Source organism: Photorhabdus africana (genome assembly GCF_035181445.1).
Classification (GTDB): Bacteria; Pseudomonadota; Gammaproteobacteria; order Enterobacterales; family Enterobacteriaceae; genus Photorhabdus; species Photorhabdus laumondii.
In genome coordinates this window covers 1-43,155 of record NZ_JAXBVE010000037.1, presented here as the reverse complement: position 1 = coordinate 43,155, position 43,155 = coordinate 1, and the positions used below count along the sequence as shown (strand labels likewise).

The following is a 43,155-nucleotide window of genomic DNA, read 5'->3' as shown; positions in this document are numbered from 1 at the left end:
AGCCAAGGAGTTTAAGCTAGGCGAAGCAACCATCTACCGTGTTTTGAACACATTTAAGCACGTTGATAACTCGTAGCTCTCACAAAGTTTACAGATCTGGGGGTTCTTCCAGTGCGCTGGGCAAAGCTGCACTGATCTTGTGGGTGAAAGTCCCATCGTAGAAGGGTAGCCAGCTCACTACGTAGCGAGTCTTGCGTGTCCGGCGGTAACAAAGGAGACGAAGCGTAGACAGCGAAACATTCGAGCCGAAACCAAAAGGTGAACGTGATAGCTCCGAAATCCCCTGGTTGTGTGTGCCGATGGTATTGGAAGCCCCGCAGGCAACAGCGGCTAAATGGTCATACTGGCAAATATCCATTTAGCAGCACACACCGGAGCCGCAGGCGTCGGCGAGTTTATAGAGAACAGTGTGGAACCCAGGAGATCCTGATATTTCTCAATGGAATGAGTATTTCGGGCACAAGTGCCAAAACACAAGGCCGGAGAAAAAAGTATCAGGAAGTCGGAGTCAGTCATAGTAGCGTTGAAGCGAGTAATGTCCGTGGAGCGAAGGGCTGGCAGACAGATTGAACGTAAGAGGGCAACAATGACCGTACACAGCCACGACGGGCCATCATGGTTAACAAAACTTGAGCGTATAGGCGAGAAATCAGCAGTTAACAAGCAACAGGTATTCAATAATTTAGGGCACTTGTTGAACAGTGACATGCTGAAAGGGCAATTCCTGCGGCTGGACGGGAGTAAAGCTGTGGGTACTGATCGCATGACAAAAGATGCTTACGGTGAGCACCTTGAGGAGAATATCCAAAACCTCATTCTGCGGATACGCAGAGGAACGTATCACCCGAAAGCTGCCCGGATCACCGAAATTCCAAAAGAGGACGGCAGTAAACGGCCTTTAGTAATTTCGTGCATAGAGGACAAACTTGTCCAACTTGCGGTCAGTGATATCCTCAGCCGGATTTATGAACCGCTGTTTATGCCCTGCTCCTACGGTTTCCGACCGGGGCTAAATTGTCATGCGGCATTAAAGGCGCTACAGCAACAAACCTACCGTAACTGGAATGGTGCCGTAGTGGAAATTGACATCCGAAAGTATTTCAACATGATACCTCATGATGAGTTAATGAATATACTTCGGAAGAAAATATCAGATCGCCGCTTTCTCAGACTGATTGAGGTACTTATAACGGCACCCGTTATGATGGATAAAGCGGTCTCCAACAATGATCGGGGATGCCCGCAAGGTTCAATCCTGTCACCAGTGCTCGCCAATATCTACCTGCATCATGTGATAGATGAATGGTTTGATGAAATCAGCCGTTCACATATTCACGGTCGGGCAGAGATGGTGAGGTATGCTGATGACATGGTGTTTACCTTTCAGTATCCCAGAGAGGCAAAACGTTTCTATAAGGTGTTACCTAAGAGACTGAATAAGTATGGCTTGGCGTTGCACGAGGACAAATCGCAATTAATCCCTGCGGGTCACATCGCGGCAATGCGAGCCTACCAGTCAGGAAAACACTTGCCCACGTTCAATTTTCTGGGGTTTACCTGTTATTGGGGAAAAGCGCGAAAGGGTTTCTGGCGGCTGAAATTTACCAGCCGAAAAGACCGTTTTGCAGCCAAATTGAAGGGACTCAGGGACTTCCTTTGGAAGAATCTGAATACGACCGACAAAAGGCTCATCCTAAATATCGTCATCAGGGTAGGCAAAGGCTGGATAAATTATCACGGTATCTCAGATAACCGGAGACGAGTTAAGCAGTTTATCCATCAAAGCCGGCGAATAATTTTCAGATGGTTTAACCGGAAAGGTGGGCGTCGCCGTCTGACGTGGAAACAATTGGATCTGATCCTGAAGATGCTGGGCTATCCATCGCGATGGAAAACCCATTCAATGTTCAATTCTTGCTGAATATGTGTGGGGACACGGATCTGTCGGGAGCCGGATGCGGTAATTCTGCAAGTCCGGTTCTGCGGAGGGGCCTATCTGGGTGACCGGATAGGTCTACTCACCCAAAAACCCGTTGTTGGCTGCACTCGCTCACCCCGGTCACATAGTTTGCTATGCTCCCGGGGATTCACTCCTTTGCCGTCGCGATGCATCTTGAAATCCATAGGGTATATACCCGTTATCTTTCAAGTTGCCTCTTTGTTGGCTGCACTCGCTCACCCCGGTCACATAGTTTGCTATGCTCCCGGGGATTCGCTCCTTTGCCGTCGCGATCTATCTTGAAATCTATTGGGTATAAATGGGGTTCTGTATTTTTAGTCAAGAGATGATTGAGAAACTTTCAGTGATTTTCTTGTTATTCTTCCAGTGTGATTTCAGGCAGAGGAAGTTGATCATTAATAATTGCATCCGCAATGCGGATTATATCTTCATCCAACGCACGATCAGTGATCAAAGGAGAACTGATTTCGCGTATTGCATGGTAAAATTTAGCGGTTTCAGGCGCAATTTCGCTAATATTGCCGCGAAGATGAATGGCCTGACAAACGACCAAAATTGTCATTGAAACAATATTGCGTAATTTCTGCTCCATCTCTAAAACATCTTGAGCGGCATGCAGACCTAAACTGACAATATCTTGATTGTATTGTTCTGTGGCGAGGGTATGAATACCTGATGCAGCACAATCATGGCGAATTGCAGCAACTAAAGCGGTTTGAGAAAGTTGGACGCCTTTAAAACCTTGATACATGCCGGGTGTCGGACTCAGTGAATTAGGTAATCCACGAGAGAAACGGTTATCCATCATCAGGGCAACAATGGCGTGAAGATGATTGGCAATTAAAGCAATATCCAGTTTTAATGCATCCATTGTTCGGGCGACATATTGCCCCATAAAATTCCCGCCGTGTAGAACATCGCCATTTTCTGGATCTATCAATGGGTTATCATTAGCTGAGATAACTTCCCGTTCCAATATTTTCCGAGCGGTAGCTAAAGATTCTGGCACTATACCTAATATTTGTGGTGCACAACGAATTGAGTAAACTTCCTGTAAGGTATCATTTAGTTGGGTAATTTCTTGATGACGACACGCTTTATTGGCTTGTTCTTTAATCCCAGATAATAAATTAACCTGAGTTGAACCTGCCAATAAATTACGCAATGCACTTGCCACCGCGTTTTGACCAGGATGATTTTTGACTTGTTGAATTCGGGCATCATAATGTTCATGAGATGCAAGTAATGCTTCAACAGCAAGGGCAATCGCAGAAATTGAGGCTTTAAATAGTTTTTCCAGTTTAATGACGGTAATTGCACTGATACCTGACATTACCCGCGTGCCGTTAATCAGAGCAAGACCTTCTTTGGCTTTTAACGATAATGGTGTCAACCCTGCACGTTTAATTGCGTCAGCAGCGTCAATTTCCGCGCCCATATAATAAACTTTGCCGATACCACATAATGCTCGTGCAATATAAGATAAAGGAATTAAATCACCGCTTGCACCCACTGAGCCATAGCGAGGAACCAGAGGAACAATGTCATGATTAATATGATCAACAATTGTTTGAGCAACAATGGGTCTGGTTGCGGACCAACCTTTGCAAACAGAAAGTAACATAGTAAATTGTGACGCTTTAATACAAGGTTTGGACATATAGTCCCCAGTACCAGCAGAAAGAAAAGTTAACAGATTTTGCTGATGCTCTGCGATTTTCTCAAATGGCACAACGAGATTGGCATTCCCGCCAAATCCTGTATTGATTCCATATATAACCTCTCCTGAATTTAATTTTTCCTCTAATTTTTCACGACCATGCGTCAAAAGTTCAGTGATCTCCGTTGATATTTCTACTTTTTTTTGTTTTATCGCAATGTCATAGATATCTTCCAAAGAGATAAGGCCATTTTTATTAATAATAATGGTTGGCTGAACATCTTTAGCTTTCATTTTAATCTCCATATATAAGAATGGTAATAATATTTTGAAGAAACGAACTTCCCTAAGGATACAAATTAGTATAGATATAAAATATAAAAAATAGTCAACTTTAAATGAAATTAAAATAAATGGTTCGTAAAAATTAATTTACAAATTTAATTGAGGCGATAATTGTAACAATGACAATTAATATATTTACAATTTGCAATTATTTTCTTTTGCTATCTGATAATAAATGGTCGGTAATATAAATCTCGTTGACATAAATTTTAGTTTACCATTAACAATCAAACAAATAACAATTATTTGTTTTCCTAAGAATACAAACTAGAATGTAATTATGTTACCACGTAAGTAAAGCAATTGGAGTGTTCATCGAAAAATAAACTGATATCTAGTCGAGGTGATTTATGTCAAAAATAATCCAGACAGATTCTTTTAGTGAACAATCTTATCAGATAGACAATTTCAATCCATCAACTGAAACAATAAATTTTAGTTACACATCGGGAAGAACCGCATTACCAGTCTATAATAAATATGATACACGAAATAAACCTAAAGTTTTTGGTTATTATACAGATTGGTCGCAATATGACGGTCGATTACAAGGAAATCAAGATCCCATTCGTCGAGGTAGAGGAATAGATTTACAGCACCTTTTAGATAATCCTTTTGCTTATGATAAATTAGTTATTGGTTTCTGTGGAATATTAGGTGATGAGGGCGAAAAAAAGCAGCAAATTAAAGAGCAAGCGCCATTATTTGCCCGCACCAATAATGGAGAAGTAACATTCACAGATGCTTGGGGAGATTGCCAATCTTATCAGAATTGTACTTATTCTGGTTGGCAAGATATCCAAATGCCAAGGGATTTTGATCAATCTAAAAGTATGGGCGTATTAGGTGGATTGGCTAAAGTTCAACAAGCTGCAAAAGCTCAAGGCCATGATCTTATTATGTCATTTAGTGTTGGTGGTTGGACCATGAGTAATGGCTTTTATAATATGGTCAGAGACGAAACACTAAAATCCTATTTCTGTTCGAGTCTAGTTGATATATTCCAACGTTTCCCTATGTTTACCGAAATTGATATTGATTGGGAGTATCCGGGCGTTGCTGGAAATGAGGGTAACATGTATGCGCCAGATGATGGCGATTATTATGTTAGTTTAATTAAAGATTTAATTGCTGCTTTTAAAGAAGCTGGGCGTTCAGATATAAAAATAAGTATCGCTTGTTCGGCGGTACCAGAGAAAATGGAAAAATCAAAAATACCTGAATTACTGCAAGTTGGACTATATGGTATTAACGTTATGACCTATGATTTCTTTGGTACGCCGTGGGCTGAAAGGTTGTTACATCACACCAATCTCCGCAATTATCCTAGTGGTGAGAATAGTGTAGAAAAGGCGGTTGAATATTTATTGAGTCTTGGTGTACCTGCATCTGCCATTAATATTGGTTACACCGGCTATTCACGCAATAGCAGAAATACGGTTATTGATAGTTATTCTCCATTATCCGGCAGTTATGATCCTGGTTATGTCCCGAAAAAAGAACCGAAGATTACCACAACCGGTTCGTTTGAATCAGGGACCACGGAATGGTACGACACGATATATAATTATCTGGATTTGGAAGAAAAGAGGGGAAGAAATAATTTTGATTTATATACCGATGAAATAGCAGATGCTGATTATCTCTATAATAAGGATAGTCAGTTGTTTATTTCTCTTGATACCCCTCGCTCCGTTAAATCTAAAGCACAATATGCACTAGAAAAGAATCTGGGAGGAATATTTACATGGACCGCAGATCAAGATCGTGGCTTATTGGTCAATGCGGCTAGGGAAGGGCTTGGTTGTGAGTTAATTACGGAAAAAATAGATATGACACCATTCTACTTCAAGGGTGTTAATGTTGAGCCGGTTGATCCCGTAAATCCAGAGACAGGGAGTGATTACCCTGTCTGGGATGCAAATAGGGCATATAAGGCCGGCGATAGAGTGAGTTGGAATAATCAAAATTGGGAAGCTAAATGGTGGAATAGAGGCACTGAGCCAGATGGTGCAGGAGCATCTGATGCTTATCCTTGGGTAAAAATTGCATAATTAATTAAACCAAGCCACCAGTATGATATATCTACTGGTGGCGTTTATAATATATCCGTTATCTTTCAAGTTGCCTCTTTGTTGGCTGCACTCGCTCACCCCGGTCACATAGTTTGCTATGCTCCCAAGGATTCACTCCCTTGCCGTCGCGATGCATCTTGAAATCCATAGGGTATATCTAGAGTAATGATATGGAATTCGTTCCGGTATGACGATTTACTCGGAATATTAACGTCGGTGTTGATAATGTCGAGATTTATTTCTTCTTATGCTCAAATGCCGTTGTTTCAATGGTGGTATTGAAAAATGTATTACAGCGTTCTGAGCGCTGCGCAGTGAAATTCCAACGATCTCATTAGCATATGCGCGCATTTGTTGCTCATAATCTGAAATTGCCGTGATTAACTCTTCGTGGCCGGATGCTACACTGGCAAGCTTCTGCGTGAGTAAAAGTGCGTCTCGCAGCGCTGTGTTCGCTCCTGATCCGGTCATTGGCGTCATGTTGTGAATAGCATCCCCAAGTAAGGTGACGGTGCTGGATTTCCAGGGTAGAAGATGGGGCATACTGCGTAAATGTAGCGGAGATATGTTTTCCATATCACTTTGTTGAATCAGAGTATGTAGGCTTGGGTCCCACGAAATCATACGCGATTGGACCAGATCGCAGAGGGCTTCAGCGGAAAAGTCGGTGATATTGCCAGGAAAACTATCTGTTGCTGCTACGTAAACCCATACGATAAAATTATCGATTTCTGCTAATGAGGCCTCTACATGGATATTAACTGGGGCCCGCCACATAGAGATGAACAACCAGTCGGGGCTTTTAGGTACGATACTATTGGGTGTACCATCCCGGAAATTTTGGGGTAGTAACGCTGTGAGAGCCGGGGTAAGACGCGCACGACCAATGATCATACTAACACCAACATCGAATCTTTCGATAAAAGGAAGGTACTGTTTACGCACTTTTGAATTGCTACCGTCTACACCGACAAGGACATCGACATTTTCGTGACTGCCATCGGCAAAGAAAATTTTAATACCACCATTTTCAATATGTTCATAACGGACGAATGTTTTGTTCCATTGAATTGTATTTGAAAGCCCTTTGTTGAGTATTTCTTTCAGTTCAGTTCTGCTAATTGACAAACGTTGTTCGGAAATAATTTTTCCTGCCATGGGAGAAATACCGCCATGAACGGCGAGAAGACGCATACGTTCATTATAAAACCGGGATTGTCCGCCAATATATCTTGATGCCTCCTCAAAGGCTAGCCAGTTTTCAGCCGGGATGCATTCTTGCAGTGCTTGCTTACCGAATGAATTGATATGAATTCCATAACCCGGAAGTATGGATGATGTAGCAGAGTTTCGTTCATATATCGTCACTTTGATTCCGTGTTTACGTAATCCATGTGCTAAACATGTACCACCAATCCCCGCCCCAATAATACCGACATGCATAATATTTCTCCTGTTGTAGATGTAGATACGAGCGATTCTGGCTAAATCGTGGTGATTATATCTATCTGATATTATTTAATCACAGCCATGACTTTTTTATAGTATTTAAAATAAAAATATACTGTACATAGAAATAGAGCAAGAAAGCTTGGGGGTTTTATCGCTAAAAATATTTGGTGAAAAAATCATGTCTCTGTTTATTAAACAATATTTAATTAAAAAATTGATCGCTTAAATTGTTAAAGTGAATTTTTAATGTTTAAGTTTTATAATTTTTCATAAAATTAACACTTTGTAGTGATATGAATATTAATCTAACTTCATGTCTGTTTTACGTATTCAAGACAACATGACAGTAAATGATGTTTGTGTGAATAAATTAATATTTATCTTGTTTCGACTTTCAACTATTTAAGATATTTATTAATATAATCAGTAATAACTTTACTGTTCTCTAGCAAGTTAAGGAAAAGTTTATTTGGGAATAACATATATTGAAAGAAAAAGAGAAAGTCGGTTAAGCTTTCGTAAAATGAGTGCCAAGCCAGAAACCTCCACTTTCTAGTTTCTGGCTATTTTGGATTGACGAATGAGAATTAATCGTAATATTCCGGTGCCTGACGGAATGTTGGCCAGGCATCTGGATCGTGCCCTGTGACCACGATTGCATTCGTACGTTTGGCTAGATGCCGTAATTTTTGCACCGAACGTACGGTTTCAATGGTAGAGGTGAGAAACCCCGGCAATGCCCGTTCTTCCCAGTGGTCGAGGGTATAAGCGGCATCAATCGTTAACAACAGGTTGCCGCTGTGCGGCAAGTTTACCAGTAGTGATTGATGTCCCGGCGAATGCCCCGGCGTAAATACCGTTTTTAACGTGCCATCGCCGTAAACATCAAACATGTCATGGCGTTCCCCATCAAGGAATTCCCATTTCAGACCAGGGCGATCAAAATCCTTGCGGATGTAGCCACCAGCAGCAAACCAGTCCGGTGTGTAGGCGTATTCATATTCACGTCGTTGTACGATATGTGTTGCGTTAGGGAAGCGCCCTATTGCACCGGTGTGATCGAGATGAAGATGGGATTGCACCACATAGCGGATATCTGCGGGATCGATACCCAACTTTTTCACTTGAGCGACACAACCTTCATCTTCACGCATCACCGGCCAGTAGGTTTTGGTGATAGTTCCCCAGTAACCTTTGGGGTCAGTTGCGGTTTCAACTGCATTGCCACCGTCAATTAGCGTGTGACCTTTAGGATGAGTGAGTAAAAAAAATGGAATCGGAATTTCATAATCGGCACCGTTGCCCTGATTCATCTTAATGTTGTGAACCTTACATTTGATGGTTCCGGTTTGCAGCATATACAGGCGAATGTCTGACATAATGTTAACCTTTTTATTGGATTATTCATGTAGGTAAGGCCGGATCGTGGATGCTAACAAGTGGATGTTAACATATGTCCCTAGTTGATTTTATCGACATCAAGTTCTATACGGGGGAGGTCCGTGGGGCTAATCTTTGGGGGGATTAGAAAAAATTACCTTATGTAGGTTAAGAGTGATCAGAAAAATCCATCAGAGATCGTAATCACCCTTTTGACTCATTCGTGAAAAGGGTGATAAAACGTTATATACCCGTCATCTTTCAAGTTGCCTCTTGAAATCCGTAGGGTGTAGATTATGAATTTCATCGTGCTTCAAGTGCTTCAATGTTATTTTCAAAATGCCCTCCATATCATAATTTATCGGAATTAATCAATTGGTTGGTGCGCATTTCGGGGGGATTATACCGCGTGTCTTAAGCGGGAATAATCGAACGTTCTAATTTCCTCGTTAAAACCGGTCACCTGTTCAGAAATGAGCTTTGTAATTGAAGAAGGCCCTTGTCCCATTGCATTTTTCATTAAGATCCTATAGGGGAGAAGACTGGCTCTGTCGGCAGAAGACGGATTTTTACATCTATAAATCACTTGTCCCCCACGTCTTTCACGTTCATATCCGAAATTGAGAAGACCTAATATCTCTCTCGCGGTAACGATATGGTAGCCCTGTTCATGATTCCATAAATTAGACGGGGCTTCGGCCGACATTAGATGAAAATCTGCATGTCTATGAATACCACCAAGTACCCAACAATCATTTATCACATCGGTCCATTTATCTATCATTAATATATTCCCCTGAGCGTTTGGGTTCCATGAATTCTCATTTTTTTCTCGGCCGAGTCCGAGTGGCTTAAGTAATTTGTCCTGCTGAACATCGCTAACTCGACCAATTAGCATCGGCCCACTTGCTGAAAGGGCTTTACGATAAACTAACCAGCAATACTCGGTTAGATCATTAAGATAATTTTTACGCCTTTGATTGCTAGGGAACTGATTGGAAAGATTTTCGTGAACAACATCCTCATCTTGTTCCCACAAGAATGGATTATCCTTTTTTTTGTAATTTAGCGACTCTAAATCTCGCCTTAATGTCAACATTTCATATTTCATATTTTATACCCCAACCATTTATAATAAAAAAAAGTTATATTAAACAGCACTAATTTTTATAGCAGTAGTTTATGAATTAGTCCAGTTTAGTGATAATAACTCTAGTTTACTGATTGAGGTATATACCCAATGGATTTCAAGATGGATCGCGGCGGCAAGGGAACGAATCCCCGGGAGCATAGGTAACTATGTGACCGGGGTGAGTGAGCGCAGCCAACAAAGAAGCAACTTGAAAGATGACGGGTATAGTTTGCCTCTATTGACGCCGGTGGTATTTGGAGTGTCACTGGCGCTGGGCTAATTTCCAATGTAACCATAACCCTGTGTTTTTTAATCCGCTAAATCGGCATAGCCTCTAACACCAAATTTTGATTTAGCTGATTTTACCGCATCTAAAACCGCAGCAGCCATGACCTCCGCCGCGAGAATACCAATAATATTCACCGATGAGTCCACACCACCTGTTGCTGCTGCAAAAATAGTATCCCCGTCACTCATGGTATGAACAGGGTATATTGTCCTCGCCAGACCATCATGAGCCATCTGGGCAACTTTTTTCATCTGGCTTTTATTCATATTTGCATTACAACAAATTATGCCAATAGTCGTATTTGTCCCCTGAGTGAAATTATTATCTTTATTATTTTTTATAATGTAGGGAATGAGATCGATAAGATGACCGTTTTCATCACATGCGCCCGCAATAGTTTTACCATTTTTAGGGTCTCTGATTTCACCAACAGCATTTACAACAACCATTGCGCCAATTGTCAGACCATCAGGTAATTTAACCGATGCGGTCCCAAGTCCACCTTTCATGGCTTTGTCAAAACCGGCCATCTTACCGATAGTGGCCCCGGTGCCTGCGCCAATATTTCCCGATGGAAAAGGGTTGATAGACGCGTTTTGTGCTGCAAGGTAGCCCATTTTAGCGTCAGGACGAACAGCAGGATCGCCAAAATTTAGATCAAAAATTATTGCGGCAGGAACGATGGGTACGACAGCGATGCCAGTATCAAAACCTTTTTTTCTTTCTTCAAGATAGCGCATTACGCCAGAGGCGGAATCTAATCCAAAAGCACTCCCTCCACTTAGCACCACTGCGTTGACTTTCTGAACAGTGTTAATGGGATCTAAAAGCTCGGTTTCCCTTGTCCCCGGTGCCGAGCCTCTGACATCAACGCCACAAACAGCGCCGTCGTCAAAAATAATGATGCTACAACCAGTTTGCTCCAATTCATCCTCAGCATGCCCAACCTTAACACCCGGTACATCCAAAATGGTTCCATTTGTCTTATACATAAATGTTTACACCTTAATCTCTAAAATAACTCATTACAGTTTTTAATGTTTTTCGAGGTGAATCATAGCAAAGGTAACTAAACAAACCGTGATGTTTAGTGGGAATTCTGTTTGATAAACGACGGGGGACATTTATCCATCAGTCAGAAAGGTTAATTTTTTCCGTGTCTCCTGCGGCCAGCGTTTCGAGACTAACAGGGGATAGTGGAATGCGAGGGGAGGGTATTGCCCAATGTTTGATATCGTGGAGAATGGCAGAACAGATTTTTCCCTGACAAGCCCCCATACCGCACCGTGTCGCCATTTTTGCACTATTCCAATCCTGAAAGGGTTCAAGCTCGTTTAAACGTACGTCTTCACAACGGCAGATCAACGTATCGGGTGGAAGCGCCCGTGCGATCTTTTCATTCAACTTAAACGTTTGTGCCACCGCGGTTGCAAAATGTTGCCATTTTACTCGTTTTTGCCGCCATTCTTCCGCCAGTGCGTATTTACCACTCGCTGCAAACCCGGCAATAAACCCTTCACAAAGTGCAAGCTCACTGCCACCAATTCCTGTACATTCTCCCGCTGCGTATACACCAGGTATGGTTGTCTGTTGCCACGCATCCACCTGAATATTTCCTTGTTCATCCAGCAAGCAACCAAGCAATTGTGCCAATTCCGTATTGGGTCTTAAACCAAAACCGCACGCTAAACGCGTACAGGATAATTTCCGTTTCTGCCCTTTATTGCTGATATACACGCCGGTCAATCTGCCTTCTACCGAGGTTTCCACGCCCAACACCATACTGTTTTTGTAATAATTTTTAAGCGGTATGAGCGTGATGGCTTGATACAACTTGTCTGGCCAGCGCAGCAGTCGCAAGCCAAACGACAATAAGCGGTGTAAAGGCGCTTGTTCGATGATACCAACCACGTTTCCTCCCGCTTTTTTTACCGTCTTCGCAACCGCGAGCAGAAGGGGACCGCTACCGGCAATAACAACACGCTCACCTGTCATGGAGAGACCACTTTTTATCAGCGCCTGTAATCCGCCTGCACCTGTGACACCTGGTAATGTCCATCCAGTAAAGGGAAGTAATTTTTCTTTGGCTCCAGTACAAAGAATGATGCGTTGGTAGTGAACCATTCGGTGCCCACCTACCATTTCAACAATCACACATTGGCTGTCTACTGCAATCACTTTACAACCCGGTAAATAGATCAAGGCATTTTCTGATAGTACCGACAAATAACGTTTCGCCATCGGTGGCAATGTATGAAATGGTCCTTGGCGCCAAATTTGTCCGCCTGCTCTGGGATTGTCATCAATCAGGATAACGGATTGTTGTCCTTGTATCGCAGCCTGTGCAGTCGCCAATCCCGCGGGTCCTGCACCAATAATCAGCACATCACAGCGCAATACCGCAGAAGAAGATGATGTTGCCATGTTCAGATCCTCTCGACTTTCATACCCATTTCACAAACTGTATGGCACGCGACACGGCGGCGACCATTGATCATCAAACGGCACTCCTGACAGATCCCCATACCACAAAAAGGTACTCTCAATTGATGTGATACAGATATACGGCAATGCTCATCACCGGTATAAGCTAGCGCCGCCGCAACAGTAATCCCCGTAGGCACGGTGATCAATTCGCCATCGATAAATAGAGCAATAAATGGGGGTTTGTTGAGTGTCATGGCAACCTCTGACAGGCCATAGCCGTAAAACGTGCAGGTTGGTAAGGCAATGGATCAATCGCTGTTTTTCTGTTCAGCATCAATGCGGAGATAATTTTGGCGCTGCCCGGTGCGGTCGTCACACCTAATCCTTCATGGCCTACGGCCAGCCATAGCCATTCATAAGCAGGATGTTGTCCCAATAGTGGCAAGCCATCAGGCGTTGCAGCACGAAAGCCAGACCAGCAACGTAAAATATTCATCTGACCAAGCTGAGGTAAAAAATGAAGTGCGCGCTGGAGCATAGAACGGAGTAGGTCGAGATCAATAGTGTGTTTTTCGTTATGGAACTGGCGTGAAGATCCAATTAAAAGCTGACCAGTAGGGCGAGCCTGAACGTTGAAAGCGATTGATGTACCATTCGATGCCTGTGTGCTAGCGCTATACCCTAATTCCACCAGTTGATGTGTGATGCTGCAGGTAGGGTAACGATCGGTAATCGCCAATTGCCCTTTTTTAGGAACAATCGGTAATTCAGGTAACAGATGTGTGCTCCACAGCCCATTTGCTAACAATATTCTCGGCGCGCAATATTTCTTTCCATCACGTAGCACAACGGTCTGAGGCTTTAAGGCATGCACTTGGCCTTTAAGAAACTGAATTTTTTCATTACCGCTAGCAAGAAACCAGTGTACGACATTTGGTGCATAGACAATCCCATCCCCAGGAACAGACAAACCACCCGCAATCCCATGCCTCACCATAGGTTCCATCTGGTGAATCTGTGTTGCTGTCATTGGCGTATTCTCAATTCCATAGGCGACAAGACGTGCGCTCTTTTCCTCGGCAAGTTCCATTTCATCCTCAGCATCCGCCAGCCAAAGTGTGCCACATCCACGCCATGCACAATTTTCTGGCATATGTGGGGTGAATGTTCGCCATATATCTAATGAGTAACTACTCAGTGCCAATTCAGCCGGATTATCGTCCATACACACGAGATGCCCCATTCCTGCCTGTGTCGCCCCTTTACCGCCATCATCAATCACAGCAACTCTCAAACCATCCTGTACCAACTGATAAGCACATGCGGCTCCAACGATGCCAGCACCAACGATAATGACATCCGATATTTGGCAGGGCGTCATACATTGATTCCCCAGACAAAAGGATCGTTCTTGGCAATGATTAATTTGTTATCACTGTAAACATGCGCTGTTCCCCGGATCACGGGGGCAATTTTCTGGTCAACCCACTGATATTGGGCTTCAAAAACACTACCAATAATGCTGGATTGGCGCCAAATCTCACCCGGCTGCCATTTTCCATCCGCCGCCAAACAGGCTAACTTAGCACTTGTTCCAGTGCCACACGGTGAACGGTCATAGGCTTTTCCCGGACATAACACAAAATTGCGACTATCAGCATTGCTATCAGGAGCGAACAATTCAATATGGTCGATACACTCACCATTTTCACCAGTGATCCCCGCTTGTGCCAGTGCTTGCCTAACGGCCCAACTGTATTGCGTAAGTTCATCGATATGGTTGGGGGTCAGCAACAGGTTATGTTGACCGATCAGAAAAAACCAATTTCCTCCCCAGGCAATATCTCCATTAACATCACCCACACCAGGCACGTTCACAGTGACATTTTGCTGGTAACGATAAGCGGGGACATTATAAACAGACACAGCTCCATCCTTATGGAGTACCGCCTCTACAATCCCAACCGGCGTCTCAATTTTATATTTGCTTGGGGTCAACCAGCCCAGATGATAGAGCGAAGCAATAAGGCCCATAGTGCCGTGGCCGCACATGCCTAAATACCCCGCGTTATTAAAGAAAATAACTCCCATATCGGCGTCAGGTACAGCAGGCGGACATAAAAGTGCACCTACCAACATATCATTCCCTTTTGGTTCAAGAATGAGAGCCTTGCGCCAGTGATCAAATTCGGCTTCAAAGCGTTGACGCTGTTTGGCAACGGCTCCTTTGCCAAGAGAGGGAAATCCTTCGATTACTGTACGGGTGGGTTCTCCACCTGTGTGTGAATCAATGACGCGAACGATCTGATAACCATGTTTATCTGTCATAAAGCCACCCAATTAACGTATTTTTAATCAATGGTGGCGTAGTATTTCATTTGCCGCTTGATGAATTTCATACTGCAATATGCTGAAATCAGCACAATGAAAAAATCACTGAATTATCATAGAGGCACTCCAATAAAATAAAGATAATAAAGAGCAAAGTGATAAATAAAACTGATGATGATTATTTCTGTTTTTACCAGAAGAATGGTCGGAATAACTTTCTGTGATAATTATCACATGAACACAAAATAGCTCTTTTGAATATTGCTAATGCGTCGAATCTGATATTTATCTTTTTAGTCAAGGTAAATAACCAAACACGAGTCAAAAATCCTATTTTAATGATAATAGACTGGAGATATCGATGATGAATATATACCAGAACAATGAAAAAAACGACGTTGGCACAAATGGTCATGATGCTTGTAATGTTGAGTTTTTATCGGCGCTTTGTAGTGGATTAGTTAATCACAAACCCAGTAACCTGCAAGATATTCTCAATGCGGTTGCCTTAATTACACCATTGCTAAATGCGATTCCCAGCGTGGTTTTTTTTATCAAAGATATCAAAGCACGTTATCTAATTGCGAACCTTACGCTAGCCACACGCTGCGGATTTAAGTCGATCTCTTCGCTACTCGGTAAAACCTCTTCCGAAATCTTTCCTGCTCAGATGGGCAGTTGTTACACGGAACAGGATTTACGTGTGTTACATCAAGGGATAATTATCCAAAACCAACTGGAACTCCATTTTTATCATGGACGCAAAGCAGGTTGGTGCATGACATATAAATTGCCATTGTATAATCAACATAATCACATTATTGGTATGGCAGGAATTTCTCATGATTTGATGGAAGTTAAGGAAAATCACCCTGTGTACCAAAAGTTGGCTATCGTTGATGATTATATTCGTGAACATTTTGATCGAACAATTCGTCTCGAAGAGTTAACTCATTTAACACGTCTCTCGGTTGCTCAATTGGAACGTTACTGTAAACGTATCTTTCACCTGACGCCCCGGCAGATGATCCACAAAATCAGAATTGAAAAAGCGTCTGAATTGCTGGCTACGGAATTACCTATCACAGATGTCGCCTTGCAATGTGGTTATACGGATCACAGCGCATTTACTCGGCAATTTAAGACCTCAACTGGACTCACTCCCAGTGATTTTCGTCAGTCAATAGGGCTGGAGTAATTTACCGTTTTCCTGATACTTGCGTTCTTTTGTGATCCAATAAGTTTGCCATTCCTATTATGCTAATTTCGTCATTGTTTACTGTGAAAAGTGACAAGCTTCTCTGTAGTGAAATAGCCATTATTCCATTAAAACCAATGAGTCACATTTTTTTAACAAGATAAAAACAATTCGCATTCTAAATATCAAGTAAATCAATGACGATCAAAGGATAAAGCTATGAGCAAGAGAAAAGTGAGTTGGCATGGTGTTTTTCCGGCAGTGACGACACAATTTAACCCCGATTTTTCTATTAATTTGGATGCCACACAGAAGGTAATGACGAATCTGATTAAAGATGGGGTTTCTGGTTTAGTCGTCAATGGTTCTGTGGGGGAAAACACGTCTCTGTCTATGAAGGAAAAGCGTGCTATCGTTGAACTCGCAGTAGATGTTGCTGGTGGAAAAGTGCCTGTTCTTTCGGGTATTGCAGAATTGACAACCGATAATGCGTGCAACATGGTCTCTGAATGCCGCCGGGCAGGGGCTAATGGGGTGATGATCATGCCGCCACTGGTTTATACGCCAACACCGAAAGAAAACCGAGCGTATTTCCGTACAATTGCCGCCTCTACTGATTTACCCGTCATGCTATATAACAATCCTCTGCTGTATAAAAATGATATTACGCCGAAAATCCTGACCTCTCTGGCCGATTGCGAAAATATCGTTGCATTTAAAGATTCATCAGGCAATACCCGTCCTTTTAGTGATATTCCCAATGAAGCGGGTGATCGCTTCATTCTTTTTGCTGGTTTGGATGACGTGGTTTTAGAGTCAGTCGCAGTGGGCGCGGAAGGTTGGATTTCAGGTATGTCGAATGCTTTTCCACGGGAAGGGGAGACTTTATTTCGTCTGGCTAAACAGAAACGTTATGAAGAAGCTCGGGAATTATATCGCTGGTTTATGCCTCTGTTGCATTTGGATTTCCGTCCTGATTTGGTGCAATGCATCAAGCTGTGTGAAGAAATGGTTGGCCGTGGTAGTGCCATTACCCGTCCACCGCGTTTACCCCTCGAAGGGGAAACATTGGCAGAAGTACGCGCCATTGTAGAAAGAGCCCTTGCTAATCGTCCTTCACTGCCTGATGTCGGTCTCTGAATGGTTTCTGATACCCTTGGAGGAAGCGCTATGTTGGTAACACATTCAGGGATGCAGTTTATTGGTGGTCACAGGCAAGCAGAGGGAGAACGCTGTTTGCACAGCCGACGGGCGGTGGATAATGCATTAACGGGTTATGCGTTTTATCAGGCTACGCGACATGAGGTCGATCTTGCCGCCCAAGCCGCCGCCAATGCATTTACCCGTTATAGCCAAACATCGTTGGAAGAACGTGCCGTTTTTTTAGATAAAATCGCTGATGAAATTGATGCTCTTAGTGATGACTTCATTGCCCTTGTATCAGAAGAAACGGCGCTACCACCAGCCCGACTTCAAGGTGAACGGTCGAGAACGAGCGGGCAAATGAGGCTGTTTGCCACGCTGTTACGCCGTGGTGATATTCATGCTGCCCGCATTGATACTGCGCAACCTGCAAGAAAGCCCCTCCCCAGAGTTGATATTCGCCAATGCCATATTCCTCTAGGCCCTGTTGCGGTTTTCGGCGCCAGTAATTTCCCGTTGGCTTTTTCTACTGCTGGTGGTGACACGGTGTCAGCGTTAGCGGCGGGCTGCTCCGTTGTTTTCAAAGCACATGGCGGCCATATGGCTACCGCCGAAATCATCGCGGAAGCCATTGAACGCGCTATTATCGCCGCACAAATGCCGGCAGGTGTATTCAATATGATTTATGGCAATAGCGTGGGGGCCGATCTAGTCAAACACCCCATTATTCAGGCCGTTGGTTTTACCGGTTCACTTGCTGGTGGGCGTGCACTGTTCGATATGGCGATGCAGCGACCACAACCTATTCCGGTTTTTGCTGAAATGTCGAGTATCAACCCGGTCATTGTGCTGCCAAACGCCTTAGCACAGCGGGGGAAACCGATCGCCCAAGAACTGGCAAATTCATTCACATTAGGTAGCGGTCAGTTTTGTACCAAGCCAGGAATAATCTTGGGTATTCGTTCACCAGAATTTGATCAATTTATTACTCAATTAACGCAAGAAATCGCGCTTCGCCCGGCGCAGTCAATGCTGAACCAAGGCACATTACTTAACTACCAAAAAGGTATTCATCAACTGGATGATGAACCCTTAATGACACGGTTAGCCATTGGCGAACATCATGAAAATCAGGCGAGTGCAATGTTGTATCGCGCAGATATTGCTTTATTGTTGAATAAAAATGCTCTGTTACAAGAGGAGGTTTTTGGCCCTGTTGCTATTGTGGTTGAAGCCGAAAGCCAATATCAGCTTTTACGCGCAATTGACTGTTTGCCGGGGCAGCTTACCGCTACCTTAATTGGTGAGCACGATGAATTAGCGAATGCACATGAGCTCAGTCGACGATTACAAAACATTGCGGGCAGGGTGGTTGTTAATGGCTACCCGACAGGCGTTGAAGTCTGTGATGCCGTGGTTCATGGCGGGCCTTACCCGGCAACTTCCGATGTGAGAGGGACTTCCGTTGGTACACTGGCCATCTGGCGTTTTCTGCGCCCAGTCTGCTTCCAAAACTATCCCGAATCCTTACTTCCACTCGCACTGCAAGACCATAATCCGTTAAATATTTCTCGATTAATCAATGGGGTGATGAGCCGGGAAGTGTTGTAAAACGCGCAGTTACCCGACTTTGACGTATATCAAATAAGAAACAGAAAAGGGCGAATAATTATGGCGCTATACAAAGCCTCTTCACGGTCAAAATCCGATTCAGGGCAGGGTAAATTTAAGAAACAGTTAACACTCACGGATTTAACCTTCATCGGATTAGGGGCTATTTTTGGTTCTGGCTGGTTATTTGCAGCCAGTCATGTGTCTGTTATTGCAGGGCCTGCCGGGATTTTTTCCTGGCTGATTGGTGGTATCGCCGTGCTGTTACTCGGCATTGTTTATTGCGAACTGGGTGCGGCACTGCCGAAATCAGGTGGCATTATCCGTTATCCGGTGTTTTCTCATGGCGAACTCATGGGATATTTAATGGGTTCCATCACCTTAATCGCGTTTTCCAGCCTAATAGCTATCGAAGTCGTCGCTGCTCGACAATATGCGGCGGCGTGGTTCCCCTTTCTCAGTCAGCCGGGTTCGGGTGATCCGACGCTGACAGGCTGGCTGGTTCAATTTATCTTATTAGCATTTTTCTTTTACCTTAATTACAACAGCGTGAAAACCTTTGCAAAATCCAACAATATTATTAGTATTTTCAAGTTTATCGTTCCGCTGCTCGTCATTATTATCCTGTTTAATTATTTCAATCCGAGTAATCTGCAAATTCACGGATTTTCTCCTTTTGGGGTATCGGGTGTTGAAGCTGCGGTTTCAACGGGGGGCATTATTTTTGCTTATCTTGGTCTAACGCCCATTATTTCCGTCGCTGGTGAAGTAGAAAAACCTCAAAAAACAATTCCTATTGCCCTCATTCTCTCTATTTCACTGTCTACGGTTATTTATGTTTTATTACAGTTAGCGTTCCTTGGCGGGATACCCTCTGATCTACTCTTTGGTGGCTGGAATAACATTGGGCAATATTTTTCATTGCCGTTTCGTGATATAGCCTTAATTCTTGGTGTGGGGTGGCTCGCTTTTTTGGTGGTATGTGATGCGGTGATCTCTCCAAGCGGTACTGGGAATATTTATATGAATGCCACCCCCCGTGTAGTCTATGGTTGGGCAAAAAGTGGGACGTTATTTAATGTGTTTACCCATGTCGATGAAAAATCGGGGATACCACGTCCTGCACTCTGGTTGACATTTATTCTTTCTGTTTTTTGGACATTACCTTTTCCTTCATGGGAAAAACTCATCAGTGTTGTTTCTGCGGCGTTAATTCTGAGCTACGCATTAGCGCCAGTAACTGCTTCTGCCTTACGCCGTAATGCCAAGGAGATAAAACGTCCTTTTTATGTTAAATGGTTTGCGATCATTGGTCCGCTTTCCTTTATTATTTCTGCTTTCATTGTTTACTGGTCTGGTTGGAAAACCGTTTCTTGGTTGCTCGGATTACAGATTGTCTTGTTTTTTATCTATTTGTTATTCAAAAATAAAGTCCCGACAGGCAAAGTGAGCTTACGTCAACAGATAACCTCTGCTTTGTGGTTGATTAGTTTTTACAGTGCCATGATCATTTTGTCCTATTTAGGCACATTTGGCGGTAAAGGCATTATTCCTGCGCCCTGGGATATCGTTTCCGTAGCAGTGATCTCTTTAATTGCCTTCTATTGGGGAACCTTTAGTGCTTTACCCAATGCTATTTTACCAACGGAGGATGAGGATTAAATCGTGTCTGATTAACGATACAGGGCGGGAGATTAACTGAACATCCTTGTCCACATTGACGCCGGATAAATTTAAATAAAGCCCATCATAAATCAAGCATTTTCTGCAATGCTTGCTGCTTCGGGAACTTCAATTAATTTTCCTGACTTCACATCAAATATGTACCCATATATGGAGATATTTGCGGGGACAAGAGGGTGAGTACGAATACGATGAATATCTTCAACTACGCTATCAACTTGATTGTTAATGGTCAGCCATTTGATATATTTTCCCTCAGATGATCCTGTGCCATTGCCGACATCTTTAAATCCTTCATCCGTCATTATCGCGCTTTCCAAGCTGCTTTCCAGTAGATCGCCCATGATATTGTCTGTAAAAAGCTCCATTCCGCAATTCGTATGGTGAATGACAAACCACTCTTTTGTTCCAAAAAGTTTATAGGAAATGATAAGTGAACGAATGGCATCATCACTGGCCCTTCCACCGGCGTTACGAATAATATGAGCGTCACCTTCAGATAAACCTGCAAATTTTGCTGGATCCAACCTGGCATCCATACAAGTCAATATGGCAAATCGTCTGACAGCAGGTAAACCCAGGTTTTTTTTATCACCAAAAGTTGCTGCATATGCAATATTAGCGTCACTTATTTCTCTGATAACACTGCTCATCCTTCCTCCCTTCATATTTTCTGGTTTAATAAATTGTTATATAAAATAAAAGCATAGAACAAGAAGCTAACTTAGGATATCCATCTAGATAAATGAATATACCCGTTATCTTTCAAGTTGCTTCTTTGTTGGCTGCACTCACTCACCCCGGTCACAGAGTTATCTATGCTCCCGGGGATTCGCTCCCTTGCCGCCGCGATGCATCTTGAAATCCATAGGGTATATGAGGCTGAAAATACAGATATATAAAAAAAATTTATGAAAAATATATACTCGTATCCTTTGTACCGGTCAAGTAAATCCTAAGTATTTCAACAGACATTGTGATGTAATGATGTTTTCGGCGTTTTCAGGGGAGAAAGTTGTATCTTAAAAAGTTCTAAAGTAATCATGGTGCGCATGGTATGGTTCGCCACAGGGCATTTACCCAATTTATGCACTATGCACAAGGATTCCATATGCGGCTATCTATTCGAACTTTATCAGCCTTTACATCTTTTGCTTTCCTCATTGCGCCGTTTTTCACTCAAGCCCATAGCGGCAATACTGCTGGTATTAACGTTGAAAAATTGCTTGAGACTGAAAAGTCTTGGGATGGCGTGTCTTATCAGGAATACCCTAAAGGCACTCCTCAGCTTTCAGTTCTCAAAATTACTATTGCTCCAAATACCAGTCTTGCCTGGCATGAGCACCCGATACCTAATGCAGCTTACGTGTTGAGCGGGGTGTTAACGGCAGAGAAAAAATCCAGTGGTGAAAAACGTCTTATGAAGGCGGGAGAGGTGTTATCCGAGATGGTTGACAGCACTCATCGCGGTTACACAGGCAAAGAGGGCGCTACTCTCGTGGTCTTCTATGCGGGTCAAAAAGGAATCCCTCTTTCTAAACCCGTTGAGTAAAAATCACTCAAGTACGAAGACGAAAAAACGTGTCAGCGTTGGGATTAACCTAGTCCGCTGGCGATCATTATTATGCCTTGTTATAATTGTATTACTCAGTAATACATGAAGAGACGAATTTATGGCACGAGTAACTAGTGTGACCCTTGGTGAGCACTTCAACGGGTTCGTTGGTGATATGATCCAATCTGGTCGTTATGGCAACACATCCGAAGTTGTCCGCGATGCTTTGCGCCTGATGGAGGCTCGCGAGCAGCGTATTCAGAATGTTCGTGAAATGGTGCTGGCTGGCCTGAATTCTCCTGTCAGCAAAAACAGCATGGATGATATTTTTGTAATGGCAGCGAAGGATTTTTCTTAAAATATAGAGGAGGTTAATATGCACTCTGATAAAGATAGAATCCTGCAGGACTCTGATAAGGCAGTTAGTGCGCCTAATGTATATTATGTTAAATAACCTTAGATGATAAACAACTTCGCATAGAACTAGGTGATTTTTGACACCCCTCTCTTTCTAAGGAGATAACTATGCAAACCTATACCTCAATCAGGCCAGAGCCAATATTTCTGTGGTGCTGGATATTGCAGCCCGTTGAAATCACCCGTCGGGACGGCAGCGTTGCCGTAGTGCTCAAGAAGTTATTGCCTTCCACGATCGCATACTGCGACGTTTTCCCGGCGTTGCCGGGATAGCCTTCCTCCTACCTAATATGTTGTTACCCTCCTCTCCTATTTTTCTGGATGAACACACTGGTATTTTTTTTGAGGCTCATGTTTGACGATTAACCTTTAAATTAAATTCACTTTTTACATGTAAATATAAAAAGTGAATTTATTATGAAAAATAAAAATGATATTTTTGGAGAATCATGAATGTTTTTATTTGGTAGTCATATAATTACGATAAAAGTACTTATTCAGGAGTATTATAATTAATAGATATGGCATTTTGAGGCAATAATTATAAAAAGAATTTTTTACCATAATTATTCTGAAAAAATAATGAGTAAAAATGTTTGATGTTAATCACATTAATATCATCCAGAGTCAGGGTAGTTGACATTATTACCAGAAAATCCATCCGGCGTGAGTGAGCAAAATATAAACTATCTCAATTGTCAGCGCCGACTTTTCTTTATTTAAAACACCACCAGATTGTTACCTTTTCAGATTAAATATGTGAGATAAATCATAAATTCCAGAGAAGTTAAATATACTGGCATTAAAGATAGTTTCATGAAAAACTATAGGAAAATAAATTATCATTATATATTAGATTTGCCATTTTTGATTTCTGGTACTATTATGGTAAATGGAATTTAGGTTTCCAACCTAATCCAACTTAGGATGAAAAATACAAGCAGTTTTTGAATTTTAAAATTGTAACATCATCGATGTGATAATTTAAGTTTTGCATACATTATCACATATGATTTTGTAAAAAATGTATTTAAATATGTAAATTCTGAAACTATTTAAGGAGAGTTTTATGTTAAAGAAATTATTAACAGTTGGGGCATTAGCAACAGCATTAATCGGAGGAGTTGGGACTGCATCGGCAGCACTTTGTAATTCTGAGGAACCACAATATATTACTGGGGGTAAGTATTATAGATATGTTGTTAATCCTTATGATAATTTTGCTAATGTATTCACAGAGGATACTAGATTTGGAAGGATGACATGGTATTTTAAAAATCGTATTGGACCTTGCGAATTTCATACTGGATATAACGCTTTCCAAGCTTACTATGAAGGTAGAATAAATTAAATATTTTTTTAATAACATTGAAAAACCCCGTTTAAAATAACGGGGTTTTTGCTTTTATCATGTATAATCATATTTTTCCTTTATTGGCTACGTATTCAAAGTATTGATTGACTTTAAACATAATATTTCTCTTCATAATTAGCGCAGGCAAATTCAATAATCTCCCTCCCGGAAGATTTTTCAAAGGAAAAACGGCTGCTGGATGTGAAAATGTCCACGGCATTGCGAAAGATCCTGAAATATTGTTGAAGCATGAAAGCTACCGACTTCAATTTCAGATTTAGAACCTTTAATCACAGTCGGTAACTTGTTTGTTTTAAATTGAAGTGTCAGATTGAGTCTGAGCTAAGACATGATGTTTTTTTAATATCTCTTGAACTCTATCTTTAGGAATAGAAAACGAAGTATTGCCATTTCTCCCAACCATTTTTTTGGCGGCGATCATAGCATTAATTATTGCTTCTTCTGTTGCACTTATTGTGGCCTCATACAAGGGATCTAGTTTGTCATTTGACAGTATTTTTATTGTCTTTACATCCTTTCTAGAGAAAGCATCATTATTTGCGGTCGAAAATGCAATAAATATCTCACCGCTGGTATTCCTGGCTACCCCACCGACCTTTGCCAGTCCAAGAGAGACTCGTTTAGCTATTTTTTCTAATTGGTGAGGCGCTAATGGTGCGTCTGTAGCCACCACGGCGATTATAGAACCGGCATCCTTTATTTTTTTCTTGCCGCCATGATATATCGGCTTGAGATCCTGTATTTCTTTACCAACTGGAATCCCAGCAATAATCAAATCGTCCCTATCACCAAAGTTGCCTTGAACAAGAACGCCAACAGTATATCCGCCATCTTTTTTATCTAGAATTCTTGATGAAGTACCTGTGCCTCCCTTAAACTTAAAAAGGTTCATTCCTGTTCCACCGCCGACATTACCCTCCTCTATCGCTCCTGATTTAGCACTATTCAACGCATGATATACATGTTCTTTTTTTACATGCATACCGTTTATATCATTTAATATTCCATCCCACGTTTCTGCAACCACAGGTAATAACCAAAATAAATCATCTTTTAGTGGTGACGTTAAATTATTATCAAACATCCAGCTAATTGTTGAGTCTCTAACAATACCAACACTATGAGTGTTGGTGATTAATATTGGCGTTTCCAGGAAACCACTCTCTTTGACCCATTGATTGCCTGTCATATCTCCATTTCCATTTAAAGAGAATGTACTAGAAAATACCGGGCTAAATTTCTTGCCTTTTGGCAATATAGCTGTTACGCCTGTCCTTATTGGGCCTTTGCCAACCTCTAGCTTTCCATCGCCTTCTATTATGGTTGAATAGCCAACTTCTACACCACTAACGTCTGTAATCGCATTATATTTCCCGGTTACTCCAGAGAAAGGAATGCCTAAATCCCTTGCTCTAATCTCATCGGCTAAAGAATTAGAAGTTATCACTGTCGATAGCGATAAAATTATAATATTTAATATTTTCATAACTACTCCTTGTTAGACCAAATTAACTCGAAGGTTTAAGATGCAGAATATGAAGATCCAATACGAAAAGAATTCGTTTTCGACCAGTCGGTATACCTTTTTGCATCATTACCGTAATTATATTATTCAGGTTTACAACTGAGTTCTAGATAAAAGATAGAATTAAGTGCTTGTTCCAAGATTAGAACTTTCGACCAAGAAAAAACTGATCTTTAATAGGGATATTATTGATCCCACCTGTCTCCGTGTTTGCGATACACCTACAAAGATCACATAAAACTTAAAAAAGAATAGAAATTTGTATACTCAATATTGAATAAGAATCAAGATGAATATTTTGATAATTAATTGTAGAGAAGCGAGTAAATGCATCATTACATCGGAATTTGTGTGGTTGCTCAGTCCCAAATCGTGAGCCAAGGAGTGAAAGAAGCGATTAACAAGTTGGAATTGTCAATTGCGGCCGAATCTGATCCTTGTGAGGTTTGGAAACTTAATTCAACAGTTTCAGTTGATTCTATTATGGCGTACTTGCTTCAGCAAGCTAGAGGATATTTACTTGTCTATCAGAAAAAGCATCAATTTTCTTTTCATGTCATGACCTATGAAACGCTGGATGAAGCTCTGGCCGATATCGCACGGCATCCGGACAGAACACTCGATCTGGTAATTGCTGATGATCTGTTTTTACAACATGGCCATTACGAGCAGGTCAGTCATCAGTTTTTCCGATTGTTTGAGTCGAATCCTGGGAAATTGTCACCCTATTCTTTCCTGCTCTCTTTATCAGAGATGATTCCTGGTAGTGCACGAATACAAGAGATGGATTCAGTGACACTCAATATTTGGCAGCCAGATCCGCTTGTTTGGGAGATACAGGTGCTAAAAAACCTAATGGATCATTTGGATAGCACTTATATTAATCCATTACTTGTTAGAGCGACGACGTCTAAAGTAACAATATCATCAATGGCACAGTTTATTCATGATTATATGGAGTGCCACTTCAAGGAGCGTTGGGACTTCCACTACTATACTGGGTCGATGATCTCCGGATTTATCGATTCTATGCTTCGTTTGTGTGATGGTACATCTACCCTGTGTGAAAGTGGGCCGAATGAGCACAGTCTGGCAGTTTCTGCACTTTGTGGCTGGCAGTTTTATCAGCGTGGTTATGTAATTGCGGTAACTTCCGGCATGATCGATGAGTTTCGTGGCACATTATGCAACCTGAAACGTGCTCATGCGCCAGGTATCATCATTTGTGCAGATAGTCTTGGAAATAGCTGGTTCCCATTTCAAGGTACGATGCATAGAGATTATGATGGTAAGAAGTCGATTGAAGCAAAAGGAATTCCGTGCGTTTATATCAATGATCAATTGAACTTGCCTGAGCGGTTAAATGAGGCAATAGATCTATTGCAGTCTCAACCCGGCCCAGTGTTTATTCTTGCGACACAATCAGTTTTGGAATGTACACTGAAACCTGAGCAGCTACCCCATCCGAGTCAGTGGAGCCTTTTGGTTCCACAGATTGGGGATAATGAAGCGTCCATCATGGATGCAGTGATGTCTCTGATCAACCATGATAAGCGTCGTATACTGTGGCAATGTTGTCATTTAACGGATCATGAACGTGAACTGATTTATCAGATTGCTGAAAAAGCAGGGATAGCGTTAGTAGATACGCTAGTATCTCCGGGGGCGGTCAGTGATTACCATCAGCAAAAGCCTGTTAGTAACTATATTGGAATTCTGTCGGTTTACGGCTTTAGCAGCAAAGTATTTCATTACCTACATGAGGGGCAGCAGCTTGCTGATCCTGAAAGCCAGAGTATTTTTTTCCTTAAAAGTAAAGTCGATGAAGCATCCTCGCCATTTTCCGCCAGTAAACTTAAAAATAAATGTCATATTATTCAGGTGAATTGCCGTTTAGAGCACATGTCACCTTACACTGATCTAGCTGTACATAGCTATTTACGCTCATTCTTAAAAACCGTTCTCACTCGACTTAATGTGGATGAAAAGGTACTTGCTTATCGTCGTCGCGAACTGGAACGAGTTCAGAATTATCCTAACATCACCCCGATAGATTGGTTGCCACAGGTGCCGATGTCCCCCAATTACTTTTATGCCCATTTAGGGAAGCAGTTGCATCATCTGATCAGTGAGCAGGGATTTGTCTATACCGGTGTTTATGATGTAGGGAGGTGCGGAATCGGGGCGATGCGGAATTTACCGAAAACAGGGAAAGGATTTTCCGGTTGGTATGGCCGGGCACTGATGGGCGATGCGTTGATGTCACTGCCTTATTTGGCTCGTACATCATCCCAGAATATTCTGGCATTTATTGGTGATGGTGCCAGAGATTTAATCCCAAACATTGAGTCCCATATTGAACGAGCATTGATGCAAAATCCTCATCGGCAGAAGATCAATATTTCTGTGTTTTATCTTTGTAATGGTATGTTGTCGATGATTCGATCATATATCGATATGAGAAGTGCGACGAATAATACAAAACAGACCTTGCTTGCTGCATCGTCGCGTAATTTGTCTTTGTTTACTGCTGCTAATGTCCAGGTTGTCCCTGACGCATATGCGACAACACAGGTAATTCGTGAGCGTTGGACAACATTTGACGCAACCTATTGTGAAACCATGTTAACCACTCCTCAAACCATTTATTTTATCGATGTCATGCTCTCACATAACTCCGATGGGGACGGGATGGTCCTGTTCTCTGAAGCGACATGGCAGCGTGCTAATATAGTATAAAGATTAGGATTGAAACTTAAAAAACCCAAGAGTAGCTGTGCTCTTGGGCTTTATTCTAAGCTTTTGAGTTTAACAATATTGAAGACCTTATGGGTACATCACGATTCATACACATCCTTCCCTCAGTCAATGTGATGCAATACTTCCCCAACGGCGTCAAAAAGCCGATCCAAATCGGCTCGTTCAGCATTGAACATAGGCCCGAATTGCAGCGTATCACCGCCAAAGCGTACGTAAAAACCGGCTTTCCAAAGCGCCATGCTGGCGTCAAAAGGACGTATAGCGGTATCACCGTCACGGGCAGCCAACTCAATTGCCCCTACCAAGCCACAGTTGCGGATGTCAGTCACATTTGGACAGTTTCTGAGAGCATGAAGGGCCGTTTCGAAATGAGGGGCAAGTTCAGCAGAGCGTTGGATAAGATGGTCTTTATCCAGCAGATCTAAAGTTGCTAACCCGGCAGCACAGGCTACGGGATGTGCCGAATAGGTATAACCGTGACTAAACTCTACAGAGTGTTCCGGTAGAGGCTGGGACATAAAGGCTTCATAAATTTCACTGCTTGCCACTACGCCTCCCAGAGGAATGGCGCCATTGGTAATTTGTTTGGCAAAGTTAAGAAGATCTGGCGTCACACCAAAATATTCCGCGCCAGTCCAGCGTCCCATGCGACCAAAGCCAGTAATAACCTCATCAAAAATCAACAAAATATTATGTTGATCACAAATTTCACGCAGACGCTGTAGATACCCTTTGGGCGGAATAATCGCACCGGCGGAACCGGACACAGGCTCGATAATAACTGCCGCAATATTGGAGGCATCATGCAGTTCGATCAACTTGAGCATCTCGTTGGCTAATTCCGCGCCGCCGGTTTCCGCCATACCTGGCGTAAACGCCATATCGGTCTGTAATGTATGGGGTAAGTGATCTACATCCATTAACTGTCCGAACATTTTGCGGTTGCTACCCATTCCCCCCAAACTGGTACCAGCAATATTGACACCATGATAACCAAGTGCACGGCTAATCAGTTTAGTTTTCTCGGGTTGGCCTTTCACTCGCCAGTAAGCTCGTACCATTTTGACCACGGTATCTACAGATTCAGAACCTGAGCTGGTGAAAAAGACGTGATTGAGATCACCCGGCGTTAAATGGGCAATTTTTTCTGCCAGTTGAAACGACAAAGGATGACCGAACTGAAAGCCTGGTGAATAATCGAGGGTGCTTAATTGAGCAGCGACAGCTTGTTGAATTTCTGTCCGGGTATGGCCTGCCCCACAGGTCCAAAGACCGGACAGACTGTCATAAATCTGGCGTCCTTTATCGTCTTTTAGCCATTGCCCCTCGGCAGCAATGATAAGGCGTGGATCGCGTTGGAAACTTCGGTTGGCACTGAATGGCATCCAGTGAGATTGCAGGTTTAACGATTCAGAAAAACGGGTTTCAGACATAGCTAACTTCCTCTCACAAAAGTAAAATTTGAGTTTAGTTCAATCCCCCTGTTTTCGCCAACAATAACTGTTTCTTATAGATTACTTCTTATAGATTACAAACAGGTTATTTCAGTTTGTTCTGTAAAAATGTTGGACATACGCTTCGCTCCGTTCACGTTTACCGATAGCTACTTCCCTGAATTTTACGCTATAGGTTATAGATAATTATCCAGATCTACATCAACCAATGCCTGTTCTCTACGCTCATTTACCAGTCGAATAAGCTCTTGATCATCTAAAGCATCAAGTATCTGTTCGTGGAGTCTCGCAGGAATACAATAAAACACTGGTTGGTTACGATTTAGGATTGCGACAGGGTATCATCTGGTCGTTAAGCATCAATGGAAATATCCGTGATAGGTATACATTGACAAGTAAGGCACATCCCTTGCTCTGAAGGTTCTACGCCATTTAAGTGTTGTACTTCGCCACTTTTTAATTTCACAGCACAACTTTCACACTGTCCAACCCGGCATCCACTTGCCATCTTAATACCACTTTTTTCGCCAAAATTAAGGAGTGTCCCTTTGTCAGGGGACCATCCAAGAAGAACGCCAGATTTTTCAAATTTAACGGCAAAACTCTTCCCATCTTTAATTTTTACCGGAATTAGCGATCGGAACATTTCTTTATAGATATCAAAAGGCGGAACGCCTAGAGTGAGTAAACCTTCTTCAAAAGTTTTCATCATAGGAGCCGGGCCACACATATAAAAACGAGCTTGCTGTTTAATCAGAGATTCAGGAACGGCATCCGCGGTAATATATCCATGATACGGGTAATTAATACCCTCAATATCCACTGGCAACGGATTGCTGTAATAGTTGATTACCTTCAACTGCTTAATTTTTGACTCAAGCTCTTTTAGTCTTTTGGAAAAAGCATGTGTATTGCTGTTTTGATTAGCATACAACAATAAGAGTTCAGGCTTTTCACCGTTAGCGGGAAGAGACTCAAGATAACTTATGAATGGCGTAATACCAATTCCTCCTGCCAACATAACAACAGGTTGCTTAGCATTAAGCGGAATAATAAAATTTCCTCCCGGAGGAGTCAGATTCACTTCGGCTCCGGCTACCAGTGTTTTGTTAATGTATGAAGACATGACACCTTCAAAAGTTTCCCCGTTAGAAGTTATGCTTTTCTGATGCCGTACGGAGATACTGTAAGTCCTTCTACCTTCCAGTGTTGCCGTTCCTGTCAAAGAATAGGCTCTGATGACAGGGACATCCTGTCCAGGTATGGAAACTTGTACCGTGATATGCTGACCAGGTTCATAATCAGGTAACATTGCTCCATCTTTTGACTCAAAAATAACTGTCTTGACACCCTTAGCCTCGGGTTTTGTATCTACAACCCGAAATGCCTTACGGCCCTGCCACGGCCTTCTCTCCGGGTTGATATCTTCTGCGAGTTTAATATCACAACGGAATGAACGGAGCGGAGAAGCGCCGCTGATAGGATCACAAGAGTCGTCAGAAATAAGCGCATTATAGTTACTGCTGTTTTTTCCTATGGCGGGAAAACCTTCCTTCCCATAGTCGGGACACGCTTGCCACCAACCAAACTCAGCAATTATCGTGTCGTAAGCAATATTATCATCTAATGATGCTTTAAAACGTGCCTCGCCGTTGCGGGTGATGACCTCTACCCAATCTCCATTGTTAATACCTTTCTTTTCAGCCAATCTACTGTTTATCTCAAGCTTCGGATAAGGTGATTTTTTACGCAGACGGGTTAAACTTCTCTGTTGGCTATGACAATAGAAACCATTTTTTACCGAGGTTAGTCGATAAGGGAAATGTGACTCAGAGTTTAAATTCTCTTTTGGTTCATCATATATTGGTAGTGGCGGATAACCATGCCGCCACAATTTTTCAGAATAGATTTCAACCATTCCTGTTTCGGTATCAAAACCTTTAACTGTGTTCTTAACAGGATCGATTCTTGCGTATTTCCTATCATGCTGAATTAATGGCATTGAAATTCCTGCTGGCTTTTCTCTTAACGCCTCTACGGTTAAGCCAATAGGCTCAAGAATATAATTCCATCCCGCTTCAACGCTTCCATTAAAAAATAGATCATTCATGCCTAAGCGACAGGCCAAGTCGAAGACAATTTCGTTATCTGACCGGCTTTCTCCCCGAGGCGAAATCATTCTTTGTCTTAACTGAATGAGTTCCTCTGCCTCAGCTGAAATCTCAAATCCTACACGTAGCCCTTCTCTCTCCCAGGGCGTATTCACGGGTAGTAAGATGTCAGCATAATGTGCAGTAGGCGTTTCAAAGAGATCACAATGAACATGAAATTCAAGCTGTTTTAGCGCATCTATCCCAATTTTGGTGTCAGCATGAGATGACAACATATTCGTACCAAATGCCATCATAGCTCTAATCGGGTAAGGCCGTTTGTGCAAGATTGCTTGATACAGATCATGTGATGTTATCCAACCATCTAGAGGTGGCCCCAACGGTCTTTCCTTAAAGCCAAGTGCTTTTTCTTGCTGTTCCTTTGGCATAAGTCTGCGAGCATTTACAGGATTAACGGGATGCTTATTGTACACCCTATTACTTCCCTGAGTGTCAAAACACCCGGTTAATGCATACAGCACGGCAATTGCTCGTTCAGTCTGGGTTGCATTGGTATGTTGAGCTACACCCGTCCAAGAATGATAAGCAATTCGTTTAGAAGAGATGATTAAATCTGCGGCATATAGGAGTTTTTCTTTGGTTATGCCGGTGATTTTTTCTACATATTCAGGTGGGTATTGTTGACACTCATCTAGAAGTCGCTGGAATGCAGATTTGCATGGTATTTTTTTATTTACATCTTCCGCAGAGTCAATCGAAAATTCGCCTAATAAAGCATAATGATCATTTTCATCACATGGCACATTTTCGTGAAAATCATAGGGTAGTGGAGACTGAGTTATGTTATTCCAGACAACATATCTGTTTTTCTTAGCTGAAATGTTTATATCTTTTTCTCTCAAGAAAAGACCATTATCATTTCGTACTAACAATGAGGCGTTCGTCCAGCGTGCTACAAACGCCTGATCATATCCTCTTCGGTTTATGATGATATTTATTAGCCCGAGGGCTAACGCGGCATCGGTCCCAGGATTGACGTTGAGCCAATTATCAGATTCTTTAGCAAGAGCTGTATGTCTAGGATCGACAACGATAAGTTTGGCACCTGCATTTCTTCCCGCGCCAAGAGCTTCCGCTTGCGCAAGCCATGTATTTGTTGGATTGTGCCCCCATAAAATGATCAGCTCGGCATTTCTGTAATCAGCTACAGGAATACTGCACCCAAAGGTAAATTTATGTGCCTCGTCTTTATGCCAGTTACACACTTCTGTACTATAGCAGACGTTAGGGCTGCCGAAATTTCGAATGAAGCGCTCTATCCATTCAAGACTATCACTAAGAGGTGTTCCACTTGGTGAGGTGACGGAGAAAGCAACCGATTCTGCACCAGACTCAGCCTTATAGAAAGCCAGTTTCTCAGCAACATACGTCAAAGCTTCATCCCAGGTGATTTTTTCCCAGCCTGGATCGGCATCACCTTTGGGATTTGTCCTACGAAGAGGATGAAGAATCCGGTTAGGACTGTGAGCCAGCTCTGGTGCAGCTTTACCCTTCATGCACATGGCGTTGCCGGTCGGGTGTTTTGGGTTTTGCTGGATTTTTATCAATGTATCGTTACGAACTTCGTTGACAGTGCCACATCTTGATCTACAGAGAGTACAATATCCCTCTTTAAACTCGCTCTTCATAAGATAACCTCATACGGCTTCACAAAATGTTTGCTTCACGATTCTTGCGGATGGTTAATACCAGTACGTATTACTGGTTCTCTTCCCTTTTATTATTTTTCATCAAACTGGGTAATGTGTAACTGCTTTTCAAGCTACACAATAAAATCAAAAATTCAACGGTATTTACTGCCTATTCCAATAGAGCTATTTTATTTGCCATTTTGAACCTGGGCAGTGCTCAAAATCCTCACGTACTACGTGTACGCTCCGGTTTTTCCGCGCTGTCCGTGTTCAAACTGCCTGCAACAATTACGCCTATTGGGATAGGCTCTTATTTTTATAACCAACTAAAGTATTAACAATGTAATTATTCATAATTACTTGCATTGTCTTTTCTGGTATCCGGGACATAGATAACTTCTTTATTTATCCCCTCTTCTGCTTTAATGATTTGGGTGTAATATTGAGATGCTTGGTCAATTGTAAATATTGTATTAGGTGACCATACCATCATACCACTATATCCGTTATTAATGACTGAGCGGGTAATATTCTGCACTGAGGATATCGAATTTTTTTCGGGGGAGATACCCAACAACAAATTTTCTTTCTTCATCCCGAAGTTAACGTATGGAACCAGCTTACTGGCACTGGTGTTGATGTAAGTCATCTCGTAACCTGCATCCAGTAAATTTGCTATATTTGTCGGTTCCTTGAAGTAGAGATAATCTGACCACAGGGCTTTGGTCAGTACCTTTTGGGCAAATTTTGGATGGCTTTTAATCGCATCCGCTACCCAATAGAAGGATTGACGATTACCATAGCATGTTGAATATTCATCATCGATGTTGATTCCATCCAGCCCGTATTTAACGACATCATTTACCATTTCATTGGCAAGTTTCGTTGCCGTTGCTTGATTCATATTACATGACCAACCTGCATTTTGATGATTGCCCAGATAGGATAGTTGAACTCTGATGCCCTTTTTTTGCAAATTCCGCACTAGGGAAATATTTTCTTTGAGTATCGAGCTTATTTTATCGTTGTAAAACAGTACAGGGCTATTAGATATACTATTGTTAATATTTGCTGCGAATAATATAACATCGGAAAAAAATGGTTTTTCAGTTTGTTTCACAACAAAATTACCGATATCCTTGACATGTTGCGGTGAAGGATTACTCAGAAATGTAATATTATTTGCTGCAAGAGATTGATTTGTTGCAAAGGTAATAATAAGTACAACTTTCAACAAATTGATATTTTTTAAGATCATAAATAAACCTCTTATCTTGGTTTTAATTATGTCATTATCTATCTTAGTCTCTTACTTGCTAGCTCATACGCTTCACTCCGTTCGCGCTTACCAACTGCTACTACGGCGATAATCAACACATTATCTATGACCTCATAAACTAAGCGAAAACCAGAAGCGCGTAATTTTATTTTGTAACAATTCGGCATGCCTCGAAGTTTAGCTGATGGAATATGAGGTTCAACACAGCACTTTTTCAGCTTCTTAGCAAATTGTTGTTGGACTGATTTATCAAGTCTCTTCCACTCCTTGAGTGCATCTTCCCTGAATTTCACTCTATAGATCATAGATAATTATCCAAATCTACATCAACCAATGCCTGCCCTCTACGCTCATTTACCAGTCGAATAAGCTCTTGATCGTCCAAAGCATCAAGTATCTGTTCATAGAGCTCCGCAGGAATACAATAAAACACGGGTTGGTTACGATTTAGGATCGCAATAGGGTATCCAGCCCCGGCACTAAGGGTCGCCATAGGGTTCTTTTTAAGTTCACTAATGCTTGCGCTAATATCTGACAGAATTATGTTGGCCATAAAAACACTCCAAAAGACTTGTTAATAAGTCTTATAGTAGCTTTCTTTGTTGAGAAAAGAAACAAAAAAGACCGTTTAAAAGGTCTTTTTCTCCGATGGTCTTTTTTTATTCTCATTACTATCAGCGTCTTGCTCGTATACAATTATCTATGCTGGTTTTAACTATTGGAGCTGAGTACGCGACACGAGATGCACCTTATCTCACAATGAAAAAAGTGTCATCGAATCTAGACAGCGCAATTATCACTAACTGTGGGCATTTTGTTACTGAATAATGCCCCGAACAATTTTGCTATCTGGCAATCACTTTTTACAGAGGAGTTATTATTATGCCGCTTGATAAAAATGTTGAAAAATGGCTTGCTTTAATGCCTGAAACTGAAATAGGAGCAAATTCCTCCCTGGAACAACTTCGCATCGTTATTGAGAATACGCTTATCCAACAACAGGGCGAATGGAACGATGCGACATATAATAGCAGCTTTACTGTTCCCGCAGAGGATGGTTTCCCTATTCCTGTTCGTATGTATGTGCCCTACGGAAAAGAAAAGATGAGTGATAAACCCGCGCTGGTTTATGCTCATGGCGGCGGGTGGTGTTTAGGAAGTCTTGATGCTTGGGATCGCCCTTGCCGTAAGCTGGCGGAATCAATGGGTTGCGTTATCTTCTCGGTAGACTATCGGCTTGCCCCCGAAAATCCTTTTCCGGTACCACTAACGGATTTCTATGCGGCTCTATGCTATATCACTGATAATGCGGAAAAGTTTGGTATCAATAAGCAACAAATTGCGGTCGGTGGTGATAGCGCAGGTGGTAATCTTGCCGTTGCCGCTTGTTTAATGTCGCGAAACCAAAAAGGGCCTGCTATTTGCCATCAATTGCTATTCTATCCAGCTTTAGATGCATCAATGAAAACGGATTCATACGATAAATATGGTGAAGGCTATGTATTGACAAAACAGATGATGGCATTCTTTTGGCAAGCATACATCAATGAGCACAACAACAGAACAAATCCACTTATCTCACCTTCTCATTTAACGCATTTTGAAGGACTGCCAGATGCAACTATTTTGCTTTGCGAATACGATCCGCTAAGAAGTGAAGGCGAAGCTTATGCTCAGCAATTAAGAGATGCCGGTGTGTCCGTGCAGATTGAAACTATTGAGGGAATGATACATGGTGCGATGCATATGACTGCGGTGACACCATCCGTTGAAGCATTTTACAAAAAATTCTGTTTTTGTTGAAAAGCATCATCTCTGTTTCAGGCCAATTTGATAAGAATTGGCCCGATAACACTCTGGAATCATCAGGATACGGGCATGGGTAGTCGTCCCTACAAAATATGTAGTCCAGGAAGAATTGTTTCCCTAGACTGATTTATTCAACAAAGCTGGAGATGAAGTTTTATTTGCTATACTGATCTCACACCTGCATAAGTATCTTTGGACACCTTATTTAAAACTCAAAACTGACCAATAAAAGGCTCAAGAATTTTAACCGACTCAGCTTCGCTTACATGAGCTGATGTTGCCGTTATAAGTGCTTTATTAAATTCAACTAATTTCAGACAGGTATTCATACGTTGTGATGAATTTAATCTACTTAAGAGGTTTCTATCTTGCTGATATACAGGCAAGTCAATCTTTGCATTTGGAGCACCTTCACATTCATTTAATCTTGGCTTGAAGTCAGGATGGAATTATTTAATGTGGGTTTAAAATCATTATTGATTGCAGGTTTGGTGTTTTTCGAACGATATGCTAAATCTGGTTCTTTCTCCGAGAAGAGTTGCCTTGGAAATGGTTATTGCGAAAAACGTATCAGATTCTGCTTAAAACAATTGTGTTACGTTTATTGCGATTTTCGTTTATTTCGTTTAATGTGCTAAGTCAAAATGAATGACTAACAGGTGCAACATGATTACTTCCACTTTCTCTGATATAAATCTTCCGGCTAAACGCGAAAGTGAAATAGCTGGAAAGGGGCTGCGTGAACTTTCAGCGTTCCTTTCAACAAAACTTGAAACTCAGCAGATTTCAATTATTAGTGATGATCATAAATCTCATCAAATTGAAGTGCCTACATCTGCGCTTACTATGCTAGTGCAAATCTTGAGTGAACTCGCTTCAGGTAATGCAGTGCAAATTGTTCCTGTTCATGCCGAGCTAACCACTCAAGAAGCCGCAAACATATTGAATGTATCGCGGCCTCATATGGTTAAACTTCTGGAAGATGGTTGTCTTCCTTTCCATAAAACAGGCCGACATCGGCGTATTCGTTTTGCTGATCTGATGGAATATAAAAAGCAGCGTAATGCTGAGAGTATGGAGGCTATGAAGGCATTAGCTAATCAGGCTCAGGAATTAGGGATCTACTAATGACCCATTCCCCGTACCCTGTTTTGCTTGATGCATGTGTGTTGTATCCCGCTAGGCTGCGTGACTTATTAATGCATTTGGGGATTGCCGGTCTATATCAAGCCAAATGGACTGATCGGATTCAGGAGGAATGGAAACGTAATCTCTTACAACAACGTCCTGAGATCCCCTCAAAAGCTCTTGAGCGCACAATTCAATTGATGAATTCGGCTATTCCTGATGCAAATGTGACAGGATATGAGTCATTGATTGCGGGGCTTACATTACCTGATCCGAATGATCGGCATGTACTAGCTGCGGCTATACGAACTAACGCTGAGGTGATAGTGACTTTTAACCTCAAGGATTTTCCAACTGAGGGGCTTTCTGCCCTAAACATTGAAGCGATACACCCTGATGAATTTATTTCTGACCTTTTTGATCTTAGTCATGCAAAAGCATTAGCTGCTGTTCAAATACAAAGAACAGTTTTAAAGAGTCCACCGATGACAAGTGATGAGTTTTTGGAAATGTTGCTGAAACTGGGCTTACCTATGACAGTTAAGGCACTAGAAGGATATAGATTCATGATCTGATACTATCGGAAAACATCTGTTTTCCGACAAAATAAGCGGCCTTTCTGAATTATCTAATAATCCATAGGGTGTATTAGTAGGTGGTTGTTTAGTTTTTTAATATTCGCTACGGTCTAGCTCTTTTACTCTACCTTTTATCAGTGACAGGCATTGATAAGTAAAATTTCGCGTTTATCGTCAATGGTTTTCGCTACTACTTCATTTTGTGCATAGGTGGCCACTGTCTGGCTGTATGGATAAGCGTCAATATCCATACTATTTCTCCGTTGATCTCATATACCAGGCGATAACTCTCGTTTGGAAACAGCTCACGAGTGCCTGGCATTTTCCCCGGCCGGCCAAGCATGGGATGTCGTGCAAGATTGGATGCTGCATCACTAAACTGTTCATCCATTCTGGCTGCCGCGTATGGATTATCGGCTGCGATGTAGTCCCACACGTCAGCGCGGTCTTGCTTCGCTTCTGGTGTCCAGATAACTTTCACGCTTGGTTCACCACATTGGCACGCCGTGCGGCAAACTCGGCTTCGACCTCATCATTAGATTGGCCCAAACCAGCACGCATTGAGGCTCGCCCTGCTTCTACCTTGTGACATAGGAATTTATCGTATTCTCGTTCCTCACGTTGGCGTTGAATAAACTCGCGCATAAGTTCGCGTAGCACCTGTGAGGCTGGGCGGTGAGCAGCTTCGGCTTCAGCCATAAATTCGGCACGTAGTTCAGGTTCTAATTTCATCGTAAAAACAGCTTGTTTCGTCATGGTCTGACTTCCTAACATTATTATTCTGTACTAATAAAGTATATATATACCCGCCGTCTTTCAAGTTGCTTCTTTGTTGGCTGCACTCACTCACCCCGGTCACATCGTTATCTATGCTCCCGGGGATTCGCTCCCTTGCCGCCGCGATGCATCTTGAAATCCATAGGGTATAATCTTATTACTCTATGCGATTTTCTAGCATATTTAGAGAGAATTGAAATCAATATCGCTTGTCGGAAAACATCTGTTTTCCGACAAAACAAGCGCCCTTTCTGAACTATATTAGGGCTGATAACTTTTTTCAGATTGTGATGGTGCCATTGATACAAGTCACAGCACTACCGCCGACAAAAATCTTACCATCAGAATGGCTAAGCCATACACTTCCCTGACGGCCAAGTTTTTTGCCTTGTGATGAATGAACGATTTTATCGTCAATCATTGCTACTTTGTGGTGGCGCATAAATGCAGCAACACTGCCGTTGCCACTACCGCAAACTGGGTCTTCGTTGACACCGCATGATGGGGCGAAAGAGCGTACTTCAATATCAGCCTCTGCTCCTTCACGGTAGGTGCCATACAGACAAGCCCCGGTTATGTTCATTTGCGAGTCGTGCTCACACAACCTGGCATAATCAGGTTCTGCTGCCAGTACGGCTTCTGCTCCAGTGGTATGAGCGACAATCCAGCGAACTCCCACATCGATAAGTGCGGGTGTTAGTGCGCGATCTAACGGGCAATCTAGAATATTTTCGAGGCGATCTATCTGCTCGGAACTAAGCGGTGTGATGGTTGGTTCCGGCAGTTCGAAGGTGATTAATTGCTGACCATTCTCAATTTCAGTAATGTTCAATGTAACCAGCCCCGCCCCACATTCCTGCACAATACGCCCTTCTCTCGCCTGAATTAAACCGGCTTCAAGAAGAGCATGTGCGGTACCGATCGTGGGATGACCGGCAAAAGGAAGTTCACTACCGGGTGTGAAAATCCGTACACGATAATCCGCCAATGGGTTTTCTGCCGGAAGGATAAAAGTGGTTTCAGAAAGGTTGGTCCAGTTGGCAATGCCCTGCATCTGTATTGATGAAAGTTCTTGAGCATCCATAACAACAGCGACGGGATTTCCTTTAAAAGGCCGGTGAGTGAATACATCAACCTGTTTAAATGGTACGAGAGACATAAAATTTCCTTTTTATGGTGGCAAAAGTGGTTAGTATATAATAAAAGAATAACTTAGGAAAAAAGATATGTGATGAAACTCAAAAAAAACAATTAAGTTAAACCATTTGTGAAATAACATAATACTAATATTAAGATAATTATGTTTAATTAATTTCTATAAATTAATACTTTTATGGGAAATAATAAATCATGATTAAATTTATCTATGCAAATAATAAAGAACAATGGAAAGAAGGATTGTCGATCATAAAAACAGATGAGAAAGCCAATTTAATTGTCACTAATAAGCGAGGTCGAAAATTAGATGGATTTGGCGGTTGTTTTAATGAGCTTGGGATGAAAGCCTTATTAGATCTGGATAAAGAAAATAAAAAAACTGTGTTAGTATGTCAGGAAATGCCGTTGCTTTCGAGAATAAAACAGGTTCCCTTGTGGTGAATATAAATAACTCTTATAAAGAAAAGCAAAAAATAAATATTAGTTATAATAATGATATTTGGTCTATTTATTTGGAACCTAACTCGATTAATTCTATTATCTTTAACTAAAAGATTTTTGATGAAGATAATAATCAGGAGTTACTTATGAAGAATAAATTCCCCACCGGTTTCTTATGGGGCGGCGCGGTTGCCGCTAATCAAGTTGAAGGTTATTGGAATCAAGATGGTAAAGGAATAAGCATTGCTGATGTTATGACAAAAGGAGAGCACGGCGTTAATCGTGTCATAACTCATGGTATTGAGGAAAATAAAATCTATCCTAATCATCAAGGTGTGAAATTTTATTCCAATTATAAAGATGACATTGCACTATTTGCAGAAATGGGATTCAAATGTTTTAGGACATCAATTGCTTGGTCAAGAATTTTTCCTCATGGTGATGAATTACAACCTAACGAAGCCGGTTTAAAATTTTACGATGATCTTATTGATGAATTATTGAAATATAATATTGAACCCATTATTACCTTATCTCACTTTGAAATGCCTTATCATTTGGTTAAGGAATATGGCGGTTGGCATAACCGAAAATTAATAAACTTTTTCATGAATTTTAGTTTGACGGTTATGGAAAGATATAAAAATAAAGTCAAATACTGGATTACATTTAATGAAATTAATAACCAAATAAATTGGCAATATCCACTATTTGGTTATTGTAATTCAGGTGTGATTTATCAGGATTATGACAATCCAGAACAGGTTATGTATCAGACTATTCATCATCAATTTGTTGCTAGCGCAAAGGTTGTCAAATTAGGCCATGAAATAAATCCTAATTTTAAAATTGGCGGCATGATCCATATGTCGCCATTATATCCAGCGAGCTGTAAGCCGGAAGATGTTTTATATGCACAACAAGTCATGCGTCAGAAATATCTTTTTAGCGACGTTCAACTTCGTGGATATTATCCATCTTATCTTATTAAAGAATGGGAAAGAAAAAAGATAGAACTTCATATTGAAAATGATGATTTAAATTGGTTAAAGGAAGGTTGCGCTGATTATTTAGCGATAAGCTATTATATGAGTAATATCGTCTCTTCATCCACAGAAATGTTAGAAAAAAATAGCCAATCCCTCTCCTTCTTCGAAAAAGGAAGAGACAATCCTTATTTAAAATCCTCTGAATGGGAATGGCAAATTGATCCTATAGGTATTCGATACAGTTTATCTGAGTTATATGAACGTTATCAAAAACCCATTTTTATCGTTGAAAATGGGCTAGGTTCCGTTGATAAATTACCTCAAAATGGTGTTATCAATGATGATTATCGTATTGAATATTTAGCATCACACTTATCTGAAATTAAAAAATCTATTTTATTCGATGGTGTTGATATCCTCGGTTATACTTCATGGGGATGTATCGATTGTGTCTCTTTTTCGACCGGTGAATATCGTAAACGATACGGGTTTATTTATGTCAATGTTGATGATAATGGAAATGGGGATTTTGTACGTTATAAGAAAAAGAGTTTTTCTTGGTATAAGAAAGTTATAGCAACGAACGGCGAAGATATCTAAATAAAATCCTGTAAGTCAGTATATTTTCTGATTTGTCATAAAATGAATATTTAAGCGTGATATTAATACGAATTTTTCTTATCTTTTATGTGAAAATACACGTTTTTTTGACAAGTAAAAGGGGATTATGAGATGGCTCACATACAATTAGGAAATGGTGAAATTATTAATCTTACCGAAGCAGAAACAAGAAATTCTCGCGAAGCGAAAGGCGGATATGTATATATGCTTGATAATATAGCGTATAAGCCAATGAATCTAAACAATTCTATTAAAGGTGTTTTTAAAAACTGTGATCGTAGTTATGGCTTGCCAAGCGTATACTTAGACGTTTTTAATGCTAAATTTTCATTTCAAGGTAGCAATGGTATAGATCGTAATGATGACGCTACTATTATTAAGATGAAACGCATTGATACCAGTAATAATAGTGGTAATCATTTCTTTCAGATTTCCCACGGTGGTAGAGCGAATCTTGAGAACTTTATTAATAACGAAAGTGATAAAGAAAGGTTAAAAAGAATTTTACGAGCTTTATGTGCAGCCAGGGAATCAAATTTAAAAGATATCCAAGGTTTTTATTCGTCGAAAGGATCTAACCCGATATTGTTCTGTGATATTCATTGTGGTACAACCCCTAGCTTAGAAATTGAAGAATTGATTGAATATACTCAAAATAGGATGAAAAATTCCCTTGACGATTAACTGTCGCTCATATACAGGATCTTAAGAATTAAGTCGTTCAAAACACGCATCCAATGTTTTGTTTTTAGACGACTTTCTTTGCGGTGTTTTGAATGCATTCTGGGATAAATAGGCTTT

The 43,155-nt window shown here is 41.5% G+C and carries 35 protein-coding genes and 2 pseudogenes; 17 read left to right on the top strand and 20 right to left on the bottom strand.

Translation table 11 applies throughout. The annotated features are described in order from the left end of the window. Positions 1-586 precede the first annotated feature (586 nt). Positions 587-1,921, top strand: coding sequence for a group II intron reverse transcriptase/maturase (gene ltrA, locus SLS51_RS18045; protein ID WP_323840019.1), 1,335 nt, complete (start codon positions 587-589; stop codon positions 1,919-1,921). A 394-nt stretch (positions 1,922-2,315) separates the two neighbouring features. On the opposite strand, the gene stlA is transcribed toward ltrA, so the two are convergent. Further along, positions 2,316-3,914 carry a phenylalanine ammonia-lyase StlA gene (stlA, locus tag SLS51_RS18040; protein ID WP_323840018.1) on the bottom strand — a complete coding sequence of 533 codons (1,599 nt, stop codon included), beginning with the start codon at positions 3,912-3,914 and terminating at the stop codon, positions 2,316-2,318. A gap of 401 nt (positions 3,915-4,315) precedes the next feature. On the opposite strand from stlA, the gene SLS51_RS18035 reads away from it, so the two are divergent. After that, positions 4,316-6,019: a glycoside hydrolase family 18 protein gene (locus SLS51_RS18035; protein WP_323840017.1), complete on the top strand. Its 1,704-nt coding sequence runs from the start codon at positions 4,316-4,318 to the stop codon at positions 6,017-6,019. Positions 6,020-6,247: 228 nt separating this feature from the next. On the opposite strand, the gene SLS51_RS18030 is transcribed toward SLS51_RS18035, so the two are convergent. From SLS51_RS18030 to SLS51_RS17995, 8 genes are all read right to left on the bottom strand, one after another. Beyond that, positions 6,248-7,483 carry a stiblene epoxidase gene (locus tag SLS51_RS18030; protein ID WP_323840016.1) on the bottom strand — a complete coding sequence of 412 codons (1,236 nt, stop codon included), beginning with the start codon at positions 7,481-7,483 and terminating at the stop codon, positions 6,248-6,250. 596 nt (positions 7,484-8,079) lie between these two features. Beyond that, positions 8,080-8,871, bottom strand: a complete 792-nt coding sequence (attM, locus tag SLS51_RS18025; RefSeq protein WP_323840015.1) for an AttM family quorum-quenching N-acyl homoserine lactonase — start codon at positions 8,869-8,871, stop codon at positions 8,080-8,082. A 401-nt stretch (positions 8,872-9,272) separates the two neighbouring features. Continuing rightward, complete coding sequence (locus tag SLS51_RS18020) at positions 9,273-9,983, bottom strand: hypothetical protein (protein ID WP_323840014.1); 711 nt, start codon at positions 9,981-9,983, stop codon at positions 9,273-9,275. A 330-nt stretch (positions 9,984-10,313) separates the two neighbouring features. Beyond that, positions 10,314-11,285 (bottom strand): P1 family peptidase, encoded by a 972-nt coding sequence (locus SLS51_RS18015; RefSeq protein WP_323840013.1) that lies wholly within the window; start codon positions 11,283-11,285, stop codon positions 10,314-10,316. Positions 11,286-11,424: 139 nt separating this feature from the next. Further along, positions 11,425-12,717: an FAD-dependent oxidoreductase gene (locus tag SLS51_RS18010; protein WP_323840012.1), complete on the bottom strand. Its 1,293-nt coding sequence runs from the start codon at positions 12,715-12,717 to the stop codon at positions 11,425-11,427. Between the two features lie 2 nt (positions 12,718-12,719). Further along, positions 12,720-12,974: a (2Fe-2S)-binding protein gene (locus SLS51_RS18005; RefSeq protein ID WP_323840011.1), complete on the bottom strand. Its 255-nt coding sequence runs from the start codon at positions 12,972-12,974 to the stop codon at positions 12,720-12,722. Continuing rightward, on the bottom strand, positions 12,971-14,101 hold the full coding sequence (locus tag SLS51_RS18000; RefSeq protein ID WP_323840010.1) for an NAD(P)/FAD-dependent oxidoreductase: 1,131 nt from the start codon (positions 14,099-14,101) through the stop codon (positions 12,971-12,973). The genes SLS51_RS18005 and SLS51_RS18000 overlap by 4 nt, the downstream gene beginning before the upstream one ends. Further along, positions 14,098-15,048 carry a 4-hydroxyproline epimerase gene (locus tag SLS51_RS17995; protein WP_323840009.1) on the bottom strand — a complete coding sequence of 317 codons (951 nt, stop codon included), beginning with the start codon at positions 15,046-15,048 and terminating at the stop codon, positions 14,098-14,100. Before SLS51_RS17995 ends, SLS51_RS18000 begins: the two co-directional genes overlap by 4 nt. Positions 15,049-15,412: 364 nt before the next feature. On the opposite strand from SLS51_RS17995, the gene SLS51_RS17990 reads away from it, so the two are divergent. The 4 genes from SLS51_RS17990 to SLS51_RS17975 all read left to right on the top strand — a co-directional run bounded on the left by SLS51_RS17990 (position 15,413) and on the right by SLS51_RS17975 (position 20,665). Then, positions 15,413-16,249, top strand: a complete 837-nt coding sequence (locus SLS51_RS17990; protein WP_323840008.1) for a helix-turn-helix domain-containing protein — start codon at positions 15,413-15,415, stop codon at positions 16,247-16,249. Positions 16,250-16,468: 219 nt separating this feature from the next. Beyond that, positions 16,469-17,389, top strand: a complete 921-nt coding sequence (locus SLS51_RS17985; protein ID WP_323840007.1) for a dihydrodipicolinate synthase family protein — start codon at positions 16,469-16,471, stop codon at positions 17,387-17,389. 30 nt (positions 17,390-17,419) lie between these two features. Then, entirely contained in the window at positions 17,420-19,003 is a 1,584-nt protein-coding gene (locus SLS51_RS17980; RefSeq protein WP_323840006.1) for an aldehyde dehydrogenase (NADP(+)), read from the top strand. 60 nt (positions 19,004-19,063) lie between these two features. Further along, on the top strand, positions 19,064-20,665 hold the full coding sequence (locus SLS51_RS17975) for an APC family permease (RefSeq protein WP_323840005.1): 1,602 nt from the start codon (positions 19,064-19,066) through the stop codon (positions 20,663-20,665). A gap of 92 nt (positions 20,666-20,757) precedes the next feature. Here the strand turns inward: SLS51_RS17975 and SLS51_RS17970 are convergent, their stop codons facing one another. After that, a complete protein-coding gene (locus tag SLS51_RS17970; protein WP_323840004.1) occupies positions 20,758-21,339 on the bottom strand; it encodes a beta-class carbonic anhydrase in 582 nt (193 codons plus the stop codon). 458 nt (positions 21,340-21,797) lie between these two features. Between SLS51_RS17970 and SLS51_RS17965 the strand changes: the two genes are divergently transcribed. The 3 genes from SLS51_RS17965 to SLS51_RS17955 all read left to right on the top strand — a co-directional run bounded on the left by SLS51_RS17965 (position 21,798) and on the right by SLS51_RS17955 (position 24,009). Further along, positions 21,798-22,238: a cupin domain-containing protein gene (locus tag SLS51_RS17965; protein ID WP_323840003.1), complete on the top strand. Its 441-nt coding sequence runs from the start codon at positions 21,798-21,800 to the stop codon at positions 22,236-22,238. Between the two features lie 121 nt (positions 22,239-22,359). Beyond that, positions 22,360-22,599 carry a type II toxin-antitoxin system ParD family antitoxin gene (locus SLS51_RS17960; protein ID WP_323840002.1) on the top strand — a complete coding sequence of 80 codons (240 nt, stop codon included), beginning with the start codon at positions 22,360-22,362 and terminating at the stop codon, positions 22,597-22,599. Positions 22,600-23,727: 1,128 nt separating this feature from the next. Further along, positions 23,728-24,009, top strand: a complete 282-nt coding sequence (locus SLS51_RS17955) for a hypothetical protein (protein ID WP_323840001.1) — start codon at positions 23,728-23,730, stop codon at positions 24,007-24,009. A 316-nt stretch (positions 24,010-24,325) separates the two neighbouring features. On the opposite strand, the gene SLS51_RS17950 is transcribed toward SLS51_RS17955, so the two are convergent. Further along, a complete protein-coding gene (locus SLS51_RS17950; protein ID WP_323840000.1) occupies positions 24,326-25,519 on the bottom strand; it encodes a DmpA family aminopeptidase in 1,194 nt (397 codons plus the stop codon). A 366-nt stretch (positions 25,520-25,885) separates the two neighbouring features. On the opposite strand from SLS51_RS17950, the gene SLS51_RS17945 reads away from it, so the two are divergent. Continuing rightward, positions 25,886-28,297 (top strand): hypothetical protein, encoded by a 2,412-nt coding sequence (locus tag SLS51_RS17945; protein ID WP_323839999.1) that lies wholly within the window; start codon positions 25,886-25,888, stop codon positions 28,295-28,297. A gap of 122 nt (positions 28,298-28,419) precedes the next feature. Here the strand turns inward: SLS51_RS17945 and aptA are convergent, their stop codons facing one another. The 6 genes and pseudogenes from aptA to SLS51_RS17915 all read right to left on the bottom strand — a co-directional run bounded on the left by aptA (position 28,420) and on the right by SLS51_RS17915 (position 35,406). Continuing rightward, positions 28,420-29,751 (bottom strand): omega-aminotransferase AptA, encoded by a 1,332-nt coding sequence (aptA, locus tag SLS51_RS17940; protein ID WP_323839998.1) that lies wholly within the window; start codon positions 29,749-29,751, stop codon positions 28,420-28,422. Positions 29,752-29,948: 197 nt separating this feature from the next. After that, positions 29,949-30,113 (bottom strand): annotated as a pseudogene (locus SLS51_RS17935) (type II toxin-antitoxin system Phd/YefM family antitoxin); the annotation flags it as partial. An 11-nt stretch (positions 30,114-30,124) separates the two neighbouring features. Then, positions 30,125-33,571 carry a molybdopterin-dependent oxidoreductase gene (locus SLS51_RS17930; protein WP_323839997.1) on the bottom strand — a complete coding sequence of 1,149 codons (3,447 nt, stop codon included), beginning with the start codon at positions 33,569-33,571 and terminating at the stop codon, positions 30,125-30,127. A 349-nt stretch (positions 33,572-33,920) separates the two neighbouring features. Continuing rightward, positions 33,921-34,832: a glycoside hydrolase family 18 protein gene (locus SLS51_RS17925; protein WP_323839996.1), complete on the bottom strand. Its 912-nt coding sequence runs from the start codon at positions 34,830-34,832 to the stop codon at positions 33,921-33,923. 38 nt (positions 34,833-34,870) lie between these two features. Then, positions 34,871-35,158 carry a type II toxin-antitoxin system RelE family toxin gene (locus SLS51_RS17920; protein ID WP_323839995.1) on the bottom strand — a complete coding sequence of 96 codons (288 nt, stop codon included), beginning with the start codon at positions 35,156-35,158 and terminating at the stop codon, positions 34,871-34,873. After that, complete coding sequence (locus tag SLS51_RS17915) at positions 35,155-35,406, bottom strand: type II toxin-antitoxin system Phd/YefM family antitoxin (RefSeq protein ID WP_011146514.1); 252 nt, start codon at positions 35,404-35,406, stop codon at positions 35,155-35,157. The genes SLS51_RS17920 and SLS51_RS17915 overlap by 4 nt, the downstream gene beginning before the upstream one ends. 329 nt (positions 35,407-35,735) lie before the next feature. Between SLS51_RS17915 and SLS51_RS17910 the strand changes: the two genes are divergently transcribed. From SLS51_RS17910 to SLS51_RS17900, 3 genes are all read left to right on the top strand, one after another. Beyond that, positions 35,736-36,656, top strand: coding sequence for an alpha/beta hydrolase (locus SLS51_RS17910; protein WP_323839994.1), 921 nt, complete (start codon positions 35,736-35,738; stop codon positions 36,654-36,656). A 672-nt stretch (positions 36,657-37,328) separates the two neighbouring features. After that, the gene (locus SLS51_RS17905) at positions 37,329-37,790 is read left to right on the top strand and encodes a helix-turn-helix domain-containing protein (RefSeq protein ID WP_165578409.1); all 462 of its coding nucleotides are present in this window, start codon (positions 37,329-37,331) and stop codon (positions 37,788-37,790) included. After that, positions 37,790-38,365: a PIN domain-containing protein gene (locus SLS51_RS17900; RefSeq protein ID WP_323839993.1), complete on the top strand. Its 576-nt coding sequence runs from the start codon at positions 37,790-37,792 to the stop codon at positions 38,363-38,365. The genes SLS51_RS17905 and SLS51_RS17900 overlap by 1 nt, the downstream gene beginning before the upstream one ends. A 277-nt stretch (positions 38,366-38,642) precedes the next feature. Here the strand turns inward: SLS51_RS17900 and SLS51_RS17895 are convergent. From SLS51_RS17895 to SLS51_RS17885, 3 genes and pseudogenes are all read right to left on the bottom strand, one after another. After that, positions 38,643-38,804: pseudogene (locus SLS51_RS17895) on the bottom strand (type II toxin-antitoxin system RelE/ParE family toxin); the annotation flags it as partial. A gap of 41 nt (positions 38,805-38,845) precedes the next feature. Continuing rightward, a complete protein-coding gene (locus tag SLS51_RS17890; RefSeq protein ID WP_011146519.1) occupies positions 38,846-39,124 on the bottom strand; it encodes a hypothetical protein in 279 nt (92 codons plus the stop codon). A gap of 301 nt (positions 39,125-39,425) precedes the next feature. Further along, positions 39,426-40,304 carry a PhzF family phenazine biosynthesis protein gene (locus SLS51_RS17885; protein ID WP_323839992.1) on the bottom strand — a complete coding sequence of 293 codons (879 nt, stop codon included), beginning with the start codon at positions 40,302-40,304 and terminating at the stop codon, positions 39,426-39,428. 191 nt (positions 40,305-40,495) lie between these two features. On the opposite strand from SLS51_RS17885, the gene SLS51_RS17880 reads away from it, so the two are divergent. From SLS51_RS17880 to SLS51_RS17870, 4 genes are all read left to right on the top strand, one after another. Continuing rightward, the gene (locus SLS51_RS17880; protein WP_323839991.1) at positions 40,496-40,744 is read left to right on the top strand and encodes a hypothetical protein; all 249 of its coding nucleotides are present in this window, start codon (positions 40,496-40,498) and stop codon (positions 40,742-40,744) included. Beyond that, the gene (locus tag SLS51_RS24165) at positions 40,693-40,854 is read left to right on the top strand and encodes a glycoside hydrolase family 30 beta sandwich domain-containing protein (protein ID WP_369293946.1); all 162 of its coding nucleotides are present in this window, start codon (positions 40,693-40,695) and stop codon (positions 40,852-40,854) included. Before SLS51_RS17880 ends, SLS51_RS24165 begins: the two co-directional genes overlap by 52 nt. A gap of 36 nt (positions 40,855-40,890) precedes the next feature. Continuing rightward, positions 40,891-42,333 (top strand): 6-phospho-beta-glucosidase, encoded by a 1,443-nt coding sequence (locus tag SLS51_RS17875; RefSeq protein WP_323839990.1) that lies wholly within the window; start codon positions 40,891-40,893, stop codon positions 42,331-42,333. 132 nt (positions 42,334-42,465) lie between these two features. Then, positions 42,466-43,038, top strand: coding sequence for a hypothetical protein (locus SLS51_RS17870; protein WP_323839989.1), 573 nt, complete (start codon positions 42,466-42,468; stop codon positions 43,036-43,038). Positions 43,039-43,155 lie beyond the last annotated feature (117 nt).

Bases quoted from the DNA above. Each gene is read 5' to 3' on its own strand.
- ltrA (WP_323840019.1), top strand. From the start codon at position 587: ATGACCGTACACAGCCACGACGGGCCATCATGGTTAACAAAACTTGAG.
- stlA (WP_323840018.1), bottom strand. From the start codon at position 3,914: ATGAAAGCTAAAGATGTTCAGCCAACCATTATTATTAATAAAAATGGC.
- SLS51_RS18035 (WP_323840017.1), top strand. From the start codon at position 4,316: ATGTCAAAAATAATCCAGACAGATTCTTTTAGTGAACAATCTTATCAG.
- SLS51_RS18030 (WP_323840016.1), bottom strand. From the start codon at position 7,483: ATGCATGTCGGTATTATTGGGGCGGGGATTGGTGGTACATGTTTAGCA.
- attM (WP_323840015.1), bottom strand. From the start codon at position 8,871: ATGTCAGACATTCGCCTGTATATGCTGCAAACCGGAACCATCAAATGT.
- SLS51_RS18020 (WP_323840014.1), bottom strand. From the start codon at position 9,983: ATGAAATATGAAATGTTGACATTAAGGCGAGATTTAGAGTCGCTAAAT.
- SLS51_RS18015 (WP_323840013.1), bottom strand. From the start codon at position 11,285: ATGTATAAGACAAATGGAACCATTTTGGATGTACCGGGTGTTAAGGTT.
- SLS51_RS18010 (WP_323840012.1), bottom strand. From the start codon at position 12,717: ATGGCAACATCATCTTCTTCTGCGGTATTGCGCTGTGATGTGCTGATT.
- SLS51_RS18005 (WP_323840011.1), bottom strand. From the start codon at position 12,974: ATGACACTCAACAAACCCCCATTTATTGCTCTATTTATCGATGGCGAA.
- SLS51_RS18000 (WP_323840010.1), bottom strand. From the start codon at position 14,101: ATGACGCCCTGCCAAATATCGGATGTCATTATCGTTGGTGCTGGCATC.
- SLS51_RS17995 (WP_323840009.1), bottom strand. From the start codon at position 15,048: ATGACAGATAAACATGGTTATCAGATCGTTCGCGTCATTGATTCACAC.
- SLS51_RS17990 (WP_323840008.1), top strand. From the start codon at position 15,413: ATGATGAATATATACCAGAACAATGAAAAAAACGACGTTGGCACAAAT.
- SLS51_RS17985 (WP_323840007.1), top strand. From the start codon at position 16,469: ATGAGCAAGAGAAAAGTGAGTTGGCATGGTGTTTTTCCGGCAGTGACG.
- SLS51_RS17980 (WP_323840006.1), top strand. From the start codon at position 17,420: ATGTTGGTAACACATTCAGGGATGCAGTTTATTGGTGGTCACAGGCAA.
- SLS51_RS17975 (WP_323840005.1), top strand. From the start codon at position 19,064: ATGGCGCTATACAAAGCCTCTTCACGGTCAAAATCCGATTCAGGGCAG.
- SLS51_RS17970 (WP_323840004.1), bottom strand. From the start codon at position 21,339: ATGAGCAGTGTTATCAGAGAAATAAGTGACGCTAATATTGCATATGCA.
- SLS51_RS17965 (WP_323840003.1), top strand. From the start codon at position 21,798: ATGCGGCTATCTATTCGAACTTTATCAGCCTTTACATCTTTTGCTTTC.
- SLS51_RS17960 (WP_323840002.1), top strand. From the start codon at position 22,360: ATGGCACGAGTAACTAGTGTGACCCTTGGTGAGCACTTCAACGGGTTC.
- SLS51_RS17955 (WP_323840001.1), top strand. From the start codon at position 23,728: ATGTTAAAGAAATTATTAACAGTTGGGGCATTAGCAACAGCATTAATC.
- SLS51_RS17950 (WP_323840000.1), bottom strand. From the start codon at position 25,519: ATGAAAATATTAAATATTATAATTTTATCGCTATCGACAGTGATAACT.
- SLS51_RS17945 (WP_323839999.1), top strand. From the start codon at position 25,886: ATGCATCATTACATCGGAATTTGTGTGGTTGCTCAGTCCCAAATCGTG.
- aptA (WP_323839998.1), bottom strand. From the start codon at position 29,751: ATGTCTGAAACCCGTTTTTCTGAATCGTTAAACCTGCAATCTCACTGG.
- SLS51_RS17930 (WP_323839997.1), bottom strand. From the start codon at position 33,571: ATGAAGAGCGAGTTTAAAGAGGGATATTGTACTCTCTGTAGATCAAGA.
- SLS51_RS17925 (WP_323839996.1), bottom strand. From the start codon at position 34,832: ATGATCTTAAAAAATATCAATTTGTTGAAAGTTGTACTTATTATTACC.
- SLS51_RS17920 (WP_323839995.1), bottom strand. From the start codon at position 35,158: ATGATCTATAGAGTGAAATTCAGGGAAGATGCACTCAAGGAGTGGAAG.
- SLS51_RS17915 (WP_011146514.1), bottom strand. From the start codon at position 35,406: ATGGCCAACATAATTCTGTCAGATATTAGCGCAAGCATTAGTGAACTT.
- SLS51_RS17910 (WP_323839994.1), top strand. From the start codon at position 35,736: ATGCCGCTTGATAAAAATGTTGAAAAATGGCTTGCTTTAATGCCTGAA.
- SLS51_RS17905 (WP_165578409.1), top strand. From the start codon at position 37,329: ATGATTACTTCCACTTTCTCTGATATAAATCTTCCGGCTAAACGCGAA.
- SLS51_RS17900 (WP_323839993.1), top strand. From the start codon at position 37,790: ATGACCCATTCCCCGTACCCTGTTTTGCTTGATGCATGTGTGTTGTAT.
- SLS51_RS17890 (WP_011146519.1), bottom strand. From the start codon at position 39,124: ATGACGAAACAAGCTGTTTTTACGATGAAATTAGAACCTGAACTACGT.
- SLS51_RS17885 (WP_323839992.1), bottom strand. From the start codon at position 40,304: ATGTCTCTCGTACCATTTAAACAGGTTGATGTATTCACTCACCGGCCT.
- SLS51_RS17880 (WP_323839991.1), top strand. From the start codon at position 40,496: ATGATTAAATTTATCTATGCAAATAATAAAGAACAATGGAAAGAAGGA.
- SLS51_RS24165 (WP_369293946.1), top strand. From the start codon at position 40,693: ATGTCAGGAAATGCCGTTGCTTTCGAGAATAAAACAGGTTCCCTTGTG.
- SLS51_RS17875 (WP_323839990.1), top strand. From the start codon at position 40,891: ATGAAGAATAAATTCCCCACCGGTTTCTTATGGGGCGGCGCGGTTGCC.
- SLS51_RS17870 (WP_323839989.1), top strand. From the start codon at position 42,466: ATGGCTCACATACAATTAGGAAATGGTGAAATTATTAATCTTACCGAA.